This is a genomic window from Streptomyces sp. NBC_00289, assembly GCF_041435115.1.
Taxonomy (GTDB): domain Bacteria; phylum Actinomycetota; class Actinomycetes; order Streptomycetales; family Streptomycetaceae; genus Streptomyces.
In genome coordinates this window covers 9,058,353-9,115,327 of the sequence record NZ_CP108046.1, presented here as the reverse complement: position 1 = coordinate 9,115,327, position 56,975 = coordinate 9,058,353, and the positions used below count along the sequence as shown (strand labels likewise).

53 protein-coding genes and 1 pseudogene (2 of these 54 cut by a window edge) are annotated in these 56,975 nt (G+C 71.6%); 33 read left to right on the top strand and 21 right to left on the bottom strand.

The features are described from left to right. On the top strand, positions 1–685 hold the 3' portion of the coding sequence (locus OG985_RS41290; RefSeq protein WP_371673519.1) for an LLM class flavin-dependent oxidoreductase. 350 nt of this gene lie to the left of the window's left edge; the window shows 685 of its 1,035 coding nt (coding positions 351–1,035); its start codon lies beyond the left edge, outside the window; its stop codon occupies positions 683–685. Between the two features lie 9 nt (positions 686–694). Here OG985_RS41290 and OG985_RS41285 read toward each other — a convergent pair whose 3' ends face one another. Next, positions 695–1,669, bottom strand: coding sequence for a TauD/TfdA dioxygenase family protein (locus OG985_RS41285; protein WP_371673518.1), 975 nt, complete (start codon positions 1,667–1,669; stop codon positions 695–697). Between the two features lie 215 nt (positions 1,670–1,884). On the opposite strand from OG985_RS41285, the gene OG985_RS41280 reads away from it, so the two are divergent. Further along, positions 1,885–2,715 (top strand): aldo/keto reductase, encoded by an 831-nt coding sequence (locus tag OG985_RS41280; protein WP_371673517.1) that lies wholly within the window; start codon positions 1,885–1,887, stop codon positions 2,713–2,715. 151 nt (positions 2,716–2,866) lie between these two features. Then, positions 2,867–3,301 carry a cupin domain-containing protein gene (locus tag OG985_RS41275; RefSeq protein WP_371673516.1) on the top strand — a complete coding sequence of 145 codons (435 nt, stop codon included), beginning with the start codon at positions 2,867–2,869 and terminating at the stop codon, positions 3,299–3,301. 7 nt (positions 3,302–3,308) lie between these two features. Here the strand turns inward: OG985_RS41275 and OG985_RS41270 are convergent, their stop codons facing one another. The 5 genes from OG985_RS41270 to OG985_RS41250 form a co-directional block, all read right to left on the bottom strand. Then, positions 3,309–5,648 (bottom strand): SpoIIE family protein phosphatase, encoded by a 2,340-nt coding sequence (locus OG985_RS41270; RefSeq protein ID WP_371673515.1) that lies wholly within the window; start codon positions 5,646–5,648, stop codon positions 3,309–3,311. 64 nt (positions 5,649–5,712) lie between these two features. Next, on the bottom strand, positions 5,713–6,180 hold the full coding sequence (locus OG985_RS41265) for a peroxiredoxin (protein WP_371673514.1): 468 nt from the start codon (positions 6,178–6,180) through the stop codon (positions 5,713–5,715). After that, on the bottom strand, positions 6,177–6,572 hold the full coding sequence (locus tag OG985_RS41260; protein WP_371673512.1) for a DoxX family protein: 396 nt from the start codon (positions 6,570–6,572) through the stop codon (positions 6,177–6,179). Before OG985_RS41260 ends, OG985_RS41265 begins: the two co-directional genes overlap by 4 nt. Positions 6,573–6,662: 90 nt before the next feature. Next, positions 6,663–7,178, bottom strand: coding sequence for a MarR family winged helix-turn-helix transcriptional regulator (locus OG985_RS41255; protein WP_371673511.1), 516 nt, complete (start codon positions 7,176–7,178; stop codon positions 6,663–6,665). Positions 7,179–7,440: 262 nt separating this feature from the next. Further along, complete coding sequence (locus tag OG985_RS41250) at positions 7,441–8,091, bottom strand: TetR/AcrR family transcriptional regulator (protein ID WP_371673510.1); 651 nt, start codon at positions 8,089–8,091, stop codon at positions 7,441–7,443. Positions 8,092–8,340: 249 nt separating this feature from the next. Here OG985_RS41250 and OG985_RS41245 point away from each other — a divergent pair, with 249 nt between their 5' ends. Further along, entirely contained in the window at positions 8,341–9,822 is a 1,482-nt protein-coding gene (locus OG985_RS41245) for an MFS transporter (RefSeq protein WP_371673509.1), read from the top strand. 411 nt (positions 9,823–10,233) lie between these two features. Here OG985_RS41245 and OG985_RS41240 read toward each other — a convergent pair whose 3' ends face one another. Further along, positions 10,234–10,914 (bottom strand): TetR/AcrR family transcriptional regulator, encoded by a 681-nt coding sequence (locus OG985_RS41240; RefSeq protein ID WP_371673508.1) that lies wholly within the window; start codon positions 10,912–10,914, stop codon positions 10,234–10,236. A gap of 113 nt (positions 10,915–11,027) precedes the next feature. On the opposite strand from OG985_RS41240, the gene OG985_RS41235 reads away from it, so the two are divergent. The 5 genes from OG985_RS41235 to hemC all read left to right on the top strand — a co-directional run bounded on the left by OG985_RS41235 (position 11,028) and on the right by hemC (position 15,296). Continuing rightward, a complete protein-coding gene (locus OG985_RS41235; RefSeq protein ID WP_371673507.1) occupies positions 11,028–11,777 on the top strand; it encodes an SDR family oxidoreductase in 750 nt (249 codons plus the stop codon). 87 nt (positions 11,778–11,864) lie between these two features. Then, the gene (locus OG985_RS41230) at positions 11,865–12,845 is read left to right on the top strand and encodes an ATP-dependent DNA ligase (RefSeq protein WP_371673506.1); all 981 of its coding nucleotides are present in this window, start codon (positions 11,865–11,867) and stop codon (positions 12,843–12,845) included. Positions 12,846–12,982: 137 nt separating this feature from the next. Next, the gene (locus OG985_RS41225) at positions 12,983–13,762 is read left to right on the top strand and encodes an NPP1 family protein (RefSeq protein WP_371673505.1); all 780 of its coding nucleotides are present in this window, start codon (positions 12,983–12,985) and stop codon (positions 13,760–13,762) included. Between the two features lie 203 nt (positions 13,763–13,965). Further along, positions 13,966–14,241: a hypothetical protein gene (locus OG985_RS41220; RefSeq protein WP_371673504.1), complete on the top strand. Its 276-nt coding sequence runs from the start codon at positions 13,966–13,968 to the stop codon at positions 14,239–14,241. 119 nt (positions 14,242–14,360) lie between these two features. Then, positions 14,361–15,296: a hydroxymethylbilane synthase gene (gene hemC, locus OG985_RS41215; protein WP_371673503.1), complete on the top strand. Its 936-nt coding sequence runs from the start codon at positions 14,361–14,363 to the stop codon at positions 15,294–15,296. Between the two features lie 27 nt (positions 15,297–15,323). Here the strand turns inward: hemC and OG985_RS41210 are convergent, their stop codons facing one another. Together OG985_RS41210 and OG985_RS41205 are read right to left on the bottom strand one after the other, a co-directional pair. After that, the gene (locus OG985_RS41210) at positions 15,324–15,839 is read right to left on the bottom strand and encodes a hypothetical protein (RefSeq protein ID WP_371673502.1); all 516 of its coding nucleotides are present in this window, start codon (positions 15,837–15,839) and stop codon (positions 15,324–15,326) included. Positions 15,840–16,029: 190 nt separating this feature from the next. Beyond that, positions 16,030–16,503 (bottom strand): annotated as a pseudogene (locus OG985_RS41205) (ABC transporter permease); the annotation flags it as partial. Between the two features lie 306 nt (positions 16,504–16,809). Here OG985_RS41205 and OG985_RS41200 point away from each other — a divergent pair. Beyond that, positions 16,810–17,601: a SigB/SigF/SigG family RNA polymerase sigma factor gene (locus OG985_RS41200; RefSeq protein ID WP_371673501.1), complete on the top strand. Its 792-nt coding sequence runs from the start codon at positions 16,810–16,812 to the stop codon at positions 17,599–17,601. Positions 17,602–17,616: 15 nt separating this feature from the next. Here OG985_RS41200 and OG985_RS41195 read toward each other — a convergent pair whose 3' ends face one another. Continuing rightward, positions 17,617–17,949 (bottom strand): ANTAR domain-containing protein, encoded by a 333-nt coding sequence (locus tag OG985_RS41195; protein ID WP_371673500.1) that lies wholly within the window; start codon positions 17,947–17,949, stop codon positions 17,617–17,619. A 166-nt stretch (positions 17,950–18,115) separates the two neighbouring features. Here OG985_RS41195 and OG985_RS41190 point away from each other — a divergent pair, with 166 nt between their 5' ends. After that, positions 18,116–18,916: a VOC family protein gene (locus OG985_RS41190; RefSeq protein WP_371673499.1), complete on the top strand. Its 801-nt coding sequence runs from the start codon at positions 18,116–18,118 to the stop codon at positions 18,914–18,916. Between the two features lie 14 nt (positions 18,917–18,930). On the opposite strand, the gene glgX is transcribed toward OG985_RS41190, so the two are convergent. Both glgX and OG985_RS41180 read right to left on the bottom strand, forming a co-directional pair. Beyond that, complete coding sequence (gene glgX / locus OG985_RS41185) at positions 18,931–21,075, bottom strand: glycogen debranching protein GlgX (protein ID WP_371673498.1); 2,145 nt, start codon at positions 21,073–21,075, stop codon at positions 18,931–18,933. Further along, positions 21,072–21,584: a pep a2 gene (locus OG985_RS41180; protein ID WP_371673497.1), complete on the bottom strand. Its 513-nt coding sequence runs from the start codon at positions 21,582–21,584 to the stop codon at positions 21,072–21,074. Before OG985_RS41180 ends, glgX begins: the two co-directional genes overlap by 4 nt. 297 nt (positions 21,585–21,881) lie before the next feature. Here OG985_RS41180 and OG985_RS41175 point away from each other — a divergent pair, with 297 nt between their 5' ends. From OG985_RS41175 to OG985_RS41150, 6 genes are all read left to right on the top strand, one after another. Next, the gene (locus OG985_RS41175; RefSeq protein WP_371673496.1) at positions 21,882–22,181 is read left to right on the top strand and encodes a DUF5133 domain-containing protein; all 300 of its coding nucleotides are present in this window, start codon (positions 21,882–21,884) and stop codon (positions 22,179–22,181) included. Positions 22,182–22,252: 71 nt separating this feature from the next. Beyond that, a complete protein-coding gene (locus OG985_RS41170; RefSeq protein WP_371673495.1) occupies positions 22,253–24,247 on the top strand; it encodes an alpha-1,4-glucan--maltose-1-phosphate maltosyltransferase in 1,995 nt (664 codons plus the stop codon). After that, a complete protein-coding gene (gene treS, locus OG985_RS41165) occupies positions 24,244–25,962 on the top strand; it encodes a maltose alpha-D-glucosyltransferase (RefSeq protein ID WP_371673494.1) in 1,719 nt (572 codons plus the stop codon). The genes OG985_RS41170 and treS overlap by 4 nt, the downstream gene beginning before the upstream one ends. A 29-nt stretch (positions 25,963–25,991) precedes the next feature. Continuing rightward, complete coding sequence (locus tag OG985_RS41160) at positions 25,992–27,350, top strand: phosphotransferase (protein ID WP_371673493.1); 1,359 nt, start codon at positions 25,992–25,994, stop codon at positions 27,348–27,350. 5 nt (positions 27,351–27,355) lie between these two features. Beyond that, positions 27,356–29,608 carry a 1,4-alpha-glucan branching enzyme gene (gene glgB, locus OG985_RS41155; protein WP_371673492.1) on the top strand — a complete coding sequence of 751 codons (2,253 nt, stop codon included), beginning with the start codon at positions 27,356–27,358 and terminating at the stop codon, positions 29,606–29,608. 107 nt (positions 29,609–29,715) lie between these two features. Next, positions 29,716–30,804 carry a glutamate--cysteine ligase gene (locus OG985_RS41150; protein WP_371673491.1) on the top strand — a complete coding sequence of 363 codons (1,089 nt, stop codon included), beginning with the start codon at positions 29,716–29,718 and terminating at the stop codon, positions 30,802–30,804. Between the two features lie 15 nt (positions 30,805–30,819). Here the strand turns inward: OG985_RS41150 and OG985_RS41145 are convergent, their stop codons facing one another. Then, positions 30,820–31,053 (bottom strand): DUF6480 family protein, encoded by a 234-nt coding sequence (locus OG985_RS41145; protein WP_371674640.1) that lies wholly within the window; start codon positions 31,051–31,053, stop codon positions 30,820–30,822. Positions 31,054–31,206: 153 nt separating this feature from the next. On the opposite strand from OG985_RS41145, the gene OG985_RS41140 reads away from it, so the two are divergent. Next, complete coding sequence (locus OG985_RS41140; RefSeq protein ID WP_371673490.1) at positions 31,207–33,111, top strand: long-chain fatty acid--CoA ligase; 1,905 nt, start codon at positions 31,207–31,209, stop codon at positions 33,109–33,111. A 79-nt stretch (positions 33,112–33,190) separates the two neighbouring features. Here the strand turns inward: OG985_RS41140 and OG985_RS41135 are convergent, their stop codons facing one another. Beyond that, the gene (locus tag OG985_RS41135; RefSeq protein WP_371673489.1) at positions 33,191–33,478 is read right to left on the bottom strand and encodes a DUF4190 domain-containing protein; all 288 of its coding nucleotides are present in this window, start codon (positions 33,476–33,478) and stop codon (positions 33,191–33,193) included. A 265-nt stretch (positions 33,479–33,743) separates the two neighbouring features. Between OG985_RS41135 and OG985_RS41130 the strand changes: the two genes are divergently transcribed. From OG985_RS41130 to OG985_RS41115, 4 genes are all read left to right on the top strand, one after another. Continuing rightward, the gene (locus tag OG985_RS41130) at positions 33,744–33,908 is read left to right on the top strand and encodes a hypothetical protein (protein ID WP_371673488.1); all 165 of its coding nucleotides are present in this window, start codon (positions 33,744–33,746) and stop codon (positions 33,906–33,908) included. Between the two features lie 3 nt (positions 33,909–33,911). Continuing rightward, complete coding sequence (locus OG985_RS41125; protein ID WP_371673486.1) at positions 33,912–34,184, top strand: DUF4190 domain-containing protein; 273 nt, start codon at positions 33,912–33,914, stop codon at positions 34,182–34,184. A gap of 97 nt (positions 34,185–34,281) precedes the next feature. After that, positions 34,282–34,701 carry a hypothetical protein gene (locus tag OG985_RS41120; RefSeq protein WP_371673485.1) on the top strand — a complete coding sequence of 140 codons (420 nt, stop codon included), beginning with the start codon at positions 34,282–34,284 and terminating at the stop codon, positions 34,699–34,701. Between the two features lie 237 nt (positions 34,702–34,938). Continuing rightward, positions 34,939–35,373 carry an ATP-binding protein gene (locus OG985_RS41115; RefSeq protein ID WP_371673484.1) on the top strand — a complete coding sequence of 145 codons (435 nt, stop codon included), beginning with the start codon at positions 34,939–34,941 and terminating at the stop codon, positions 35,371–35,373. 50 nt (positions 35,374–35,423) lie between these two features. Here OG985_RS41115 and OG985_RS41110 read toward each other — a convergent pair whose 3' ends face one another. Further along, entirely contained in the window at positions 35,424–35,825 is a 402-nt protein-coding gene (locus OG985_RS41110; RefSeq protein WP_371673483.1) for an ATP-binding protein, read from the bottom strand. A 191-nt stretch (positions 35,826–36,016) separates the two neighbouring features. Beyond that, positions 36,017–36,388, bottom strand: a complete 372-nt coding sequence (locus tag OG985_RS41105) for a PRC-barrel domain containing protein (protein WP_371673482.1) — start codon at positions 36,386–36,388, stop codon at positions 36,017–36,019. Between the two features lie 426 nt (positions 36,389–36,814). Here OG985_RS41105 and OG985_RS41100 point away from each other — a divergent pair, with 426 nt between their 5' ends. Together OG985_RS41100 and OG985_RS41095 are read left to right on the top strand one after the other, a co-directional pair. Next, entirely contained in the window at positions 36,815–41,098 is a 4,284-nt protein-coding gene (locus OG985_RS41100; RefSeq protein ID WP_371673481.1) for a HAMP domain-containing protein, read from the top strand. A gap of 91 nt (positions 41,099–41,189) precedes the next feature. Next, positions 41,190–43,736, top strand: a complete 2,547-nt coding sequence (locus OG985_RS41095) for a SpoIIE family protein phosphatase (protein WP_371673480.1) — start codon at positions 41,190–41,192, stop codon at positions 43,734–43,736. A 126-nt stretch (positions 43,737–43,862) separates the two neighbouring features. Here the strand turns inward: OG985_RS41095 and OG985_RS41090 are convergent, their stop codons facing one another. After that, entirely contained in the window at positions 43,863–44,189 is a 327-nt protein-coding gene (locus tag OG985_RS41090) for an STAS domain-containing protein (protein ID WP_371673479.1), read from the bottom strand. Positions 44,190–44,560: 371 nt separating this feature from the next. On the opposite strand from OG985_RS41090, the gene OG985_RS41085 reads away from it, so the two are divergent. Continuing rightward, a complete protein-coding gene (locus OG985_RS41085; RefSeq protein ID WP_371673478.1) occupies positions 44,561–44,953 on the top strand; it encodes an STAS domain-containing protein in 393 nt (130 codons plus the stop codon). 68 nt (positions 44,954–45,021) lie between these two features. Here OG985_RS41085 and OG985_RS41080 read toward each other — a convergent pair whose 3' ends face one another. Continuing rightward, positions 45,022–45,495 (bottom strand): MarR family winged helix-turn-helix transcriptional regulator, encoded by a 474-nt coding sequence (locus tag OG985_RS41080; protein WP_371673477.1) that lies wholly within the window; start codon positions 45,493–45,495, stop codon positions 45,022–45,024. Positions 45,496–45,595: 100 nt separating this feature from the next. On the opposite strand from OG985_RS41080, the gene OG985_RS41075 reads away from it, so the two are divergent. From OG985_RS41075 to OG985_RS41050, 6 genes are all read left to right on the top strand, one after another. Then, positions 45,596–46,783 (top strand): PP2C family protein-serine/threonine phosphatase, encoded by a 1,188-nt coding sequence (locus tag OG985_RS41075; protein ID WP_371673476.1) that lies wholly within the window; start codon positions 45,596–45,598, stop codon positions 46,781–46,783. A 197-nt stretch (positions 46,784–46,980) separates the two neighbouring features. After that, positions 46,981–47,880, top strand: coding sequence for an STAS domain-containing protein (locus OG985_RS41070; RefSeq protein ID WP_371673475.1), 900 nt, complete (start codon positions 46,981–46,983; stop codon positions 47,878–47,880). Then, positions 47,877–48,296, top strand: a complete 420-nt coding sequence (locus OG985_RS41065) for an STAS domain-containing protein (protein ID WP_371673474.1) — start codon at positions 47,877–47,879, stop codon at positions 48,294–48,296. The genes OG985_RS41070 and OG985_RS41065 overlap by 4 nt, the downstream gene beginning before the upstream one ends. Beyond that, the gene (locus OG985_RS41060) at positions 48,296–48,736 is read left to right on the top strand and encodes an anti-sigma regulatory factor (protein ID WP_371674638.1); all 441 of its coding nucleotides are present in this window, start codon (positions 48,296–48,298) and stop codon (positions 48,734–48,736) included. The genes OG985_RS41065 and OG985_RS41060 overlap by 1 nt, the downstream gene beginning before the upstream one ends. After that, positions 48,736–49,794: a SpoIIE family protein phosphatase gene (locus OG985_RS41055; RefSeq protein WP_371673473.1), complete on the top strand. Its 1,059-nt coding sequence runs from the start codon at positions 48,736–48,738 to the stop codon at positions 49,792–49,794. Before OG985_RS41060 ends, OG985_RS41055 begins: the two co-directional genes overlap by 1 nt. Next, positions 49,791–51,548 carry a PP2C family protein-serine/threonine phosphatase gene (locus tag OG985_RS41050; protein WP_371673472.1) on the top strand — a complete coding sequence of 586 codons (1,758 nt, stop codon included), beginning with the start codon at positions 49,791–49,793 and terminating at the stop codon, positions 51,546–51,548. The genes OG985_RS41055 and OG985_RS41050 overlap by 4 nt, the downstream gene beginning before the upstream one ends. Before the next feature lie 53 nt (positions 51,549–51,601). On the opposite strand, the gene OG985_RS41045 is transcribed toward OG985_RS41050, so the two are convergent. Further along, the gene (locus tag OG985_RS41045; RefSeq protein ID WP_371673471.1) at positions 51,602–52,420 is read right to left on the bottom strand and encodes a methyltransferase domain-containing protein; all 819 of its coding nucleotides are present in this window, start codon (positions 52,418–52,420) and stop codon (positions 51,602–51,604) included. Between the two features lie 218 nt (positions 52,421–52,638). On the opposite strand from OG985_RS41045, the gene OG985_RS41040 reads away from it, so the two are divergent. Both OG985_RS41040 and OG985_RS41035 read left to right on the top strand, forming a co-directional pair. Then, positions 52,639–54,015 carry an NAD(P)/FAD-dependent oxidoreductase gene (locus OG985_RS41040; RefSeq protein ID WP_371673470.1) on the top strand — a complete coding sequence of 459 codons (1,377 nt, stop codon included), beginning with the start codon at positions 52,639–52,641 and terminating at the stop codon, positions 54,013–54,015. Positions 54,016–54,145: 130 nt separating this feature from the next. Then, complete coding sequence (locus OG985_RS41035) at positions 54,146–56,359, top strand: FUSC family protein (protein WP_371674636.1); 2,214 nt, start codon at positions 54,146–54,148, stop codon at positions 56,357–56,359. Between the two features lie 31 nt (positions 56,360–56,390). Here OG985_RS41035 and OG985_RS41030 read toward each other — a convergent pair whose 3' ends face one another. Beyond that, a complete protein-coding gene (locus OG985_RS41030; protein WP_371673469.1) occupies positions 56,391–56,822 on the bottom strand; it encodes a hypothetical protein in 432 nt (143 codons plus the stop codon). 29 nt (positions 56,823–56,851) lie between these two features. Beyond that, a protein-coding gene (locus OG985_RS41025; protein WP_371673468.1) for a DUF1206 domain-containing protein crosses the window boundary here: on the bottom strand, positions 56,852–56,975 show its 3' end. The gene runs 716 nt beyond the window's last position; the window shows 124 of its 840 coding nt (coding positions 717–840); the start codon falls outside the window, past its right edge; its stop codon occupies positions 56,852–56,854.

Sequence of the window (56,975 nt, the reverse complement as noted above, 5' to 3'; positions counted from 1 at the left end):
CTACGACCAGGTCAAGGGCGCCCTGTACCCGGACACGGCCGAGACCGAGGACTTCGGCTACACGCGGGTGGGGCGGCTGCTGGACGGCGTCCGCGGCAAGCCGGTCACCGGCTTCCAGGGCGTCGAGGGCTTCGAGGTGTTCTCGGAGCGGGTGCAGCCGCACTCCCCGGGGCTGGGCGGCCGCCTGTGGTACGGCGGCGGCAGCCTCGGTTCCGCGCGCTGGGCGGGCGAGAACGCCATGAACTTCCTGACCAGCAGCGTCGTCAAGGCGGAAGGGCAGGAGACGGCGGGCCCCGCGGACTTCGCCGGCATCCAGCTGTCGCACATCCGTGCCTTCCGCGCCCACCACCCCGACGGCGAGGCCGCCCGCGTCTCCCAGGGCCTGGTCGTCATCCCCACCGACTCCGCCTCACCCGCGCAACGCGCGAAGTACGAGGAGTACGCCGCCAAGCGCGCTCCGCGCACCGCGTCACCGCAGGGCCCGGCACGGCTGATGTTCGCGCCGGACCTGGTGGGCACCTCGGAGGAACTCGTCGAACGGCTGCACGCGCACGCCGCGTTCCGTGAGGTCGACGAGGTCGCCTTCGCGCTGCCGTTCACCTTCGGGCACGAGGACTACGTCCAGATCCTCACCGACATGGCCACCCGGCTCGGCCCGGCGCTGGGCTGGCAGCCGGCCGGCTGAACGGGACCGTCACCAGCGTCCCGGCTCGCTGCCGACGAGCGCCTGCGAGGGCCTGCCGTCCGCCCCCACCGGCACGTCGCCGGTGAGCATCACCCGGTGCATGGTGCGGGGGCCGAGGTGGGCGTTGTCGGAGGGGGCCAGGTGGATGGTGGCCCGGTTGTCCCAGAAGGCCACGCTGCCCGGTTCCCAGCGGAACCGGACGGTGTACTCCGGCCGCGTCGCCTGCTCGAGGAGCAGGTCCAGGATCGCCGCGCTCTCCGCCCGGGAGACGTCGGCGATCTGCTCGACGTAGTAGCCGTTGACGTAGAGCACGCGCTCGCCCGTCTCCGGGTGGACCCGGACCAGCGGGTGCAGGGTGGCGATCTGGTGGTCCAGCAGGTGACGGACGTACGCGTCGTCGCCGGGCCGCGGCTGGTAACCGACGCCCAGCCGGTGCTCGGCCCGCAGCCCGTCGACGAACGCGCGCACCGGGCCGGAGAGCCCGGCGTAGGCGGCCGCCAGGTTGGACCAGGTGGTGTCGCCGCCGTAGGGCGGAACGGTCTCGGCGCGCAGGATCGTCGCGGCGGGCGGGTCGACGCGGGCGCCGTGGTCACAGTGCCAGCCGCGGAGCAGCGTGTGGCGCCGGCGGCGCAGCCATTCGTCGTGGTCCATGCCGAACCTGCCGCCGAGTTCCAGCCGGTCGGCGGTGGTCTCGATCTCCGGGAAGTCCGGCGGTGAGGCGCTGCCCCGGCGGCGCAGGACGACGGGCTCGCCGAACCGGCGGGCGAACGCGACATGCCCGGCGTGATCGAGCCGCTGGCCGCGGAAGAACACCACCTTCCAGCGCAGCACCGCGGCCCTGATCGCCGCGACCTGGGCGTCGTCCGGGCCGTCGGCCAGGTCGACGCCCGTGATCTCGGCGCCGATGTGGCCGGCGACCGGCTTCACCTCGATCCCCGCGGCAGGCTGTGCCGACTCACCCGCCGTGGCCCTGTCCGTCGTCATACGCGCTCCGTTCGTCCGTCCGCCGCGGCACCGGTCCGGGCCGGCGCCACGGAAGATCGTGTCAGTGATCGCGGCGCGTGGCGACAGCGTCTCGCGGTATGCGGCGACAGCGTCCTGTCCCGCGTTCGGCCGGGCGGCCTCCGCGTGCCCGGTGGGGCTCGTGCCGCGTGAACTCCCATACTGGCTGTACGACACAGTCAAAGAAAGGCGCGACCGTGGCCACCATCCCGACGCACACGCTGAACGACGGTACGACGATCCCCGCCATCGGTCTGGGCACCTGGCCGATGGACGACGCGCAGGCGGAACCGGCGGTGCGCGGTGCCCTGGAGCTGGGATACCGCCTTGTCGACACGGCGACGAACTACCGCAACGAGACCGGTGTCGGCCTCGGCGTGGCGCGCAGCGGGGTCCCGCGGGAGGAGGTGGTGGTGACGACGAAGCTGCCGGGCCGGCACCACGGCTACGAGGAGACCCTCGCGTCCTTCGAGGAGTCCCGCCGCCGGCTCGGTCTGGACTACGTCGACCTGTACCTCATCCACTGGCCCCTCCCCCGCGTCGGCAGGTACGTCGACTCGTGGAGGGCGATGATCAAGCTGCGCGAGGACGGTCTCGTGCGGTCGATCGGCGTCTCGAACTTCACCGCCGGGCACATCGAGCGGCTGGAGAAGGAGACCGGGGTCCTGCCCTCCGTCAACCAGATCGAGTTGCACCCCTTCTTCCCGCAGAGCGAGCTGCGCGCCTTCCACACCGCCAAGGGCATCCGCACCGAGAGCTGGAGCCCGCTGGGCCGCGGCACGCGGCTGCTCGAGGACCCCGTCGTCGTCACCGTCGCGGAGGCGCACGGCGTGACACCCGGCCAGGTCGTGCTCCGCTGGCACGTCCAGCTCGGTGCGATCCCCATCCCGAAGTCGGCGGACCCGGACCGGCAGCGCGAGAACCTCGACATCTTCGGTTTCGAACTGGGCCCGGCCCAGATGCGGGCCGTCGCCGACCGGGACCACCAGCGCATCGGCGGGGACCCTGAGGTGCACGAGGAGTTCTGACAGCGGTGGTGCGCGAGTGCGGGGCCCGGCGGCGGGGGCGGGGCAGGGGACCCGCCGAAATGGCGATTGAGCCCACAACCGGCCTCCCCTGCCCCTATGTTCGCTGCGGCACGTCCTCGACCGGCCCGCTCCAGCAGCAGGAGGCCCACGCATGCGCCACGCGCTCCGCACCACCCTCACCGGGATGGTCGCAGCCGTCACCGTCCTCGTCGGCGGCACCGCCCACGCGACCCCGCCCGGCCCGGGCGTCAGCGCCCGGCTGATCAGCCTGACCACGGTGGGCGACACCGACTACGTCGTCCGGGAGATCACGGTGCCGCCCGGGCAGAGCACCGGCTGGCACTACCACGACGGCCCCCTCTACGCCCTCGTGCGGCAGGGCACGCTGAGCCACTTCGACTCCGGCTGCGCGTCCGACGGCGTCTACCGCAAGGGCAGCACCGTCCAGGAGCCGGCCGGTCCGGGCAACATCCACATCGGCCGCAACCTGGGCTCCACACCGCTCGTCCTGGACGTGCTCTACGTGCTGCCCCACGGGGCGCCGTTCTCCGAGGACGCGCCGAACCCCGGGTGCCCGTTCCAGTGACCGGCGGTCAGTCCGGCAGTGTCTGCTCGGCCCAGATCGTCTTGCCGCGCCCCGTCTGACGGCTGCCCCACCGCTGGGTGAGCTGGGCGACCAGAAGCAGGCCGCGCCCTCCCTCGTCGAAGGCGTGGGCGCGGCGCAGGTGCGGTGAGGTGGAACTGCCGTCGGACACCTCGCAGATGAGGGTGCGGTCCCGGATCAGCCGTAGCTGGATGGGCGGTTCGCCGTACCGGATCGCGTTGGTGACCAGCTCGCTGACGACGAGTTCGGTGACGAAGGCGGCCTCGTCCAGCCCCCACGCGGTCAGTCGCTCGGTGGCGGCCTGCCGGGTGGGGGCCACGTCGGCGGGGTCCGGTGCCACGTCCCAGGTGGCGACCCGGTCGGCGCCCAGCACCCGGGTACGGGCCAGCAGCAGGGCCACGTCGTCGCTGGGCTCCTCTGGCAGTACGGCCTTCAGGACCGTGTCGCACAGCGCGTCCAGCGACTCCGCGGGCGCGGTCAGCGAGCGGCACAGTTCGTCGGTGGCGCGGTCCACGTCGCGGTCACGGTCCTCGATCAGGCCGTCCGTGTAGAGGGCGACGACGGCGCCTTCGGGAAGTTCGAGTTCCGTCGCCTCGAAGGGCAGTCCGCCCACGCCCAGCGGCGGGCCGGGGGTCATGGCGACGAGTCGCGCGGTGCCGTCGGGCAGGACGAGGGCCGGTGCCGGATGGCCCGCCGCGGCGAGGGTGAGGCGACGGGCCACCGGGTCGTAGACGGCGTAGAGACAGGTGGCGCCCAGTTCGGCGACGTCCTCGCCGTTCTCGTACGCCGCCAGGTGGGTGACCAGGTCGTCGAGGTGGGTGAGGAGTTCGTCCGGCGGCAAATCCACGTCGGCGAGGGTGCGGACGGCCGTGCAGAGCCGTCCCATGGTCGCCGAGGACGGGATGCCGTGTCCCACCACGTCGCCGACGACCAGGGCGACGCGGCTGCCGGACAGCGGGATGACGTCGAACCAGTCGCCGCCGATGCCCGCGAGGGATCCGCTGGGCAGGTAGCGGTGGGCCACCTCGACCGCCGCCTGTCCGGGCAGTCCCCGCGGCAGCAGGCTGTGCTGCAGGGCCAGCGCGGTGGTCCGCTCACGGGCGAAGCGGCGGGCGTTGTCCACGCAGACGGCTGCGCGGCTGGCGAGTTCCTCGGCCAGGACGGTGTCGTCCGCGACGTAGGCGTCCGGGTGGGCGATGCGGACGCCCACCGCGACGCCGAGGGTGGTGCCGCGGGCCCGCAACGGCACCGCGAGCATCGAGTGCACACCGGTGCGGTAGGAGCGGCCCGCGGGGGCTTTCGCGTTGCGCTCGGCGACCCAGCGCATGAAGTCGGGCTCGCCCGCCTGGCCGAGCACCGCCCGTCCCTGGAGCAGGGCCTTGGCGGGCGGCGAGAACACCGGGTAGACGTCCGCCTCGCCCAGGTGCACGGCGGCCTCCGGTGTGCCCTCGGTGGCGGAGCCGTGGGCGACGCGCCGCAGGACGATCTCGCCGTCCGCCGGGACGGGCGGGGGTTCGTCGGCGCCCAGGACCCAGTCGAGCAGGTCCACGCTGGCGAAGTCGGCGTACCGGGGCACCAGCAGTTCCACGAGTTCCTCGGCGGTGCGCACCACGTCCAGGCTGGTGCCGATGGCGGCCGCCGCCTCGTTGAGCAGCGCCAGACGCTGCCGGGCCCAGTACTGCCCGCTGCTGTCGAACGCCGCCAGCGCGACCCCGGCCACGTCTCCGGTGTCGTCGCGTACCGGCCACATCTCGATGTTCCAGGCGTGCTCGCGGTTGCTGGAGGGCGCGCCGGTGAAGCTCTCGTAGTGGACGGGCCGGCCCGTCTCGGCCACCTGGCGCAGGTTGCTCAGGAAGCCGCGGCTGTGCTCGGCGTCCTCGACGGTCTCCGGGAAGGGCCTGCCGAGCAGGGTCTCCTCCGGCACGCCCATCACCCGGCAGGCCACATCGTTAAGGCGCAGATAGCGCTGCTCGGTGTCAAAGATCGACATCGACATGGAGGCCTGCTCGAAGGCCCGCGCGCCCAGGGCGGGTGCCGCTTCGCGCGGGCGTTCGGTGGTGACCACGTATCCACCCGGCTCGTCGTCCCGGCCCAGCACCGCGCAGGCTTTCAGGGTGACCGGGACGGGGGATCCGTCCTGGTGCCGCAGCACGACGGCGCCCTCCAGCGCCGCCAGGACGTCCGGAGACGGGTCATGGGCGAGCAGTTCCCGCGCCGCCCGCCCCACGGCCTCCTCTGCCGCGTATCCCGTCAGCTGCCGGGCACCCTCGCTCCACCCCGTCACCATGCCCCGGCCATCGATGACCGCCGCAGCGGAGACGTGCTCCATATCGTCCAGAATGGTCCTTTTGCCGCACCGCATCAACCGCGGTGCGGCCTTCGGTGCCCGCGGGTCACTTCCGGTGGGCTCGCAGGGCGGCGAGGGCCCGGTCGGCGTGCGTGTTCATCCGCAGTTCGCTGCGGACGACCTCGAGGACCGTCCGGTCCTGCGCGATCACGAAGGTGACCCGCTTGGTCGGTGCCAGGGAGAAGCCCCGCTTCACGCCGAACCGCTCACGGACCGCGCCGTCGGCGTCGGACAGCAGCGGTATGCCGAGGTTGTGCTGTCCGGCGAACTCCTGCTGGCGCTCGACGGCGTCCCCGCTGACACCGACGGGGCGCGCGCCGACCGCGGCGAACTCGGCGGCGAGGTCGCGGAAGTGACAGGCCTCCGCGGTGCAGCCCGCCGTCAGGGCAGCCGGGTAGAAGAACAGCACGACCGGCCCTTCGGCGAGGAGCTCGGACAGACTGCGGCCGGTGCCGGTCTCGTCGGGCAGCGAGAAGTCCTCGACCGTGTCGCCGACCTCCACCCGCCCGCTCATGACCGTCCCTGCGCGTTCGCGGCGGCGGCGTTCCGGGCGACGCTGCGGGCCCACAGCACGAGCGGCACCTGCAACGGCAGCCGTCCGACGGCCGCGGCCTTCAGCGGTGTGGGCCGGTGCCGCCAGTCCACGGCCATCTTGACGTTGGCGGGGAACACGCCGACGAAGAAGGCGGCGGCGGTCAGCGCGGTGACCTTCCGGGTGCGCGGCAGCGCCAGGCCCGCGGCGAGCGCCAGTTCGACGGCGCCGCTGGCGTACGTCCACGCCCTGGGCGAGCCCGGCAGGGACCGGGGAACGGTCTGGTCGAACTGACGTGGCGAGGCGAAGTGGGCGACACCCGCGGTGGCCAAAAGGCCGGCGAGCAGCAGGGGCGAGCGTTCGGACCGGGACACGGTTCCTCCTCTGGTGACCTGCCGCGCGATATTACTGGACGGTAGTTGCGTGGGTGACCACCGCGTCGCCGCCGAGCGGGGTACGGCGGGTCAGGCGGTACCCGCGGGGGCGGCGGCCTGTTCGGCTCCGTCCTCCGCGTGGGAGAGGAAGTCGTCGACCATGCGGTGGAAGAGCGTGGCGAGCTGCCGCAGCTCCTCCGGCGACCAGTCGGCCAGGGCCAGCATCATGCCGCGCGAGCCGGCGTCACGGACCCGGTCGACGGCCTGCTGCCCGGAGTCGGTGAGCTGCACGCGCTGGGCGCGGCGGTCCTCGGGGTCGGGGACACGGGTGACGTAACCGGACTTCTGCAGCTGCTGCACGGTACGGGTGACGTGGGACGCCTCCACTCCCAGCCGGTTGGCCAGCTCCCCCGGGCGCAGCGGCTCGGAGTCGGCGATCTGCCGCAGCAGCGCCACGGCGGCGCGGTCGAGCGGCACACCTGCCAGGGCCATCAGCCGGTCGTGCTGCCGGGCACGCGTGCTCAGATAGGTGATCCGGGTCAGGGCGCGTTCGATCTCGACGACTTCGGGGGACGCGGGAACATCGGGCAGCGGTGACGTGGACATGCGACCCACTTTACCATCTTGTTGCGTAACTCAAGTAAAGTACTCCGTGCGTGTAAGCCATGTACTACGCAGCGAGGCAGGCACACCGGGCGAGCGGTCCTCCCACCTGCCCCGCAGCCCCCTGCCTCCGGCAAGGGCACATACATCCCGGGCCACACCCCGCGCCGCAGGCGTTGCGAATTCCCGCTCGCCACGCTGGTCGCCGACGCGGTCCCGATGACGCCGGACGCCTCCGGCCGGCGGGTGCGCCGCCCTGCCGTCGTCACCCGCCGGATGTGACAGGCGCCGTCCACATGCCGAGGACCGCGTCCGCGAGGCCCGCCGCCGCGTCGCGCCAGGTGCGGTGCGCCGTGGGGGTGTCACCCGCCAGCGCGCGTTCGCGCTCGGCGGGCATGTGGACGATCAGGTGACGGACCAGCTCACCGCGTTCGGCGCGGACCTCGGGGGGCAGTTCGGGCAGGCAGCGGTCGAGCCCGTCGATGATCCGCCGCAGCGACGGGGAGGTGAGCGACTCCTCCGTCATGATGCGGTGGAGCGCCGGGTCGGTCATCACCTGGGCGCAGAAACGGGCGTACCAGGTGGGGCCGCCGAGGGCGGCGAGATGTTCGGGGACGGGACGGACCAGGCAGTCCACCCAGTCGCGTACGTCCGTGGAGTCGCCGACACCGGCCACCAGCCGGGCGCGGATCTCCTCGATCCGGGTCGCGTGCTTGCGGACGATCGCGCGGACCAGGTCGGCCTTGGTGCCGAAGTGGTAGCCGACGGCCGCGTTGTTGCCCTGTCCCGCCGCCTCGCTCACCTGGCGGTTGGACACCGCGTACACGCCGCGCTCCGCGAACAGCCGCTCCGCCGCGGTCAGGATCAGTTCCCGGGTCGCACTCGCCTGCTCCGCCCGCACCGCCCTGCCGGTCAATCCCACCACCGCACCGGGACTGCACACACCTGTGTGCCGGCCGGTCCCATGCGGCCCCGCACCCGTCCGTGCGGGCGGCCCGGGGCCCTGACCTCGCTCGGTGGCACGTGCCCTCCTCGGAACCGGTGATCGCCGCACGGCCGGGCAGGCCGAGGCACTAATGTAAGTCAAGCATCTGACTTAACTCCGGTCGAGTTCAGTCTCCCGTCGCGAGTTCGGCCTGTCACCACCACACCCGGAGGCCCCTTCATGTCCGACACCCTTGCCCGACCCGGCGACGCCGGGAGCGGCTCCCCGCCACGGCCGAATGCCGTGGTGGCGGTGCTGGCCTTCGCCGGAATCGTCGTCGCGCTGATGCAGACCCTGGTCATCCCGATCGTGCCCGAGCTGCCCAAGCTGCTCGACGCCCCGGCCTCCGACACCGCCTGGGCGGTGACGGCGACCCTGCTGGCCGGCGCGGTCGCGACCCCCGTCGTGGGCCGCCTCGGCGACATGTTCGGCAAGCGCCGCATGCTGCTGGTCAGCGTCGTCCTGCTGGTCACCGGCTCCGTGGTGTGCGCCCTCAGCGACGCCCTGGTTCCCATGGTCGTCGGCCGGGCTCTGCAGGGCATGGCATCCGGTGTCATCCCGCTGGGCATCAGCATCATGCGCGACGAACTGCCCGCGGAACGGCTGGCCGGCGCCACCGCGCTGATGAGTGCCTCCCTCGGTGTCGGCGGGGCCCTCGGTCTGCCCACCGCCGCGCTGATCGCCGACCACTTCGACTGGCACATGCTGTTCTGGAGCTCGGCGGCGATGGGCGTGATCGCCTTCGTCCTGGTCCTGCTGATCGTGCCCGAGTCGCCGGTCCGCAGCGGGGGCCGCTTCGACGTGGTCGGCGCCGTCGGCATGGCGACCGGGCTGGTGTGCCTGCTGCTGGCCGTCTCCAAGGGCGCGGACTGGGGCTGGACCAGCGGCACCACCCTCGGACTGTTCGCCGCGGCCGTGCTCGTGCTCGTCGTCTGGGGTGTCTTCGAGCTGCGCACCAGCCAGCCACTGGTCGACCTGCGCACCACCGCCCGCCGCCAGGTGCTGGTCACGAACCTCGCCTCGATCGCGATCGGCTTCTCGATGTTCGCGATGTCCCTGGTCCTGCCGCAGCTGCTGCAACTGCCCGCGCAGACCGGCTACGGTCTGGGCAGGTCGCTGCTGACCGCCGGCCTCGTCATGGCGCCGTCCGGCCTGGTCATGATGGCCACCGCCCCGATCTCCGCGGCCGTCTCCAAGGCCAGGGGTCCCAAGGTCACACTGATGATCGGCGCGCTGATCGTCGCCGCCGGCTACGGGATCAACATCGTGCTGATGTCCGAGGTGTGGCATCTGGTCGTGGTCTCCTGTGTGATCGGCGCCGGCATCGGCTTCACCTACGGCTCGATGCCCGCCCTGATCATGGGCGCCGTACCGGCGAGCGAGACGGCCGCCGCGAACAGCCTCAACACCCTGATGCGCTCCATCGGCACCTCGGTGGCCAGCGCGATCGCCGGCGTCATCCTGTCGCAGATGACCGTCGACTTCGGCGGCTTCGCCCTGCCCTCGGAGAACGGCTTCAAGACGGTGATGGCCCTCGGCGCCGGGGCGGCTCTGCTCGCCTGCGGCGTGGCCTCGTTCATCCCGCGTCAGCGCACCGCCGTGACAGCCGCGGCCGCGCCCACGGGCGCGGAGGCGACCGCCGACGCGCCCTCGGCTCACTGAGCCCGTGACCCGGTGGCCGCGGGACCGGAACCCGGTCCCGCGGCCACCGGGTCACCGTCGTCGGGCGGGACTCCCGCGAGTCCACGATCACCGTCACCGACGACGGCACCCGGGCCGCCCCCGGGTCGCGCGCGCCCGGCGGGCGCTTCGGTCCGATCGGCATGCGTGAGCGCGCCCGGTCCGTGGGCGGCGCCGTGCGGGCGGGACACCGTCCCGAGGGCGGCTGCGAGGTCACCACTCGGCTTCCCCTGTACTCCGACACCTCGGTGCCCCAAGAACGGACGCCATGACCATCCGCGTGCTGCTCGCCGACGACCAAGCTGGGTGCCCGCGATCGGGCCCAACTGGTCGTCGTGGCTTACCAGTCGGCGCTGGTGCGGGCCCCGCGGCCGGCCACGCGCGACGGAGCCGTCAGCCCTCGGACAGCTTGTCCAGCCACTGCTGCAGAAGGGCCGACTCCACCGCGGTGAAGGCCGGCGGCGGCACGGCCCGCAGACGGGCCGCGAGGGTGGCGGCCGCGACGGGGATGCCGTCCTGTTCCCGGGGTTCGGCGGGGCGGGTCAGCGCGTCGATCACGGCGTCGCGCAACCGGGCGGAGAAGCCCGGGTCGGGGTACTGCTCCGGTCTGGTGAGCAGGGACAGCGCCGCCCCGACGTTCGCGGACATGATCATCCGGGTGGCGAGGGCGGGCGGGACGGTCAGGCGTCCCGCGGCCGCGCAGCGTTCGAGGATGCCGTGCAGCAGGGCGTGCGCCTCCTGGGCCGCGGCGGGCGGCGCGGTCAGTTCGGGCGAGTACATCAGCCGGTAGTGATTGGGGTGTTCCAGCGCGAAGCGTGTGTGGTTGTCCCAGCCGTTCTTCAGGTCCTGGACGGGGTCGTCGCCGGGGCGGGCGGTCCGCTTGGACACGAGGTACTGCTCGAACCCCCGGTCGACGACCGCGGCCAGCAGTCCCGCCTTGTCGCCGAAGAGCCGGTACAGCATCGGCGCTCCGACCCCGGCCGCCTCGCACACGGCACGGGTGGAGACGTCGGCGACCGGCGCCTCCGCCAGCAGTCCGGCGGCCGCTTCCAAGATCTTCTCCCGCGCATCCATGCGTCCACCGTACGCCATTCGTAGCACTGATACGAAATGGGGATACCGACGATACGCTCTCGTGTTATCGTCAGTACGAACTCAACGTAGCGCCGCTAACAAAGGATGCAGTCATGACCACTCAGCCCCCGGCAGAGCAGCGCGTCGCGATCGTGACCGGTGGATCGCGCGGCATCGGACGCCAGGTCGCCCAGCGGCTCGCCGCCGACGGATTCGCCGTCGTCGTCGGATACGCGGGCAACCAGGACGCGGCAGAGGACGTCGTGCGCACCATCGAGGCCGCCGGCGGCAGCGCCGTCGCCGCCCGCGCGGACGTCGCCGACGAGACCGAGGTCGCCGCCGTGTTCGACCTGGCGGAGGCCACCTACGGCGGTGTCGACGCGGTCGTGCACGCGGCCGGCCGGATGCCGCTGTCCCCGGTCGCAGACCTCGACCTCGGCGAACTCGACTCCCTGTACCGCACCAACATCCGCGGCACCTTCGTGGTCGACCAGCAGGCCGCCCGCCGAGCGCGTCCGGGCGGAGCCCTCGTCAACTTCTCCACCTCGGTCCTCGGTCTCGCCTTCCCCGGCTACGGCGCCTACGCCGCGAGCAAGGGCGCGGTCGAGGCGCTGACCCTGATCCTCGCCCGGGAGATGCGCGGACGCGACGTGACCGTCAACGCCGTCGCCCCCGGCCCCACGGCCACCGAGCTGTTCCTCGACGGCAAGGACGAGGAGACCGTCGCCCGCCTGGCCGCCCAGCCCCCGCTGGAGCGCCTGGGGACGCCCGAGGACATCGCCTCCGTCGTGTCCTTCCTCGTCAGTCCGGCCGGCCACTGGGTCAACGGGCAGGTACTGCGGGCCAACGGCGGCATCGTCTGACGCGGCGCGACCCTCTTGTTGACGCCGTTCAGGCGAAATGAGCCGCAACGGGGCGTGCCGCCGGGCAGGGCCGTCGAGAACTGAGCCGTGCCCCTCCCGCCGATCGCCCCCATGCTCGCCACGCCCGGCTCCCTGCCGCCCGCCGCCGAGGACGCCCGCTGGGCCTACGAGACCAAGCAGGACGGCCAGCGGGCGGTGGTCTATCTGCCCGGGGACGGCACCGTGACACTGCGCGCCCGGTCCGGGGAGGACATCACCGCCGCGTACCCCGAACTGCTCGCGCTGGGAGGCGCTCTGGGCGCCACACCCGCCGTGCTCGACGGGGAGATCCTCGCCCTGGACCGACAGGGCCGCGCCGACTTCCAGTTGCTCCAGTCCCGGATGGGCCTCGCGCACTCCCCCGGCAGAGCCGCGCGGCGGGCGGCGGAGGTCCCCGCCCACCTGGTGCTGTTCGACGTGCTCCACCTCGGGCGGCGCTCCCTCCTCCCGCTGCGCTACGCGCGACGACGCGGCCAGTTGGAGGAACTGGGCCTGGCGGGGCCTTTCTGGTCCACGCCCGCCGCACTCGTCGGGCACGGCGAACAGGCGCTGCGGGCCACCCGCGAACACGGTCTGGAGGGCCTGGTCTGCAAGCGGCTGGACTCGGTGTACGAGCCGGGCGTGCGCTCACGGGCCTGGATCAAGATCCGCAACATGCGCAGCGAGGACGTCGTCGTCGGCGGCTGGCTACCGGGCAGGGGGCGGCTGACCGGGCTGCCGGGCGCCGTACTGGTCGGCCAGCGCGCCGCCGGGGTCCTGCGGTACGTCGGCAGTGTGGGCACCGGCTGGAGCCATGCCGAACGCACCCGGCTCGCCGAACTGCTGCGGGACGCCGCGACGGACGCCTGCCCCTTCGACCCCGTCCCGCCGGCCGCCGACGCGCACTGGGTCGTGCCCCGGCTGGTGGGCGAGGTCCGCTACAGCACCCGTACCAGGGCCGGGCTGCTGCGCCAGCCGTCCTGGCTACGGCTGCGCACGGACCTCACACCCGAGGAGTCGGCCGCCGAACTCCCGGACGACAGCGTCTGACCCGGCAGCGGGAACCAACAGTTGGGCTGCCCTTCATATCCGGGACGCACGGGACCCTTGGCGCCGAAGTGAAAAGCGGGGAAGCTGAACTCCCTTGCCCCCCACAGCCGTTGGGCTGCGCCCCAAAGGAGCACGCCGTGTCGTCGTCGAAGACGTCCTCAACGCACCGCAAAAGATGGCTCACCGGACTGACCGGAGCCGTCGCGCTCGTCATCGCCTTCCCCACCGCCGCCTTCGCGGCACCGCCCACGGCCCTGCCCGCCAACGCCGAGGCCGGCGAGAACACCTACCAGCCCGCCTACGACTACGACACGGACGGCTGCTACCCCACTCCGGCGATCGGCCCCGACGGCACCGTCAACGGCGGCCTCAACCCGACCGGCGCCCTCAACGGCAGCTGCCACGACGCCTCGGACCTCGACAACACCAACGGCTATTCGCGCTACAAGTGCAACAACGGCTGGTGCGCCTACATGTACGGGCTGTACTTCGAGAAGGACCAGGCCGTGGCGGGCAGCAGCCTGGGCGGACACCGCAACGACTGGGAACACGTCGTGGTGTGGGTGCAGAACGACCAGGTCCAGTACGTGTCGACCTCCAACCACGGCTCGTTCAGCGTGCACGCGGCCTCCACAGTCCGCTTCGAGGGCACGCACCCGAAGATCGTGTACCACAAGGACGGCATCAGCACGCACTGCTTCCGGCTGGCGAACACCAACGACGAGCCGCCGGAGAACCACAAGCACACCTGGCAGTATCCGTCGCTGGTCGGCTGGAACGGCTACCCGGCGGGCCTGCGCGACAAGCTGAGCGCCTACAACTTCGGCAGCGCCAACTTCGGCCTGAAGGACGCCAACTTCGCCTCCCACCTCGCGTCCGCCAAGCCCTCCGGCATCACGTTCGACCCCAACGCCTGAGACCGGCGCGCATGGACCGGGCCCCGGGGCGTACGACCCGGGGCCCGTGCGGGCTCCGCCCCGGGCCCGATCCCGGCACGCCGCGCCCCGCGTAGCGTCCGGGCCATGGACACAGCGACACCGGCGGACAGCTCGAAGAAGCCCTGGAACGGCTGCACTCGGCGGGTCCGGAGCGCCTCGGACGCCTCACCAACCACGCGCCCATGGTGGTCGAGGCACTCGCCGCCCGCGGCCACGCCGACGCGGTACACGGGTGGCTCGACCGGTACCGCACCAGACTCGAGGAGTTCCCCGCCGCCGTGGCCGACGTCACGGCCGACAACTGGCGGGAGGCACTGGGCGATCCGCGCCGCGTGGCGGCCCTCGCACACGGCGACGAGCACGTCATCAAGCTCACCGACACGGCCCTGGACGTCGGTGACGACCGGGCACTCGCCGCCGCGCTGCGCTCGGTCGAGCTGAGCACCCCCCTGGCCTGAGAGCGGTCGTCCAGGCGCGGGAGAAGGGGCGAACACCGCCGTAGCAGTGACCGGGACCACCCGCCCCGAAGTCGGCGTAACGGCACGGAGGCACCGCCCCGACGGTCTATCGTGTCCGCATGTCCGTGCCCGAACTGATCCGTATCGTCTCCCGCGACTCGCCCATGGCGCTCGCCCAAGTGGAGCGTGTCCGCGCCGAGTTGGCCGTCCAGCATCCCGGTGTACGCACCGAGGTGGTGCCGGTGAAGACGACCGGGGACAAGTGGCTGGGCGATCTGTCCCTGGTCGAGGGCAAGGGCGCGTTCACCAAGGAGGTGGACGCGGCGCTGCTGGCCGGGGAGGCCGATCTCGCGGTCCACTGCGTCAAGGACGTGCCGGCCGACCGGCCCCTCCCGGCGGGTACGACGTTCGCGGCGTTCCTCCGGCGGGACGACATCCGCGACGCCCTGATCCATCCCGACGGGCTCACCCTGGACGAGCTGCCGGCCGGAACCCGGGTGGGCACCTCCTCGGTGCGCCGGGTCGCCCAGCTGGCGGCCGGCCACCCGCGGCTGCAGTGCGTGCCCTTCCGCGGCAACGCCAACCGGCGGCTGGAGAAGCTGGCGGCCGGAGAGGCGGACGCCCTGCTGCTCGCGGTCTCCGGCCTGGAGCGCATCGACCGGCGGGACGTGATCAGCGAGATCCTCTCCCCCGAGACGATGATGCCGCCGATCGGCGCGGGCATCCTCGCCCTCCAGTGCCGCGAGGGCGACCGCGACCTCATCGACACCGTCAGCGCGCTCGGCGACCCCGACACCCACCGGGAGGCGACCGCGGAACGCATGTTCCTGCACGTCCTTCAGGGGCACTGCAACAGCCCGATCGCCGGGTTCGCGCGGGTGGACCGCGCCGGGGAGCTGTCCCTGCGGGCCTGCGTCTTCACCCCGGACGGCAAGACCCGGCTGAACGCCCACGAGTGGGCGGGGCGGCTGGACCCGGCCACGCTGGGCACCTCGGTCGCCGTGGCCCTGCTGCGTCAGGGCGCCCGAGAGATCATCGACGGCATCCCGCACTGAGACACCGGCCCCGGCCGGGGCGGACCGTCAGGCGGTGCCCTCCTCCGCCTGGTCCCGCAGGAAGTTGCTCACCTGGTGCGCGAGGCTGTCCCGCCCCGCTCCGGAGTGGGCGCGGCCCTCGTCGAGGCCGATGCCGCCGGCCCACAGCCGGCGGTCGGTCCACTCCTCGTCGACACGCAGCTGGATCTGGACGTCGACCTGGCTCAGGGACGCCTCCGGGCCGGCCGCGTACAGCACGGCGGTGGCGCGGCGCAGCGGGTGGACGTCGAAGCCCTCGATGAACTGCGTGTTGCGCCAGTCGATGAACGCGCTCTCGCCGTCGGGCCCGACCCGTACGTCGATCTGACCGTCCTCCAGGTGGATGCCGAAGTGCCGGCTGCCGCGGTTCTCGACGGTCACCCGAAGACTGAAATAGGTGAGTCCCTCGGCGGCGTCGTCCCGTCCACGCGGGGGATCGCCCGCTTCCAGACGGTGGACGCGGACACGCAAACCGGCATGTTCGTCGTACTCCTGCCAGTCCCCGACCACGTTCGGCTCGTACACAGTGCACCTCTTCGACCTCAGAGAGCTGCTTCCTATCTGTGGGCTCAGCGCACTGTCAAATGAGCAGAATGCGCTGTGGCCAGCGAATTCATCCACGTGATCGGTGATCAAGCCGTGCGCAGGAAGAATCCGCCGACCGGCCCGACAACGGTGTCCGCGAGCGTGCCGCACATCACGTTCCGGAACATGATCAGCGGGCCAGCCGTCCCAGCAGCGAGGAGGCCGCCGTGATGCCGAGCGCGGCGGCCACGACGAGGACGCCGAAGTCGGCCGCGAGGTGGGCGTGCGTGCCGACCAGAAGGCCGCGCAGGGCGTCGACCTGATAGCTCAGCGGGTTGAACCTGCTCACCGCCTGGAGCCAGCCCCGCATGATCGACACCGGGGACAAGGCTTTGGAGCCGAAGAACAGCGGCATGGTGATCGCCTGGCCGAAGCCCATCAGGCGGTCGGGGCTGAGCACGATGCCGGCGATGGTCATCGACAGACACGAGAAGAAGGCCGACCCGAGGATCACCACCGCCCCCACGCCGAGCAGCTTCAGCGGGTTCCAGGTCAGCGCCACGCCGAGCACCGCGGCGATGACGATCACGACGACGGCCTGGATCAGCGACTTCACCCCGGCCGCGAACGCCTTGCCGGTGATCAGGGCCGACCGCGGAGTCGGCGGAGCGCCCGGCGCGCCGGGGAATTCTCCGGGCGGAATTCCGGCACAGCACATTCGGTGGGAGTACTGCCGTAAATGATTTACCGACCCCGCCCGGCGACGTTTCCGCATCGCGCGGTCGCGTTGAGTCACCGTATTTCCGACTTTGTTTCGGCGGCGCGGACCCGGGGAATCCGCATTTCAGTGCTTCGGACAGGAGGCACGTTCCGTGGGAGTCGGCTCTCGGTCCCCGGTGTGTAGGTCCGGTCCGGGTTGCGCCTCCCGCGGTGTCTGTCCATTCAGCACCTCGTCGAGGAGGTGCGCGCCATGCGCATCACCACCAGAACGAAGCAGCATCCGCACGACGACGCCCCCGACACCACCGAGGCCTTCGTCCGGCTCGCGGCACTGCCCGAGGGCCCGGAACGCAAGGCGCTCCGGGACGAGCTGATCCGGTTGTGGCTGCCGATGGCGGAACGGATCGCGATGCGTTTCCGGGGACGCGGCGAGACCGTCGAGGACCTGTACCAGGTGGCCGCGTTGGGCCTGGTCAAGGCCGTCGACCACTACGACCCGGAGCGCGGAAGCCGTTTCGAGGCGTACGCCGTGCCCACCGTCACCGGGGAGATCAAGCGGCACTTCCGCGATCACCTGTGGACCCTGCACGTGCCGCGGCGGGTCCAGGACCTGCGCAACCGGGTGCGCCAGGCCATGAAGGAGCTCGCCCAGACCACCCCCGGCCGCGGCCCGACCCTTGCCGAGATCGCCGTGTTCGCGGAGCTGAGCGAGGACGAGGTGCGCACCGGCATGGAGGCCCTGGAGTGCTTCTCCACCTTGTCGCTGGAGGCCGAGATGCCCGGCACCGACGGGTACGCGCTGGCGGACGCGATCGGCCGGCCCGACCCCGGCTACGACGTCGTGGTCGACCGGGTGGCCGTCAGGCCCTGTCTGGACGCGCTGCCGGAGCGCGAGCGCACGATTCTCTACCTGCGCTTCTACAAGGGGATGACGCAGAGCGGGATCGCGGAACAGCTCGGCATCTCACAGATGCACGTCTCCCGACTGCTCAGCGGCTGCTTCGACCGGCTTCGCGAAGAGGTCCTGACCGACAACCGCTGACGCCCGGGGGCACCCTCAGTCCCTCGGTGCCCCCGGAATCTGCGTGGGGCTGTAGCGGTCGACGGCGTCTTCCAGTTCGGCGCGGATCTCCGGAGGCATTTCTCCGGCCCGCCCCCAGACGAGAATCAGATCCGCGACATTGCGGAGTTTGATGTTCGTGTGCTGAGAGACGTCCTTCAGCACCTGCCACCCCTGCTCGGGGGTCACCCTGCCGAGCGCCACGACCATGCCGATCGCCTGGTCCACGACGGCGTGTGAGGCGACGGCCTCCTTCAGCTGCTGCACTTCCTCCTGCAGCCGGCAGATCTGGTCCGTCTCCTCGGCGGGTTCGCGAGATGTCGATGCCACATGTCCATTTTGTCACTCGGCCCGGCCCGTGCCACCGGTCGCGAGCCGGTCGTGTCACCGTTTCGACGCAGCCGCCGGGGTACTCGGCAGGCGGACCAGGAGGTTCCGGCCGGACACTGGGGGTGAAACCCGGGACCCGGGCCGACGAGACCAGGACGCGACTGCCATGAAGCACGACTCGAGACTCTCCGGCGCGACGGACGTCTTCTCCAGCCACTCCATCTTCGGCGCGCCCTGCTGGGTGAGCCTGACCAGCCGGGACGTCGGAGCCACGGAGGAGTTCTACACGGCGGTGCTGGGCTGGCGGTGGCGGACCGCCCAGCTGGGCGACCGGTTCCGGGTCGCGCTGGCGGAGGGCACACCCGTCGCCGGGATCGCCGCGGTGGCCTCCATGTGGCAGATGGCGGTGGCGTGGACGCCGTACTTCGCCGTGCCGGACGCGGACCAGGTCGTGGCGCGAGTGCAGGAACGCGGTGGTACGGCCGCGGTCGGCCCGATCTCCTTCCCGCCCGGACGGGCGGCGCTGCTGGCCGACCGGGACGGCGCGACCTTCGGCGTCTGGGAGGGCGCACTCGTCGCCAACTGGGAGAAGTGGCGCCACGCGCAGCCCGCCTTCATCAGGCTCCACACCCGCGACGCCTTCGACGCCGCCATCTTCTACGGCGAGGTCCTCGACTGGGCGTCGGACCGCGACGGCTGCTGCGAGGTCGAGTACGCGGGCGGCGAGGTGGTGCTGCGCAGCGGTGGTGACGTGGTGGCGCGCATCATGTCCGGGGCGCTGGGCTCGGCTCCCGACCCCGCCATCCGGCCGCACTGGCAGGTCCACTTCGCGGTCTCGGACGTGACGGCCTGCACCCGGGCCGCGGAGCAGCACGGCGGCAGTGTCCTGTCCAAGGACGGTGACGAGGCCGTGCTGCGGGATCCCGACGGCGCCCAGTTCACGGTGACCTCACGCACCGAGCGCTGAACGGGCGCCGGTCCTCAGCCGACCCCGCGGGAGGGCCGCGACAGCAGGACCAGACCGCGTGCCTCGACTGTCAGCTCCGTCCCCGCCTTGTGCTCAGACTCGTCCGGGGCACCCTGCGGGTCGCCGGTGTCGATCAGTGTCGACCAGCGCTCGCCGTACGTGACGTCCGGCAGCCGGAAGTCGACCGGCTCCCAGTAGCTGTTGAGCAGGAGCAGGAAGGAGTCGTCCACCAGGGGCCGGCCGCGCGGGCCGGGCTCCGCGATGGCGTCTCCGTTGAGGAAGACGCCGACACTGTGCGCGTCGGAGCGCTGCCAGTCCTTCTCCGTCATCTCGCGCGCGTCCGGCAGCAGCCACACGAGGTCGGGCAGCGGCTGGCCGGCGCGTCTGACGGTCTCGCCGAGGAAGAACCGGCGGCGGCGCAGCACGGGGTGCTCGGCGCGCAGCCCGATGACGTACCGGGTGAAGTCCCGCAGCGCCTCCTGTTCGGCGGTCAGCTCCCAGTCGACCCAGGACACCTCATTGTCCTGGCAGTAGGCGTTGTTGTTGCCGTGCTGGGTGCGGCCGAGCTCGTCACCGTGGCAGAGCATCGGGATGCCCTGCGACAGCAGCAGCGTGGCGAGGAAGTTGCGCTGCTGGCGGGCGCGCAGGCTCAGGACGGCCGGGTCGCGGCTCTCGCCCTCGGCCCCGCAGTTCCAGGACCGGTTGTCGCTCTCGCCGTCCCGGTTGTCCTCGCCGTTGGCCTCGTTGTGCTTGTCGTTGTAGGAGACCAGGTCGCGCAGCGTGAACCCGTCGTGCGCGGTCACGAAGTTGACGCTGGCGCGCGGGCGGCGCCGGTTGTGCGCGTACAGGTCCGAGGAGCCGGTGAGCCGGGAGGCGAACTCGCCGAGCGTGTGCGGTTCGGTCCGCCAGAAGTCCCGTACCGCGTCCCGGTACTTGCCGTTCCACTCCGACCACAGCGGCGGGAAGTTGCCCACCTGGTAGCCGCCCTCCCCCACGTCCCACGGTTCGGCGATCAGCTTGACGCGGCTGATCACCGGGTCCTGCTGGATCAGGTCGAAGAACGCGGACAGCCGGTCCACCTCGTGGAACTGGCGGGCGAGCGTGGCCGCGAGGTCGAAGCGGAAGCCGTCGACGTGCATCTCGGTGACCCAGTACCGCAGCGAGTCCATGATCAGCTGCAGCACGTAGGGGTGCCGCATCAGCAGACTGTTGCCGGTGCCGGTGGTGTCGTAGTAGTGCCCCCAGTCACCGTCCACCAGGCGGTAGTACGACGCGTTGTCGATACCGCGGAAGGAGAGCGTCGGGCCCTTCTCGTTGCCCTCGGCGGTGTGGTTGTAGACGACGTCCAGGATGACTTCGAGGCCCGCCGCGTGCATCGCCTTCACCATCGACTTGAACTCGGTGACCTGCTGTCCGCGGGTGCCGTGGGCGGCGTAGGCGTTGTGCGGGGCGAAGAAGCCGATCGTGTTGTAGCCCCAGTGGTTCGACAGTCCGCGGTCCTGGAGCACGCCGTCCTGGAGGTACTGGTGCACCGGCATCAGTTCGACGGCCGTCACGCCCAGCGAGGTCAGGTGCCCGAGGACCGCCGGATGCGCCAGACCGGCGTAGGTACCGCGGAGTTCGGCGGGGACGTCCGGGTGGGTGGCGGTCAGTCCGCGGACGTGGGCCTCGTAGATCACACTGTCGGCGTAGGACAGCCTGGGCGGTTGGTCGTCGCCCCAGTCGAAGGCCGGGTCGGTGACCACGCCGAGCATGGTGTGTCCGGCGCTGTCGGCCGGGGACGGACCACCCGGCGTGCGCTCGAAGAGCGAGGCGTGGTTGTCCGCCTGCCCGTCCACGGCCCGGGTGTACGGGTCGAGGAGCAACTTCGCCGGGTTGCAGCGGTGGCCGAGCGACGGGGCCCACGGGCCGTGCACCCGATAGCCGTAACGCTGTCCCGGTCCGACACCGGGCAGATAGCCGTGCCACACGAAGCCGTCGACCTCGGTCAGCCGGACCTCGCGGTGACCGCCGGCGTCGTCGACGAGGACCAGGGTGACGCGCTCGGCGACCTCGCTGAACAGGGCGAAGTTGGTGCCCTCGCCATCGTAGGAGGCACCCAGCGGGTAGGGGTGCCCGCTCCACGCGGACACCCCTTTCCGGCTGCGGCGCGCGGTCACCGGGCGCCCACCAGTACGCCGTCCGGCGTACTGGGCGCGTCGGCGAGCTGGGCAACCGGCACCTCGCGGGGCACTTGGAGCCCTTCGCGGAGGCTGGGCGCCGGTGCCGTCGGCACCAGCGGGACGCGTTCGCCGGCGCGGGCCCGCTGCGAGAACCAGATGACCTTGCTGCCGGTGTCGGTGGCGCAGCAGCCCCAGCCGTCGCTCATCGCGGCGATGCGCTCCAGGCAGGCCCGCAGTTCCTGGTCCGGGCGCAGAGTCCGGTTGTTGTCCCCGATCGCGGTGATGAGGTGCTGGCCGGTCCACCACATCTCGATGGACGTGTTCTTGTCCGTCGCGTGTTCGTCGATGGCCTTCAGCAGCAGTTCGGCTCCATGGCAGACGGGCTGGACCAGGTTCTCCAGGTCCCAGAATCGAAGGTGGGCGGCCAGAATGCGGCTGACCTGTCCGACGCGGTCAAAGCTGACTTCCACGTCGAGGTGGTAGTAGCAGGGCACTGCGGTCTTCATCGTCGCTCCTCACCGGCGAAGCTCTCGCTCCTCCTCGCCCCCTGCGGGGACTGGGCCCCGGACACGAAGCGTGAGCACTGGTCGCTTCTGAGTCAGCTCCAGAGTGGGAGTGCTACGCCATTCGTGCAACACGAGCGACCCGCGAGGTAGTTGAGGATCCAACAAGACGCTGAGTCGCGGTGCGTGCACCATGAGTCAAGACCTCGATGCCCGTAACGGGTCCGTGCTCGCGTGCGCACGGCCACCGCCCGAGGGTCGGGAGCACGTGCCTTCGAGTCCCGGAAAGGTGACGTCGCCATGCTGCTACCGGCAAAAACCGAAGTCGCCCGGCAACTGCGGCGGTACCGGGCCTGGGAACGCATGATGCTCGCGGCTCCCGCCGACCGGGCTCTGCGGTCCACCTTCGAGGACTCGGGCTACACCCTCTGCGTGCTGATGGGCAAGCGGTGCGCGCGCGAGGCCGCGGACGCCGCCGAGCGGTATCTGCGCACCACACTGTCGGCCTATCTCCGGGAGCAGGACGAGCGGCCGTGTCCCAGTGCCGTGGTCCGGCGGGGCCCGCCGGTGGCCGACCGGCGTTCCCCCGCGGGGAGGTAATCCTTCCGGCGCAACTTGGTTCTCCGGCCGGGCCAACAGGCCCGGCCTTCAGCACGGCGGAGGTGACACCCATGAGTTCGACCCCGATCGGCCGTATCCCGGTGCGCGATGTCCGTCCGGCCGTGGAGTGCGGCAGACGTCCGGCGAAGGCGGTCGTCGACGAGACGTTCCTGGTCACGGCGACCGTGTTCCGGGAGGGCCACGACGCCGTCGCCGCCAACGTCGTGCTGACCGACCCCGAGGGCACCCACGGCCCCTGGACACCGATGCGGGAGCTCGCCCCGGGCAGCGACCGCTGGGGAGCGGAGATCACTCCGCACGCGGCGGGCCGCTGGACGTACCGCGTCGAGGCCTGGGGCGACCCGGTGGCCACCTGGCGCCATGTCGCCCGGATCAAGGTCCCGGCCGGCATCGACACCGGGCTGGTCCTGGAGGACGGCGCCGAACTGTACGACCGGGCGGCGGCGGGAGTCCCGAAGGGCGCCTCTCGCGCGGTGGTCGTGGCCGCCGCGGAGACCCTGCGCGACGACACGCTGCCGGTCGCGACCCGGCTGGCGGCGGCGTTGACGCCGGAGGTGGACGCGGTGCTGGCGCGGTATCCGCTGCGGGAGCATGTCAGTGCCTCCGAGACGCGGGAGCTGCTGGTGGAGCGGGAGCGGGCGCTGTACGGCGCCTGGTATGAGTTCTTCCCGCGTTCGGAGGGCACTCTCGAGCAGCCGCACGGCACGCTGCGTACCGCGGCCCGCCGGCTGCCGGCGATCGCCGGGATGGGTTTCGACGTCGTCTACCTGCCGCCGATCCATCCGATCGGCACGACGTTCCGCAAGGGCCGCAACAACACCCTGTCGGCCGGTGTGGAGGATGTCGGGGTGCCGTGGGCGATCGGCTCGCCGGAGGGCGGCCACGACGCGGTCCATCCGCGGCTGGGCACGATCGAGGACTTCGACTGGTTCGTCTCCCGGGCCCGCGGTCTGGGTCTGGAGGTGGCGCTGGACTTCGCGCTGCAGTGTTCCCCGGACCATCCCTGGGTGCACAAGCATCCGGAGTGGTTCCATCACCGTGCCGACGGCTCCATCGCGTATGCGGAGAACCCGCCGAAGAAGTACCAGGACATCTATCCGATCGCCTTCGACGCCGACATGGACGGGCTGGTCGCGGAGACGGTGCGGGTGCTGCGGTACTGGATGGGGCACGGGGTGCGGATCTTCCGGGTCGACAACCCGCACACCAAGCCGGTGGTGTTCTGGGAGCGGGTGATCGCGGAGATCAACGGCGCGGATCCGGACGTGGTGTTCCTGGCGGAGGCGTTCACCCGGCCGGCGATGATGCACACGCTGGCGCAGATCGGTTTCCAGCAGTCGTACACGTACTTCACCTGGCGCAACAGCAAGCAGGAGCTGACCGAGTACCTGACCGAGCTGTCGGGTGAGGCGGCCGCCTACATGCGGCCGAACTTCTTCGTGAACACGCCCGACATCCTGCCCGGCTACCTCCAGCACGGCGGCCGGCCCGCCTTCGAGGTCCGGGCCGTGCTGGCCGCCACCCTCTCCCCCACCTGGGGTGTCTACAGCGGCTACGAACTGTGCGAGAACGCCCCGCTGCGCGAGGGCGGCGAGGAATACCTCGACTCCGAGAAGTACCAGCTCAAACCCCGCGACTGGGACGCCGCCGAACGCGCCGGCCGCACCATCACCCCCCTCATCACCCGGCTGAACTCGAGCCGCAGGCGCCACCCCGCCCTGCGAGAGCTCAGGAACATCCGCTTCCACCGGACCGACAACGACGCGCTGATCGCGTACAGCAAGCGCTCGGGCACGGACACGGTGGTCGTGGTCGCCAACCTCGACCCTCACCACACCCAGGAGGGCACGGTCTCGTTGGACATGCCGCAACTCGGCCTGGACTGGCACGCATCGATGTCCGTACACGACGAACTCACGGACGAGACCTACCGCTGGGGCAGGGCCAACTACGTGCGGCTGGAGCCCGGCAGGGCGCCCGCGCACCTGCTCCACGTCCAGGCATCGCCCGCCTCGCCGCAGACAGGAGGGTCAAAGGCTTCATGACCGTCAACGAGCCCGTCCCGGACACCTTCGAGGACACGCCCGCCAAGGACCGCGATCCCGACTGGTTCAAGCGCGCCGTCTTCTACGAGGTCCTGGTCCGCTCCTTCCAGGACAGCAACGGCGACGGGGTCGGTGACCTCAAGGGCCTGACCGCCAAGCTCGACTACCTGCAGTGGCTGGGCATCGACTGCCTGTGGCTGCCGCCCTTCTTCAAGTCACCCCTCCGGGACGGCGGCTACGACGTCTCGGACTACACCGCCGTCCTGCCCGAGTTCGGCGACCTCGCCGACTTCGTGGAGTTCGTCGACGCCGCCCACCACCGTGGCATGCGCGTCATCATCGACTTCGTCATGAACCACACCAGCGACCAGCACCCGTGGTTCCAGGAGTCCAGGAAGGACCCCGACGGGCCCTACGGCGACTTCTACATGTGGGCCGAGGACGACAAGCAGTACCCGGACGCCCGGATCATCTTCGTCGACACCGAGGCCTCCAACTGGACCTTCGACCCGGTCCGCAAGCAGTACTTCTTCCACCGCTTCTTCTCCCACCAGCCGGACCTCAACTACGAGAACCCGGCCGTCCAGGAGGAGATCCTGGCCGCGCTGCGGTTCTGGCTGGACCTCGGCATCGACGGCTTCCGGCTCGACGCCGTGCCCTATCTGTACGCCGCCGAGGGCACCAACTGCGAGAACCTGCCGGCCTCCCACGGGTTCCTCAAGCGGGTGCGCCGCGAGATCGACGCCATGTATCCGGACACGGTGCTGCTGGCGGAGGCGAACCAGTGGCCCGAGGACGTCGTCGACTACTTCGGCGACTTCGAGGTCGGCGGCGACGAGTGCCACATGGCCTTCCACTTCCCCGTCATGCCACGCATCTTCATGGCCGTACGGCGCGAGTCGCGCTACCCCGTCTCCGAGATCCTCGCCAAGACCCCCGCCATCCCCTCCGGCTGCCAGTGGGGCATCTTCCTGCGCAACCACGACGAGCTGACCCTGGAGATGGTCACCGACGAGGAACGCGACTACATGTGGGCCGAGTACGCCAAGGACCCCCGCATGCGCGCCAACATCGGCATCCGCCGGCGCCTCGCCCCGCTCCTGGACAACGACGTGAACCAGATCGAGCTGTTCACCGCGCTGCTGCTGTCCCTGCCCGGCTCGCCGATCCTCTACTACGGCGACGAGATCGGCATGGGCGACAACATCTGGCTCGGCGACCGCGACGCCGTCCGCACCCCCATGCAGTGGACCCCCGACCGCAACGCCGGCTTCTCCTCCTGCGACCCCGGACGGCTCTACCTCCCCACCATCATGGACCCGGTCTACGGCTACCAGGTCACCAACGTCGAAGCCTCCATGTCCTCGCCCTCCTCGCTCCTGCACTGGACCCGGCGCATGATCGAGATCCGCAAACAGAACCACGCCTTCGGCCTCGGCTCCTACACCGAACTGCCCTCCTCCAACCCCGCCGTCCTCGCCTTCCTGCGCGAGCACGAGGACGACCTGGTCCTGTGCGTGCACAACTTCTCCCGGTTCGCACAGCCCACCGAACTGGACCTGCGGGCCTACGACGGGCGGCATCCGGTCGAACTCATCGGCGGGGTCCGGTTCCCCGCCATCGGTGAACTGCCCTACCTCCTGACCCTCGCGGGCCACGGCTTCTACTGGTTCCGGCTCTCCCGAGCCGCCGCCCGCGTCGGCAGACGTGCCTGAGCGTGTGCCGAGGAAAGGACGCCGTCACCATGCAGAAGACCGCATCGCTTCGCCCGAGGGGCAGGGTCGTCACCGACCCCATGGCCTCACTCGGCGGACTGCTGCGCGAGTGGCTGCCGCGGCAGCGCTGGTTCGCGGGCAAGGACCGCCCCGTCACGGAGCTCGGTCTGCTGTCGATGACCGAGCTGTATCCGGGCTGTCTGCATCTGCTGGTCCACGCGGGCCACACCGGCGTGCCCGGCCCCGGCGGCGGCCCGGCCGGCGACTGCTACCAGCTGCTGCTCGGCGTTCGGGAACACCTCTCGCCGCGCCTGTCCCGGGCGCTCGTCGGCCGGGCCCAGGAAGGACCGCTGGCCGGGATGGCGGTCTACGACGCGCTCCAGGACCCCCGTTCGGCGCAGCTGCTCCTGGAGCGGCTGCGCCATCCCGGCACGGTGGGTCCGCTGAGCTTCGAGTGCGATCCGTCGGTGCCGGTGCCGTCGGGGCTCGCGCCACGTCTGCTGGACGCCGAGCAGTCCAACTCCTCGCTGGTGTTCGGCGACGAGTTCATCCTGAAGGTCTTCCGGCGCATCCAGCCCGGCGTCAACCCCGATCTCGAGGTGCCGGGCGCGCTGGCCGGACAGGGGTGCCGGCGGGTGCCGGCGCCGGTGGCCTGGTTCCGTACGGCCCACCCGCAGGAGGCCACTCTCGGCGTCCTGCAGCGCTATCTGCCCAACGCGTCCGACGGCTGGACGCTGGCGCTGCGCGCGCTCGCCACGGGTGAGGACTTCACCCCGCAGGCCCACGCGTTGGGCCAGGCCACGGCAGAGGTGCACCTCGCGCTCGCCTCGGCTTTCCCGGCCGGCGCCCACGGCGACAAGGGGCGCACGGCGGCCACGATGACCGAGCGGCTGGACGCCGCCGCGGCGTGCGTACCGGCGCTGCTGCCGTTCGTGCCCGGGCTGCGGACCGCGTTCGGTGCCCTGGCGGGCTGCGATGCCGGCCCGCCCGCTCAGCGCATCCACGGTGACCTGCACCTCGGACAGGTGCTGTGGGCCGGACGTGAGTGGTTCGTCATCGACTTCGAGGGCGAACCGTCCAAACCGCTGAGCGAGCGCCGCAGTGCCCAGTCCCCGGTGCGGGACATCGCGGGCATGCTGCGCTCCTTCGACTACGCGGCCCGCCAGCGGCGGCCCTGGCGCCCTGAATGGGCGCGCCGCTGCCGGGAGGCCTTCTGCGCGGGCTATGCCGCCCGCGCGGGCTGGGACCCCCGTAAGAAGCACGGCCTGCTCCGGGCCTACGAGACGGACCGGGCCGTGTACGAGGTCCTGTACGAGGCCCGGCACCGTCCCGACTGGCTTCCCGTACCTATGGCGGCGATCGAGCGTCTCGCCGTGAGAGGAGACTGAACCCCGTGGCCCTGCACGACACTTCACTGCCCGAGGACACCTCGCCGCCCGAGCCCTCCGGCCCGCTTCCCCCCGGACCGCGTCCGCGCGGGAGCGCGCCTCCCCTGGACGCGGCCGACCGTGCGCGGCTGTTGTCGGGTTCCCATCACGATCCGCACGCTCTGCTCGGCGCCCATCCGGTTCCCGGCGGGATCGCGGTCCGGGCGCTGCGGCCCTGGGCCGACGCGGTCGGTGTCGTGGTCGACGGGATGCAGACCGCCCTCGTCTCCGAGGGAGACGGTCTCTTCACCGGTGTGCTGCCGCTCGACGCCATCCCCGCGTACACCCTGCTGGTGTCGTATCCGGGCGGGGAACACGAGGTGCACGACCCGTACCGCTTCCTGCCCGCCCTCGGCGAACTGGATCTCCACCTGGTCGGCGAGGGCCGGCACGAACAGCTGTGGAAGGCGCTCGGCGCCGAGCCGATGATCCACCAGGGCGTGACCGGCACCCGGTTCACCGTGTGGGCGCCGAACGCGCGGGGCGTCCGGGTCGCCGGCGACTTCACCTTCTGGGACGGTACGGCGTTCCCGATGCGGTCCCTCGGTTCGTCGGGGGTGTGGGAGCTGTTCCTGCCGGGTGTCGGCGAGGGCGCCCGGTACAAGTTCGAGATCACCTCCCGGCACGGCGGCCGGTTCCTCAAGGCCGACCCGATGGCGCGTCGCACCGAGGTGCCGCCCGCGACCGCGTCCGTCGTGACCGTCTCGCGATACGAGTGGACCGACGAGGAGTGGCTGGCACACCGGGCGGACGTACCCGTCCACGAGGCCCCCTTCTCGGTCTACGAGATCCATCTCCCCTCCTGGCGGCCGGGGCTCACGTACCGGCAGCTGGCGGAGAAACTGCCCGCGTACGTACGGGATCTGGGCTTCACGCATGTGGAGCTGATGCCGGTCGCCGAGCACCCCTTCGGCGGCTCCTGGGGCTACCAGGTCACCGGGTTCTACGCCCCCACCGCACGGCTCGGCGACCCCGACGACTTCAAATACCTCGTCGACGCCCTCCACCGGGCCGGCATCGGCGTGCTCATGGACTGGGTGCCCGCCCACTTCCCGAAGGACGACTGGGCGCTCGCCCGGTTCGACGGGGACCCGCTGTACGAACCCGGGGACTCGCGCCGCGCCGAGCACCCGGACTGGGGCACCTACGAGTTCGACCTCGGGCGCACCGAGGTGCGCAACTTCCTGGTCGCCAACGCCGTGTACTGGTGCGAGGAGTTCCACATCGACGGCCTGCGCGTGGACGCCGTCGCCTCCATGCTCTACCTCGACTACTCGCGTGACTCCGGGCAGTGGTCCCCCAACGTGTTCGGGGGGCGTGAGGACCTGGCCGCGGTGGCGTTCCTCCAGGAGATGAACGCGACCGTGTACCGGCGGGCTCCGGGCGTCGTGACGATCGCCGAGGAGTCCACCGCCTGGGACGGGGTGACCCGGCCCACGGACAGCGGGGGCCTCGGCTTCGGGCTGAAGTGGAACATGGGCTGGATGCACGACTCGCTGGAGTACATCCAGAAGGAACCGGTGCACCGCAAGTACCACCACGACGAGATGACCTTCTCGATGGTGTACGCCTACAGCGAGAACTACGTCCTGCCGATCTCGCACGACGAGGTCGTGCACGGCAAGCAGGCACTGGTGTCGAAGATGCCGGGTGACTGGTGGCAGCGACGCGCCAACCACCGCGCCTACCTGGCGTTCATGTGGGCCCATCCCGGCAAGCAACTCCTCTTCATGGGACAGGAGTTCGCCCAGGGCGCCGAGTGGTCCGAGGCGCAGGGCCCCGAGTGGTGGCTGCTCGACCCCGCCTACGAGGCGGAGGCGGACCACCGCGGGATCCGCGACCTCGTGCGCGACCTCAACACCGTCTACCGGGGCGCCCCGGCGCTGTGGCAGCGCGACACCGACCCGGGCGGCTTCCGCTGGGTGGTCGGCGACGCGGCCGAGGACAACGTCTTCGCGTTCCTGCGCTTCGACGCCGAGGGCACCCCTCTCCTGTCGGTCTCCAACCTCTCCCCCGTCGTCCGCCACGACTACGCCCTCCACGTCGGCGACGACGTCCCGGCCTGGCAGGAGGCCCTCAACACCGACGCGGCACGCTACGGCGGCAGCGACATCACCCTGCCCGGCCCCGTCCTCCCCGAGGACGGACGTCTCCGGCTCACGCTGCCGCCGCTCGCGACGATCTGGCTGACACCGGCCGGCCGGCGCCCGCCCATGTGAGGCCCGGCGGCGGCGCCAGGTGTCCGAACGTCCTCGAGGGGCAGTCGGGGACATACGACCTGGCAATCCCCGCCGTCGCCGGCGGGCCACAGAAGGGCTGCAGTCACGTGCGCACTGTCGGAGTGGAGGAGGAGCTCCTCCTGGTCGACCCGGAGACCGGCGAGCCGCAGGCGCGGTCCGCCGCCGTGCTCGCCCGTGCCGAGCTGGACGACGCGGAGCAGGGTGTCTTCGAGAAGGAACTGCACAACCAGATGCTCGAGTTCGCCACCCACCCGCAGTCGGGCATGCCGGAGTTGCGCGCGGAGATCATCCGGTGCCGCAAGGAGGCGGCCCGGCACGCCGGGGAGATCGGCTGCACCGTGGCCGCGCTCGCCACGTCACCGCTGCCCGTCAGCCCCTCCGTCAGCACGAACCGGCGCTACCAGTGGATGGCGGAGCACTACGGCATCGCCACCCAGGAGCAACTCGTCCTCGGGTGTCATGTCCATGTGTCCGTCGAGTCCGACGAGGAGGGCGTCGCCGTCCTCGACCGGATCCAGCCCTGGCTCCCGGTGCTGACCGCGCTCAGCTCCAACTCCCCCTACTGGCAGGGCAAGGACACCAGTTACAGCAGCTATCGCAGCCGGGTGTGGCAGCGCTGGCCCTCGGCCGGTCCCACCGAGCCCTTCCGCTCGGCCGAGCGGTACCACCGGCGGGTCGCGGACATGGTGGCCACCGGAGTGATCCTCGACGAGGGAATGATCTACTTCGACGCCCGGCTCTCCCGTACGTACCCCACGGTGGAGATCCGGGTCTCGGACGTCTGTCTGCACGCGGACACCGCTGTGCTCATCGCCACCCTGGCACGCGGCCTCGTCGAGACCGCCGCCCGCGAGTGGCGGGCCGGCGCCGAGGTCCCGGAGCACAGTGTGAGCCTGCTGCGGCTGTCCGCCTGGCGGGCCGCCCGCTCGGGTCTGACCGCGGAACTGCTCCACCCGGCGACCATGCGGCGCATGCCCGCGGAGACGGTGGTGCGGGCCCTGCTGGACCACGTCGGGGACGCCCTCACCGACAGCGGCGACCTCGACCGCGCCCAGGACGCCTTCGCCGGCCTGCTGCGCCACGGAAACGGCGCGCGGGTCCAGCGCGAACTGCTGGAACGCACCGGCAGCCTGCACGACGTCGTCACCGAGTGCGCGCGCCAGACCCAGGCGTGAGCCGCCGCGACCACGTCACAGCAGGAGGACGAGGGCGTACGCCAGGAAGAAGGCGGCACACAGCACGGCCAGACCGAGGATGACGACCAGCGGTGCCTTGGCCCAGCCCTTGGTGGGGTTGTGCGTCTCGCGGGGGCCGGCCCCTGACATGCTGCTCTCCGCCGGCGGGGTCTCACCCGGCGGTACGCCACCGCCCGGCTCCAGTCCGGTGGTGCCTTCGGGCTCGGGATCAGGATTCATGTGGCTCATGCCCTCCGGGTCCCCCGAAGGTGCCGAGATCATCAAGGCACGGACACTATTCTGCGTTCCCGGCACCGTCCGCTCCCACCTGGGCTAGATTTCGCAGCGCCGATGACCGTACTCGTCGGAGACGTCACACCCCGTACTTGTCAGGAGCAGCGCATGCGCGACTTCGCCCTCGCTCCCCCGACCGCGTCACCTCTGACCGGCGGGCTCGCCGACAGCCTGTTCGAGACGGCGGACCTCGATCCCACCCGTGCCCTGCTCGCCCGCCGTCCCGAGGGCTCCCGCGCCGCGTGGGAGGAGGTGACGGCCGTCGAGCTGCGGGACGAGGTGGTCGACCTGGCCAAGGGGCTGATCGCGTCGGGGATCGCTCCGGGCAGCCGCGTGGCGATCATGGCGCGCACCCGCTACGAGTGGACGTCGCTCTGCTACGCGCTGTGGTCCGTGGGCGCGGAGGTCGTCCCGGTGTATCCGACCTCGTCGCGCGACCAGGTCGAGTGGATCCTGCGGGACGCCGGCTGCGTGGCCGTGGTGGTCGAGGACGAGCAGTCCGTCATGACCGTCGGCTCGGTGTGCGCGGCGCTGCCGCGGCTGCGCCACGTCTGGCAGCTGGACTCGGGGGCGCTTCAGGAGCTGGTGCAGCGGGGGACGTACATCCCGCAGACCACGGTGGACTCGCTGCGCCGCATCGTGCTGCCGGACTCCACCGCGGTCGTCGCCTACACCTCCGGCACGTCCGGGCGTCCGCTGGGCTGCGCGCTGAGTCATCGCGGCCTCGCGAGCCCCTGCGACACCCTGCTGGCGGGCTGGGGCCAGACGGCGGCGCCGCCCGGCGAACAGGGGGCGGTCCTCGCCTTCCTGCCCTTCTCCCACGTGTACGGCCTCATGATCCAGGGCCTGTGCATCCGCGGCGGCCTGCTCATGGCCCACGAGCCCGACCTGAGCCAGGAGGCACTGGCCGCGGCGCTGCAGTCGTTCAGGCCCACCTACTTCTACGCCGTCCCGTCGGTCTTCGAGAAGATCTACAAGAACTTCCTGCGGGCGGCCCAGCAGTCCGGCCGCGGCGCGCTGTTCGAGCGGGCCGCCGGCACGGCGCGCGACTTCGCCGCGGCCGCCGAGCGGCAGCGACTGGGCGAGGGACCGGGCCCCGGTTTGGACCTGCGGCTGCAACACGCCCTGTACGAGCGGACGGTGTACCGCAAACTGCGCGCCACGTTCGGCGGCAGAGCCCGCCGGGCCACCTCCGGCGGCTCGCCCCTGAACCGTGACCTCTCGCTGTTCTACGAGGGCATCGGCATCTACGTGCACGACGGTTACGGACTCACGGAGACCAGTGGCGGGCTCACCATGCAGCCGCTGGGCCGGGAGAAGTCCGGAACCGTCGGGCAGGCCCTGCCGGGCACGGCCGTCCAGGTCGCCGACGACGGGGAGATCCTGGTCCGCGGGCCGTCCGTGTTCCAGGGCTACATCAACGACGACGCCGGCACGCGGGCCGCCCTGTACGGCGGCTGGCTGGCCACCGGCGACATCGGACGGCTGGACTCCGAGGGCTATCTGACGATCACGGGCCGCAAGAAGGACATCATCATCACCAGCAGCGGCAAGAGTGTCGCCCCCGCGGCCCTGGAGCAGCGGCTGCGGATGCATCCGCTCGTGCACCAGGCGGTGGTCGTGGGCGACAACCGGCCCTGTGTGGGCGCGCTGATCACGCTCGACCCGGAGTACCTGGCGCACTGGCGCGGCTCCCTGGCCATGCAGAGCGACGCGCAGGCGCGGGAGGCCCGGGAGGAGAACGCGCTGCGGGAGGAACTCGCCCGTGCCGTCGCGGCGGCCAACAGTTCTGTCTCCCGCTCGGAGTCCATACGCGTCTTCCGGGTGCTTCCGGAGCCGTTCGATCTGGCCAACGGCCTGCTGACGCCCTCGATGAAGCTGCGCCGGGACGCCATAGTGCGGCACTACGCCCTGGAGATCGACGCGATGTACCAGGCTCGGGCCCGGCCGCCGCGGCAAGGCGCCCAGGAGGAGCTGTCGAACTGGGACGACTCCGACAACGTCTTCCGGTGACGGGACATGCCGAAGGGCGCACCCCGGTTCTCACCGGCGTGCGCCCCTCGGCTCTCGGTTCCCGACGCGGGGTCCCGGGTCAGCCACCCACGTACCAGGTGGAGCCCCCGTTGGCCGCGGTCAGGGCGAGCAGGATGCCGAAGACGACCAGGTCGACAATGCCGAGTACGACACCGGCCTTGGCCATTCCGGCCCCGCCCTTGGCCGGCGCCTGGCGCATTCCGACGGCGCCCAGCACGATCGCGATCGGCCCGAGAATCACGTTGAACAAGAACACGCCGATGATTCCGCAGATGAGGCTCGCGATGGCCAGACCATTGGTACGTGACCTGGAAGACGCGGCAGAAGAGCTGCCGTAACTCGTCATCAGATTCTCCCGGTGTGGGGTGGTTGGATTCCCGAACGCTCCGTTCCGGAGCGCGTCTCGCCTTTCCGTCATCCGGGTGCCCGCCAATACGCCCCGCATTCCGGGGTGTTACCGGCGATGACCGGCCCGCGGTCGTCCCGGGAAGTGTTCCGGACACCCTGTGGCGCCGGGGCGTGACTTCCGCGCTACGGGAAACCTGTAGTCGCATGGTGCGAAATACTGAATTCCGTTTGCCGACGGGGCAGTTCGAAACGGGAGGTGAGCGGTGCTCTTCCTCATCGTGGCACTGATCGTGCTCGCCTTCGTCCTCGGTTCGGTGGCCTATCTGCCCTGGCCCGTCACGCTGGCCGTCAGTGCGGTGATCATCGTCTGGCTCTCCGTCTTCGCCGTCCGGGAGCGTAGGCGGCGGAGCGCGGCCGGAAGGAGTTGAGACATGCGGTTCACCGCACCACCCCGGCAGAAGACCGGCAGGCGGGACACGGAGGGCATGGCCGTCGCGTCCTTCGTCCTCGGTCTGGTCGGCATCCTCGTCATGAACATCGTCCTGGGCCCCATCGCCATCGTCCTGGCCGTGATCGCCCTGCGCAGGGACACCCCCCGGCGCTTCCGGGCCCTGCTCGGGCTGGGTCTCGGCATCGCGGACGTACTGGTTCTCGTCGTCCTGATGGCGGTCAACGGGGGCGCGGCCTGGACGGTCGTCGGCTGATCACGCGTTTCGCGGGGCGGCGGAGGTTTACTTCGGCCGGTTCGACGTAGGCGGAGTGAAGAAACCGTGCCGACCCGTACGAGGGGAACCGCCGCCCATGTCCAACCACCGCCGTGGCCGACTTGTCTGTTCAACGAGAGCTCTTCTCACCGGCCTCGGCGGCGTCCGGCGCGCCGGCATGCGGCAGTGGGCCAGGGCGGTTCTCCTCGCGTCCGCCGCGCTCACTCCCGGGGTCGCGGCCGTCCGGCAGGGGCGCCGCGCCCGGGCGCGCGTGGTGACGCGGCACCGGCGCGCCGCGTCGGGCATGCGGTCACCGCTGCCGGTGCCCGAGCCGTGCTGCCCGTTCTGGAAGAACTCCGACGGTGTCGTCCACGGCCCCGACTGCGTCGGCGCGGGGAGCCTCGCGGCCGAGGTCGACCAGGGCTGGCGGGAACTGCACGGCGCGTGCTGCCTGCACGGCTGGGAGTCGCGCGGGAGCGAGCACGACAGTCTGTGCGCCGAACGGACGGTGGCCTGAAGGCCGTACCGCCCCAGGCGTACGCCACTTCGGACGTACGACGAGGAGGCCGCGGACGCCGAGCACGCGGGCGGCGTCCGCGGCCTCGCCCTGTCCCGGTGGTCGTCACGGCTCGGCCCGGTCTCCAGGTGGGGCAAGAGCGGGCGCGTAGGCTCTCCGGGCTTGGGAACTTGTCAACCGTACGAACGACGAAGAGAGGACGACCAGCCCGGCCGACGCCGGGCCGAGGAAGGCACGATGGCAACCGAGCCGCATTGGGACGACACACTGGCTGCTGAGGAGATCTCGATGCGCACCACGCGCTTCGCGGGTGAGCTGCGCAATGTGACGGGTGCACGCTTGGAGGCGGAGAAGTTTCTCCACGACCTGGCGCGGGCCTCGCCGCCGGCAGCACCCGAGTACTGGGACGACATACTCCTGGTGGTGACGGAACTGGCCGCGAACGCGGTGCAGTACGCCCCAGGACCCTTCGAACTGCGCATGCGCCGCACCTTCGACGGAGTGCACGTGACGATGCACGACACGAACACCACACCGCCCGCGCCACGCCCCTTCCACCCCAACAAGGGCGGCGGCGGGATCGGCTGGCACCTGATCCACACCCTGTGCGACCAGGTCAGCGTCGTCCCGGACGCGAGCGGCAAGGAGATCCACGTCTTCCTGCCCTGGTGATCCCATGGAATCCGGCGGCCGTCGGCGTCGAGCCCGGGGAGGCGTGGTGGTCAGGCCGGCTGCCCCGCACTGTCCGGGGGCTCCGAGGCCTCGCGCAGCGGCACGGTGACACTGATCGTCTTCCCGCCCTCGGGGTGCGTGTCGATCTCGATCCCGCGGGCCAGCCGGATGATCAGCGGCCAGCCGTAGCCGCTGCCGTGGTGACCGCTGGGCAGGGCGCCGGACCCGTACGCGACCCGGGGGACGACGTCGCTGTTGTCCCGGACGGCCAGCCGGACCCCTTCGGGTGTGAGCGCGATGTCGAATTCCGCGAGTCCCTCGCCGTGCCGGATGGCGTTCGCGACCAGTTCCGAGACGACGAGGAGCAGGTCGATGACGTCTTCCTCGCGCGCTCTGCGCGAGGCGGACTCCCACCGCTCACGCACCACCGTCCGTGCCTGTGCGCGGGCCATCGCCGCACTCGTCACCCGGAGCCCTGTCGCCGCCTCCTTGTCCTGCGCGTGCTCGGCCGGCCTCACCCGGACGTCACTGCCCGCGGCGCCTCCGTCCCGGGCCCGATGTCGTCAGTGACGACGGAGAACGGCGTGGTTCCTCTCACTGCACACTGCCTTCCGTGCTTGCGTGGAGCGGTCCTGCATTCCGGTCACGCGGTGGTCGTCTCGCGCGGCGGCAGGCGATGGTAGTAGTCGCCGACGCCGGCCAGATAGGCGGGATCCATGGTTTCGCTGTCGGTGCGGAAGCGGGGGGCCGCCTTCACCTCTCCCCTGGTGCAGGCCAGAGTGATCGTCCTGCTGTCGATGTCGACGCCGGTGACGACGCCGACCGGGACCAGCACGCTCCTGCCGAAGACCCACACGCCGGTGTCGACGACCAGGTGGCGCATACCGTGGTGGTCGGCCTCCCGGTCCACGTGCCCGATGACGCCGTCGGCCGCGGTCACGACGCAGTTCGTGAGGTCCTGCCCCTCGACGTGAGCGCTGTCCGGTGCGTAGGACCAGATCCTGTCAGTGGTCACCCTGCTCCTTCCTCCCCGGTCGAATGACGGGTGATGAGCCCTGGGGCGGACGGTGCCGCCCCGTGGTGCTCCACAGCAGCAGATACCCGGCTCCCGCGGCGGCATTCGAAACGTTTCTCCGCCACGACCGCGCGGCAGTGCACACCGGCCTCCACCGGGTGCCGCCGAGACCCCCACCCTGGGAGAAAATGTGGTCGGGTACCCATACTTCTTCACACCATGCACAAACCGTGGCGGGTGAAACGGCGGGACGTACCTGTCGGTGCGACGCTTTGTCGGTCGTACGTCAGGTGGGTTAGCCTGCGGCGTATTTCTCATCGCGCAGATCCGTGAACTGCGCAAATACATACACGGCTTGCGGGGCCGCCCGGCGGCACCGCGTGGTTCCGAGTCCTCGCCCGAGGACTCCTGGGGAGCGGAACGAGGATGCGCATGGCCAGCAACGCCACCGAGGTCACTGATGCGGTCCCTGGGGATCAGGAGCTGAGGAGGCTCCTGGCGGGGCTGACGGCCGTCCGGGACGGGGACTTCGGCACCCGCCTGCCGGACGACGCCGACGGCCTCATGGGTGACATCGGCAAAGTGTTCAACGGCATGGTCGACCAGCTGTCCGTGTTCACCTCCGAGGTCACCCGGGTGGCCCGTGAGGTGGGCACCGAGGGGACGCTCGGCGGACAGGCGGAGGTTCCCGGGGTCTCCGGCACCTGGGCCGACCTGACGGACTCCGTCAACGCCATGGCGAACAACCTCACCGGCCAGGTGCGCAACATCGCGCTGGTGACGACCGCGGTGGCCAAGGGCGACCTCTCCCAGAAGATCGACGTGCCCGCCCGGGGCGAGATCCTCCAGCTGAAGGAGACCGTCAACACGATGGTCGACCAGCTGTCCGCGTTCGCCGACGAGGTCACCCGCGTCGCCCGGGAGGTCGGCAGTGAGGGCCGCCTCGGCGGACAGGCCCAGGTGCCCGGTGTGGCCGGCGTCTGGCGCGATCTGACCGACTCCGTCAACCTGATGGCCGGCAACCTCACCGCGCAGGTCCGCAACGTCGCCCAGGTCACCACCGCGGTGGCCCAGGGCGACCTCTCCCAGAAGATCACCGTGGACGCGCGCGGCGAGATCCTCGCGCTGAAGAACACCATCAACATCATGGTCGACCAGTTGTCGGGCTTCGCCGACGAGGTGACCCGCGTGGCCCGCGAGGTCGGCACCGAGGGTCGCCTCGGCGGACAGGCGGACGTCAAGGGCGTCAAGGGCACCTGGCGGGACCTCACCGATTCGGTGAACTTCATGGCGGGCAACCTCACCTCGCAGGTCCGCAACGTCGCCCAGGTGGCGACCGCGGTCGCGAAGGGCGACCTCTCCCAGAAGATCACCGTGGACGCGCGCGGCGAGATCCTCGAGCTCAAGAACACCCTCAACACCATGGTCGACCAGCTCTCCGCGTTCGCCGACGAGGTCACCCGCGTCGCCCGCGAGGTCGGCACCGCCGGAAACCTCGGCGGACAGGCCCAGGTCCGGGGCGTGTCGGGCACCTGGAAGGACCTCACGGACAACGTCAACGTGATGGCGTCCAACCTGACCGGCCAGGTCCGCTCTATCGCCCAGGTCGCCACCGCCGTGGCCCGCGGCGACCTCTCGCAGAAGATCACGGTCGAGGCCAAGGGTGAGGTCGCGGCCCTGGCGGACGTCATCAACACCATGGTCGACACGCTCTCCGCGTTCGCCGACGAGGTCACCCGCGTCGCCCGCGAGGTCGGCACCGAAGGACGCCTCGGCGGACAGGCGCACGTGCCGAACGTGGCGGGCACCTGGAAGGACCTCACCGACAACGTCAACTCCATGGCGAACAACCTCACCGGCCAGGTGCGCAACATCGCGCTGGTGACGACCGCGGTGGCCAAGGGCGACCTGTCGAAGAAGATCGACGTCGACGCACGCGGCGAGATCCTCGAACTGAAGACGACGATCAACACGATGGTCGACCAGCTCTCCGCCTTCGCCGACGAGGTCACCCGCGTCGCCCGCGAGGTCGGCACGGAGGGACGCCTCGGCGGACAGGCCGAGGTCGAGGGCGTGTCCGGCACGTGGAAGCGCCTCACCGAGAACGTCAACGAACTCGCGGGCAACCTGACCCGTCAGGTGCGCGCGATCGCCGAGGTGGCCAGCGCCGTCGCCGAGGGCGACCTGACCCGCTCGATCACCGTGGAGGCGTCCGGCGAGGTCGCGGAACTCAAGGACAACATCAACTCCATGGTCGGGTCGCTGCGCGAGACCACCCGGGCCAACCAGGAGCAGGACTGGCTCAAGACCAACCTCGCCCGCATCTCCGGTCTGATGCAGGGACACCGTGACCTGCCCGTGGTCGCCGAACTGATCATGGACGAGCTCGTTCCCCTGGTGTCGGCCCAGTACGGCGCCTTCTACCTGGCCGAGGACGGCGACCGCGGCCCCGAGCTGCGGCTGGTCGGCTCCTACGGCTATCCCGACGACGACGCCCGGCCCACCCGCATCCCCTTCGGGCGCACGCTGGTCGGCCAGGCCGCGCGCAGCCGCCGCACCATCACCGTGGACGAACTGCCGGCCGACTACGTGATCATCTCCTCGGGCCTCGGTCACGTGGTGCCGACCGCTCTCGTGCTGCTGCCCATCGTGGTCGAGGGCCAGGTCCTCGGCGTCATCGAGCTGGCCTCGGTGACCGCCTTCACCCAGACGCACCAGGACTTCCTGGAGCAGCTGATGGAGACCATCGGCGTCAACGTGAACACGATCGTGGCCAACGCCAGGACCGACGAGCTGCTGGACGAGTCGCAGCGCCTGACCGCGGAACTCCAGGCCCGTTCGGCGGAGTTGCAGACGCAGCAGGAGGAGTTGCAGCACTCCAACGCCGAACTCGAGGAGAAGGCCTCGCTGCTGGTGGCGCAGAACCGGGACATCGAGGCGAAGAACCTGCAGATCGAGCAGGCGCGTCAGGAACTGGAGGCCCGCGCCCAGCAGTTGTCGCTGGCCTCGAAGTACAAGTCGGAGTTCCTCGCCAACATGAGTCACGAGCTGCGTACGCCGCTCAACAGCCTGCTCATCCTCGCTCAGCTGCTCGCCCAGAACCCCTCGCGCAACCTCAGCCCCAAGCAGGTCGAGTACGCGGGCATCATCCACTCGGCCGGCTCGGACCTGCTCCAGCTGATCAACGACATCCTCGACCTGTCGAAGGTGGAGGCGGGGAAGATGGACGTCTCGCCGGAGCGGGTCCCGCTGCGGCAGCTCATCGAGTACGTCGAGGCCACCTTCCGGCCGATGACGACCCAGAAGAGCCTCGAGTTCACGGTGGCCACGGCGCCCGGCGCGCCGGCGGACCTGCTGACCGACGACTCCCGTCTGCGCCAGGTGCTGCGCAACCTGCTGTCCAACGCGGTCAAGTTCACCGAGCAGGGCAGCGTGGAACTGCGGGTGGAACCCGCGGCCGACGAAGAGGTCCCCAGCGGTGTACTCCGCGGCGGCACCATCGTGGCCTTCCGGGTGCAGGACACCGGAATCGGTATCCCGGAACAGCAGTTGGAGACGATCTTCGGCGCTTTCCAGCAGGCGGACGGCACGACGAGCCGCAAGTACGGCGGCACCGGACTCGGCCTCTCCATCACCCGGGAGATCGCCCATCTGCTCGGCGGCGCCGTCACGGTGGACAGCACGCCCGGCCAGGGCAGCACGTTCACGCTCTTCCTGCCGGTGGCCCGCCCCGACTTCGAGGACGTGCTCAGGGGCGGGCGAGCGCTCGACGGCGGGCCCGCCGCCCTGCCCGCCGGTGGTGAGACCGCTCCGGAGCCCCTGATCGGCACGGTGCTGTCCTCCCCGGGACGGCGTCCGCGCCGACTGCTCGTCGTGGAGGAGCGCCCCCGGGGTCTGCTGACCCTCGTCGCCGAGAGCGTGGTCACCGACGTGACGCACGGCCGGGCCGACCGGGGCACGGGTGCGGCGGTCGACATCATCACCGCCGTCGGCGCCAACGAGGCCGCGGGCGCCCTGGCCGCGGAGCCCTGCCACTGCGTCGTACTCGAACTGGGCATGCCGGACGGCGAGGCGTCGCGCTTCCTGCGGGCCGTGCAGGGCGACTCGGCGCTGGCGAGCGTCCCGGTGCTGGTGCACAGCGGCCATCGGGCGGACCTGGCCCTGGAGGAGTCGCTGAAGTCCGGTTCCGAGGGCGGGTCGCTGGAGTTCCTCTCCAGCCTCGACGAACTGCGGGAGCGCATCGCCCTGCATCTCTCGGCCGAGGAACCGGGAGACGTGCTGACCCTGGTCCGGCCCGAGGAGCCGCGGCAGCAGTCGCAGCAGCCCCCGGCGGACTGGGCCGGCCGTACGGTGCTGGTCGTCGACGACGACGCACGCAACCTCTTCGCGCTGAGCGGGATCCTCGAACTCCAGGGCTTCCGGGTGCTGCACGCGGACAACGGCCGCAAGGGCATCGAGACCCTCGTCAACCATCCGGACATCGCGCTGGTGCTGATGGACGTGATGATGCCGGAGATGGACGGGTACACGGCCACGGCCGAGATCCGCAAGATGGCGCCGTACGCCGACCTGCCCATCATCGCCGTGACCGCGAAGGCGATGCCCGGCGACCGGGAGAAGTCCCTCGCCTCGGGTGCCAGCGACTACGTCACCAAGCCCGTCGACACCCAGGACCTGATCGCCTGCGTCCAGCGCTGGCTGCCCGCATGAGAATGCCGGTCCCCGCCCCGCACACGACAGGGCCGGGCGGGTGTCCGCCCGTCCGCGCCCCAGGGTTTTCCAGCCGAGGAGCCTTCGCACTGTGAGCAACTCCGAGCATCCGAGCGAAACCGTCGACGGCGGGCCCGGGTCCGGGTCCGGGTCCGGGTCCGGGTCCGGGTCCGGGTCCGGGTCCGTCGACGGTGAGGCACGGTCCGGGTCCGTCGACGGTCCCCAGGCCGGTGAGGGGCACGCCGACGCCGGCACCGCCCCCGCCCCGTCCGACGGCACCGACGGGAAGGCCGGCGAGCCGGCGGCCCCGGGTTCCTCCGTGGGCAGACTGGCGGCCACCGTGGACCGGCTGCGCCGCGAAGTGCGGGCGGCCCAGGCGGAGGCCGAGGGGCGGGCCCTGATCGAACTCGCCAAGGGCATCCTGGTCGAGCGGCTGCAGTGCGGCCCGACCCAGGCCGCGCGGCAGCTGGCCGAGCTGACCGAGCAGGCCAAGGTGACACCGCTGGAGTTCGCGGTCGAGGTCATCAACCAGGCCGCCCGGGACCGGATGTCCGAGGTGACCGACGCGTTCCTCGCCGCCGCCGAGGGCGACGGCGAACCGGTGGACGAGTCCGCGGCCGTACGGCTGCGGGCCGCGGAGAGCGGCGCGCTGGCGGCGGACGACACCCAGGCCGTCGCCGATTCCCTCCTGGAGCATGCGCTGCGGCCGCTCGGTGCGGTGGCCGTGGCCATCTGGTCGGCGGGCCCCGACGGCTCCCTCAGCCTGGCGGGCAGTGCCGGCTTCTCACCGGCCGAGGCGGAGCGCTGGCGCTACGTCCCGCCGGACGTGGCGACGGTGGCGCGTCGTGGCCTCAGCGAGCGCTCCGGGCAGTGGATCACCTCGCTCGCCGCGACCGGCCTGCCCAGCATCGGCCGGCAACGCAATCCGGACGGCGGACGTGTCGCCCTGCCCGCCGGTACCGGCGGGCGCATCCACGGGGTTCTGGAGATCGTCTGGGCGGCGCCGCTGGACCCGCAACCACCTCAGGTGGTCCGCCAGGTGGAGGCGCTCGCCGAACTGTGCGCGCACACGCTGGAGACGTCCACGCTGCGCAGTGAGTCCGCACCCGAGCCGCGGATCCTGCCGGACGCGGCGGAGCTGATGGACCTGGCCGACGGACTGCACGACCCCGCCCTGGTCCTGGTGCCGCACGTCGACGGCTTCGGGAACCTCGTGGACTTCCGTATCCAGCACGTGAACAACCGCTTCCTCGATCCGGCCGGCCGGCCCCGTGCCGTCGTCAACGGCGCCCTGCTCCTCGAGGCCTACCCGATGGCCGCCGGGGAGAGCGAGCTCTTCCAGCGCGTCGAGCGGGTGTATGCCACGGGTGAGCCGTTCAGGGGCCGTCGGATGAACCTCACCGCCCTCGTCGACCAGGTGCCGCTGTCGTCGATCGCGGACATCAGCATCAGCAGGCACGGTTCGAGTGTCCTGCTGCTGTGGCGCATCGAGGACGAGACGGCCCGGCTCGCCAGCCTGCTGCAGCACGCCCAGCGCCTGGGGCGGATCGGCGGTTTCGAGGAGAACCTGCTGACCAACGAGATCACCTGGAACGGTCAGCTCTTCGACCTGTACGGCCGCTCGCCGTCGAGCACCCCGGTGCCGCTGGAGGAGTTGCCGGCGCACGCCCATCCGGACGACGCCGTCGCCATCCGCCGATTCCTGCGCACCCTGCTGCACCACCGGCGGCCGTCCTCCGCGGCGTTCCGGTTGCAGCGTCCCGACGGGGTGACCCGGCACATCCGCGTGGTCGCCGAACCGGTCCTCGACACCAACGACCGGTTGTTCGTGATCCGGGGCGCCTATCAGGACATCTCGTCCCAGCACTGGACCGAGGTCGCCCTCGCCGCCACCCGCGACCAACTCGCGCACAGCGAGCAGCAGTCGGCCGAACGCAACCGGCTCACGCTCCAGCTGCAGCACGCCATCATGCCGCCGACCCAGGCTCCGTTGCGGGTGCCCAGTCTCCAGGTGGCCGTCCGCTACCGGCCGGCCGAGACGGAGCAGCTGGTGGGCGGCGACTGGTACGACGCCGTGGTGCTGCCGTCCCGGAACGTGCTGCTGTGCGTCGGTGACGTGGCCGGTCACGGCATAGAGGCGGCGACCAGCATGGTGGTGCTCCGCAACGCCCTGCGCGGGCTGGCGGTGACCGGCGCCGGGCCCGGACAGCTGCTGTCGTGGCTGAACATCGTGGCCCACCATCTGACGGGGGCGGTCACCGCCACGGCGGCCTGCGGTCTGTACGACCCCGACCGGCGCACCCTGCGCTGGGCCCGGGCCGGTCATCTCCCGCCCGTCCTGGTGCGCGGCGCGGAGGCCGCGCCGCTGCCACTGGTCAGGGGGATGCTGCTGGGTGCCGTACCGGAAGCGGTGTACGAGGAGGACGAGGTTCAACTGGCCCCGGAGGACACGCTGCTGATGTACACCGACGGGCTGATCGAGCGCCGGGACCGCTCCGTGGAGGAGTCGCTGACCCATCTGCTGGCCACCGCGCGCAGTGCCCCGAGGACGCTGGATCTGCAGTTGGACCGGCTGCTCACCTACAGCAGGTCGGACACGGACGACGACACGTGCATCGTGGGCATCCGGGTCTCATAGGTCCTGTCGTCACCTTCCCGTCGTCGCCCGGAGGGCGAGGCAGACGGGAAGGTGACGACAAGGCCCAGCGGAAAGTGCCGGGCCGGACCGGCGTCCGGACCCCGAGAGGAGTCCGGCGCCGGCGGCTCAGCAGGCTCGCAGGTAGTCGTCCCAGCGGGCCTCCGGCCACAGGGCGGAGGCGAGTCGCAGCAGCCTGAGGGGCTGCGGGGCGAGGCCGGCGATCCGCAGCCGCCCGCCGTTGCGTTCGACGGACCGCTGCATGCTGCCGATGAGATGCAGGACCGCGCTGTCCACGAACACCACGGGACCGAGGTCGAGGGTGAGTTCACGGACGGTGGCCGGCAGCGCGTCGGCCGCGGACTCGAGGTCCGGCCGGGTCTGGTCGTCGATGTCGGTGTCGACCGTCAGTGTCGCCGCGGTGCCGTCCGGACACAGAAGGACGTGAGCGCCCATCGTTGTGGCCCCCTCTCTGTGGGGCTTGGTGGCCGGTGCCGGGCCGGTTGGGCTTCACCCACCGTGTCACACGCGCACCGACAGGGCGAACGGCCTGGAGGCGGACGGGCCACGCATGCTGTGCCGATTCGGGGGTAAACGCGGGTGCGCGGTGAAAGACACCGGCCGGCAGGTGAAGGGAGGGGACGACATGAGACGGACAGCCGCGGTACGCCGCGCGGTCCCGGGGGTGGGGCCGCCCCCGGCCCGCCGCCGGCGGGAACCGTTGAGAGCGTGGAGAGTTTGATCACGGATCACCGCCGGAACCTGTGTGCATCGAAGTCGCCCACAGGGGTAACCAGCCCTGGCCGTCAGCATTTGTGGAGGTACTCGTGTCCATTGCCCAGAACCCTCTGTCCGTCGAGGTCACCCTGCCCCGGGAGGACGTGGCCCAGGTCACGGTCGAGGGCTACTTGGACGTCGACACGGCGACGGAGTTCCAGCACCACCTCGCCAACCAGCTGCACCACGGCCGGCGGCACTTCCTGCTCGACCTGTCCGGCGTGCCCTTCATGGACTCGTCCGGCATGAACATCGTTCTGCGGGTCTACCAGGAGGCGCGCGGCCTCCCGGGCAGCGTGCACATCATCGCGCCCCCGCCCGCCGTGCGCCGGATACTCGACCTCACGGGTGTCAGCATCACGGTCCCGGTGTCGGACAGTGTCGAGGAGGCACTCGCGCTGGTCGACCGGATGCAGGAGACACCCGAAGGGCAGGGGGTCTGACCCCGCCATGCCCACGGAGAGGGACTCCGCGGAAGGGGACTCCGCGCCGCCCCGGCACCCGCCGGGGCTCAGGCCGTCCGGGCGTCGAACGTGTCGTCGTCGTGGATCTGCGCGGCGGCCGTGGCACAGAAGCCCTCGAGGCCGCGCAGCAGCGCCGAGCGCTGCGCGGCCGGCATCTGCTCCAGCACCGACTGCAGAGCGGTCTCGCGCCGGGAGCGGAGCCCCACCAGGAAGCTCTCGCCACGGCGGCTCAGGTGCAGCTGCAGTTCCCGGCGGCTGGCGGCGGCCCTGCGCTCGACGAAGCCCACGGCCTGCAGCCGGTCGCACAGCCGGCTCGTCGACGGCGGCGTGGAGCCCAGCGCGTCGGCGAGCGTGCGCAGGTTGATGCCCTCGTTGTGTTCCAGGATGAACAGGACACGCAGCTGGGAGGGCGAGACCGGCGCCGTCGAGGCACGGCCCCACAGCACCTCGAGCAGTTCTGCCGCCTGTGACGTGACACGCGCCACCTCGGGAGGACGGGGGCGCGGAGTGGAAGACGTCACGGAGACACTCTCGCAGGCTTACCGAAAGCTGTCAGCTCGCCGGGACCGGCGGCGCGGCAGCCACGTCACCGCATCGCACGGATCGGATGTGAGGGAGATCATGAAGAGACTCGTCGCCGCGGAGCGCGCCCTGCGCTCCGCGGCCCCGGACCAGCTGCCGACGGCGGTCCGGGAAGTGCTGTGCAGTCAGTACGCGGCCGAGGCCGTGGAATTCCGTATGGCCGACTACGGGCTGACCGTGCTGCGGCCCGTGGCCGACTCCCCCGCCGTACCCGTGGAGGCGCTTCCCGTGCACCGGAGCGCGGCCGGCCGCGCCTTCGGATCGCAGGAGCCGTTCGTCGAGGAACTCGACGGCGGACGGGCGCGGGTCCATCTGCCGGTCACCGTGCGCGGTGACCGGCTGGGTGTGCTGTCCGTGACGCTTCCCACAGCCGCGCCGGCCCAGGCGGAGCTGGTGGAACTGGCGGAGGTGGCGCAGGCGCTGGGGCACGAGGTGGTGGTCGCCGAACGCGACACCGATCTGTACCAGCGGGCCCGCCGAGCGGACCGGCTGACCCTCGCGGCCGAGATGCAGTGGCAGTTGCTCCGGGCCCGGTCCTCCGCGCGGCCCGAGTACGCCGTGGGCGCGCAGCTGGAACCGGCCTACGCGATCTTCGGCGACACCTTCGACTGGTCCGCCTCCACCGACCGGCTGACGCTGTACCTGGCCAACGGCATGGGTGAGGACGTCGAGGCGTCACTGCTGACCAATCTCGGCGTCAGCGCGCTGCGCAACGCGCGGCGGGCCGACATCCCCCTCGCGGACCAGGCGGCGCTCGCCGACCAGGCGATCCACGCCCGGTACGGGGGCGAGGCGTATCTCTCCGCCCTGCTGGTGGACGTCGACCTGCCCACCGGCCGCATGCAGGTGGTCGACGCGGGCTCCCCGCGGATGCTGCGCCTGCGCGACCGTACGGTGGCGACGGTCGACTTCGAGGCGCAGCTGCCGCTGGGCATGTTCGAGGAAACCGACTACGTCGCCCAGGACTTCCGTCTGGAACCCGGCGACCGCCTCGTCTTCGTCAGTGACGGGGTGTACGCGGCCGCCGCGCCGGAGGGTGGTGAACAGCGGGGTGAGCGCGCCCTGGCCCGGGCCGTCACCTCGACCAGTCTGCTGCCTGCGGCCGACACCCCCGCCGCCGTACTGCGCGAACTGGGCGGCGGTCGCGGCGGACCCGAGCCGGACGACGACGCGCTGGTGGTCTGCCTCGACTGGTTCGGCAAGCAACCGGCGTCGTCCGACGCCTAGCGCCTCGAACGGTGGTTCCCGATTCGACCGCCCGTGACGGCCACACCGACCGGCTCCCACCCGACCGTGTCAATTGCGCGGGACGGTGTCGTACGAGGTCGGGCCACGGTTAGAGTTGTCATCCGGCAAGAGTTTCACCGTCGTCTCGTTGCTGAAGCGGGCTCGGTGCGACACGACGTGAACGAGGAGTGGAGCAGATGCCGGAGCACGCATCCGCGGGACAGCAGGGGGCGCCGACCAAGGAGGTCGGGGCCTTTCTGCGCCGCCGCCGTGAGCAGATCGCCCAGCGGTGGGCCGACGAACCCCTGTTCCGCTCGGTGTTCACCGTCTCGCGTGACGAGGCCGTCGAGGCGGGCAAGGTCGTCGTCGACGCCTTGGCCCACGTGGCCGAGGAGGGCCCGGTGCAGGATCCGGACGCCGCCGGATTCACCGTCGTACGCGAGCAGTTGGCGCGGATGGGCGCGGCACGCTCCCGGGCCGGCTTCACCACCGCCCAGGTCTCCAACGACGTGGACGCCCTGCGCCCCCCGGCGCTGAACCTGCTGATCGCCGACCTGCCCCACGCCTCGGCCGACGAGGTCAGAGAGTGCGCGACGGCTCTCACCGTGCTGCTGGGCACCCTGCGGCTGGTGGTCCTGGACACCGCGCTGAGCGAGGGACACGCCCTCATCGAGCGGCAGCAGGTGCAACTGCTGGAGGTCGCCACGCCGGTCATCAAGCTGTGGGACGGCATCGTGGCCGTTCCACTGATCGGGACGCTGGACAGCGCGCGCAGCCAGGTCGTGATGGAGACGCTCCTGGAGGCCGTCGTCGACCAGCACGCCCGCTTCGCCATCCTCGACATCACCGGAGTGCCGACGGTCGACTCGCTGGTGGCCCAGCACCTGATGAAGACCGTCGCGGCCGCGCGTCTGATGGGCGCGGAGTGCGTCGTCTCCGGCATCCGACCGGCCATCGCGCAGACCATCGTCCATCTCGGCCTGGACCTGGGCACGGTGGTGACCCGCGCGAGCCTGGCCGACGCCCTGGCGTACGCACTGCACCAGCTGGGCGCGAACATCGTCAGCGCGGCGCCCGGCGGTGCGGGACCACGGTGAACGACCACTCCTCCCTCCCCGCCGCGGGGCCGGTGCCGGTCCTCAGACTCGGCGACGTCCTCCTGGTCACCCTCCAGGGGGATCTGTACGACAACACCGCGCAGCGACTCCAGCAGGACCTGAGCGAGACCATCGCCGCCAGCCGGGTCACCGGCGTGGTCATCGACATCTCCGGTGTCGAGATCGTCGACTCCTTCCTCGGCCGGGTGCTGGCCGAGATCGCGGCGCAGGCCTCGCTGCTGGCCGCGCAGACGGTGGTGGCCGGCATGCGTCCCGCCGTCGCCATCACCCTGGTGGAGCTGGGGCTGACGCTCCCCGGCCTGCGCACCGCCCTCAACACCGAGGCGGCCATGGACCTCCTCACCCGGCCCGCCCCGACGCCTCGTTCAGGCGGCAATCGCCAGGAGAGTCCGTGATGCACACCTCCGCGGGCGTCGAGGCCTGCCTGCCGATCCGCTCGGACATGGATCTCGTGTGGGTGCGCCAGCACGTGCGCCAGGCGGCCGCCCGGCTCGGCTTCGGCCTGGTGGAACAGACGAAGCTGGTCACCGCGGCCAGCGAACTGGCCCGCAACACGCTGGTGCACGGCGGCGGCGGCCTGATGGAGGCGTCACAGGCGCACAACGGGCGCGCCCAGGGGCTGCGCCTGGCCTTCACCGACGAGGGACCGGGCATCACCGACCTGGACCGGGCACTCAGCGACGGCTACACCTCCGGCGGCGGCCTCGGGCTCGGCCTGGGCGGCGCGCGGAGACTGGTGCACGAGTTCACGATCGACAGCGCCCCCGGATCCGGTACGACCGTCACGGTGACCTCCTGGACGGCCGTGCCGCCGTCGCCCCGCGAGGAGCGCTGATGCCGCGCGTATGGGACGTCCCCGTCCACGACTCGACCCGGGTGCGTGACGCCAGGGTGGCCGCGGAGGCCGCCGCCGGTCTCGCCGGGCTCGGCGACGAACGCCGCACGGCGGCAGGCCTGGTGGCGACCGAACTGGCCACCAATCTGCTCAAGCACGCCGGCGGCGGCCACCTCCTCGTCGACGCCGTGGCCCCACCGGTGCCCGTGGACGGCCCGGGCGCCGGTCCGTGCGTGCAGATCGCCGCGATCGACCACGGCCGGGGCATGGCCGACGTCGCCGGCGCGCTGCGCGACGGATTCACGACGGCGCGTTCCCTCGGCGCCGGCCTGGGCACGTGCCGCCGGGTCGCCGACGACTTCGAGCTGCACAGCGCCCCCGGCCGCGGGACGGTGGCGCTGGCCCGCATCGGCGGCACCGGCCGCGACGGCTCCCGGCCACCGGCCGGCCCGCTACGGGCCGGAGGGGTCAACATCCCCTACGCCGGCGCGGATTACTCGGGTGACGCCTGGGCCTGGGTGCGGGCGGACGACCGCCTGACCCTGATGCTCGCCGACGGGCTCGGACACGGACCCGAGGTCGCCCGGGCGTCGACGGCCGCCGCCGAGGCACTGCGCCGCTCGGCCCACCTCACGCCCGCCGAGGCCCTGCGGAACCTGGACACGGCGCTGCGCGGCACCAGGGGGGCGGCTGTCGCGCTGGCCCAGGTCGAGCTGAGTACGGGTGTGCTGCGGTTCGCCGGCGTCGGGAACATAGGGGCCCGGCTGCGCGAGGACGGCACCTGGCGTTCCCTCCTGTCCCGGCCCGGCATAGTCGGCGTCCACCGCCCCACGACCCTGCGTGAGGAACAGGCCCGCTGGGCCGGGGACCGGCTGCTGATCCTGCACAGCGACGGCCTCCCCAGCCGCTGGACGCCACCGTCCGACCCCTGTCTGCTGTCCGCCGACCCGGCCGTGATCGCCGCCGTCACGGTCCGCGACACCAGCAGCCCGGCCGGCCCTGTGCGGGACGACACCGCCGTGGCCGTGCTGGCCCCGACCGCGGCGGACCGCCCATGACACGCACCTGGCAGATCAGCGGCGTCACCGACGCGGCACGGGCCCGGATCGCCACCGCCCGCCTAGCCGCCGCGTACGGCGTGCCCGCCCTCGAGCGCACCCGCCTGACCACCGCGCTCAGCGCGCACCTGCGGCAGTGCCTCACCAAGGGCGGCACCTGGCTGCTCACCCTCGAGATCACCGCGGCAGCCGCGGGGGAAGGTCTCCTGCACGCCGTGGTGACCCCCGCGGCCGACGCGGGCGCCGACACCGTACCGCCGTGGCGGACGACCGTCGGCTGCCCCGAAGCCCCGGCCACGGCGGCCGGCGACGTCGTGGCCGAGGACCCGGAGGTCCTGGCGGAGGCGCTGCTGGGCGCCGACGAGGACACGGCCGAGGTGCTGGAGGAACTCGCCGCACAGCAGGAACTGGTCGCCTTCCACCGGGAGGAGCTGCACCAGACGAACCAGGGTGTGCTGGCCCTGCACGCCGACCTGGACGCGGCCTGGCGGGCCCAGCGGGAGGCCTTCGCCGCCGAGCACACCGCCCGCGAGGAGGCGGAGAGCGCCCGTCGTCGGCTGACGTTCCTGGCGGACGCGAGCGCCGCGCTGACGAGCTCGCTCAACCAGGACGAGATCGTGCGTCTGCTCCCGGACCTGCTGGTGCCCGAGTATGCCGGCAGCGTCGACGTGTGGCTGTTCGACGGAGACGACAGACATCGTCCCTCCGCCCACCCGGCCGCCGCCGTGCGCGCGGCCCGCACCGGGCGTCCGCAGTACGCGGCCGACCGTCCCGGCGGCCTGCCCGGCGTGGACGACCGCCCTCCGTCGGCACTGGATCCCGCCCGCCCCCTGCTGTGCGTACCGCTGCCGACCCGCCGCACACCGCTGGGTGTGCTGACGCTGTCACCGCCCGGCGAGAGCTGGGACCCGGACGACGCCGTCATGCTGATCGAACTCACCCGGCGGGCCAGCATCGCGATCGACAACGCCCGCCGGTTCGAGCACAACCGCGACATCGCCGAGACGCTGCAGCGCGCCCTCCTCACGGACCTGCCCACCACGCCCGGCCTGCACCTGGCCGCCCGCTATCTGCCGGCCACCCACGGGCTCAACATCGGCGGCGACTGGTACGACGCCTTCCGGCAGCCCGACGGCAGCCTGATCACCGTCATCGGCGACGTCACCGGGCACGGTCTGCACGCGGCCGTGATGATGAGCCAACTGCGCACCGCTCTGCGCGCCTACGCGGTCGACGGCGGCAGCCCCGGCCAGCTGCTCACCCGGCTGCACGTGTTCCTGCACCATCTGCAGCCCGATCTGTACGCCACCGCCGTCATCGCCCGCTTCCACCCCGAGGACCCCACCCTGACCTGGGCGGCGGCCGGGCATCCTCCGCCGGTGCTGCGTACCCCGGACGGACAGGTGCGCACGCTGGACGCCAAGCCCGGGGCGATGCTGGGCATCCCCCTCCAGCAGGAGATCGACGACCACACGGTGCGGCTGTCACCGGGCTCGACGCTGGCGCTGTACACGGACGGGCTGGTCGAGCGGCGCGCGCAGGGCATAGACCCGGGCATCGAGCGGCTGGCGGGGGCGCTCGGGTCGTTCCGCTCCGCGGAACTGGACGAGGATCTCGACGGCTCGGCGGACCGGCTCCTGTACCCGCTGCTGAGCGACTCCGAGCGCGACGACGACGTGTGCCTGCTGCTGTGTCACATCCACAGCAGCGCCGCCGAGTTGACGCGGACCCCGGCCGGCGTCGCGGCGTTCTGACCGGCCGGCCCGCGCACCGCTTCCACGCGTGCCCGCCGGTCGGTGCGCCCGCGTCAGCGCGGGAGGTGGGCGACGACCCCGAACATCGTCACGGACATGTGCAGCGCCCCCCGTCCGGCCGCCTCGGCCAGGTCGTCGTAGGCGCGGTCGCGCTGGGCCTCGGTCAGCAGCCCGCGGCGCACGGCCGACTCCCCCAGCATGCGCACCAGGGGCCAGGTCACCGACCGGTGGTCCTGGAGCAGCGCCTGCGCGCCCCGGTCGTCGATCACCAGCCCGGCCGCGCTCAGCTGGCCCACGAGCCGCCGTCCGGAGTGGGGATTCGCCGCGCCGGTGAGCGTGCCGGAGAAGAGCGCCGCCATGATCTCCGGTTCCCCCGGATGCAGGATCGCGGTGGCCCAGTCGGTGTCGAGGAGCGCGATGCGGCCGCCCGGGCGCAGTACCCGTCGCATCTCGGCGACCGCCCGGTCCGGCTCCGACAGGTGCTGCAACACCCGTTCGCACCAGACGACGTCCACGGACGCGTCGGGAGCGGGCAGGGCGAACGCGTCGCCGTCCGCGAAACGGGCCGGGCTGCCGTCCCGGGCGGCGCGTTCCTCGGCCACCGCGCGCAGTCCCGGGTTGGGCTCGATGCCGAGCGCCGCGCCGTCCGGGCCGGCCGAGGCGGCGAGCGCCCGCGTCTCCGAGCCCGTCCCGCAGCCGATGTCGAGCGCCCGGTCGCCGGGACGGACGGCCAGCGCCTCGTGCGCCCAGGCGCGCAGCCGCCGGACGCCCACGTTGGCTTCCTGGGCGTCCAGGGCGGCCACCAGCTGCGGCACCCGGTCGGCGGCGATGTTCTGTGTACGGAATCCCGAAGCGGGCTCTGTTTCCCCCATGTCCGGCACTCTAGGGCCTGGCCGACGGCCAAAGATCGCAACTGACCCGGTGCGTTTCGGCCGCGGGGCGGGCATGGTGGTGGTCGACGGATTCGTCTGCCTGCCGCACGCCACTGGCGGGACGGCCGGACGCGCGGTGGGATCGATGAGGTGCGAAGCAGCGATCCACGGGCAGGCGAATGTCGTCCGAGGCAGACCGCCTGGAGCCGCAGAAAGGGATGAACACCGTGACACGACCCAGGATCCTGGTGGTTGGCGCAGGCTTCGCCGGAGTGGACTGCGTTCGACGTCTGGAACGCAAACTCGCCCCCGACGAGGCCGACGTCACGCTGGTGACGCCGTTCGCCTACCAGCTCTACCTTCCGCTGCTGCCCCAGGTGGCCTCCGGCGTGCTGACGCCGCAGTCGATCGCCGTCTCCCTGCGCCGCAGCAGGAAGTACCGCACCCGCATCATTCCGGGCGGCGCCATCGGCGTGGACCTCAAAGCGAAGGTCTGCGTCATCCGCACCATCACCGACGAGATCATCGACGAACCCTACGACTACATCGTGCTGGCCCCCGGCAGCATCACCCGCACCTTCGACATCCCGGGGCTCACCGACCACGCGTTCGGCATGAAGACGCTGGCCGAGGCCGCGTACATCCGCGACCACGTCATCTCGCAGCTCGACCTCGCCGACGCCAGCGAGAACGAGGCGGAGCGGGCCGCGCGGCTGCAGTTCGTGGTGGTCGGCGGCGGCTACGCGGGCACCGAGACGGCCGCGTGCCTGCAGCGCCTCACCCATGCCGCGGTGAAACGCTACCCCCGGCTGGACCCGCGTCTGATCAAGTGGCACCTGATCGACATCGCCCCCAAGCTGATGCCCGAACTGGGCGACAAGCTCGGCCGCAGCGCACAGGAGATCCTGCGCAGGCGCGGCATCGAGATCTCCCTCGGGGTCTCCATCGCGAAGGCCGGCCCCGAGGAGGTCACCTTCACCGACGGGCGGGTGGTCCCCACCCACACCCTGATCTGGACCGCCGGGGTCGTCGCGAGCCCGCTCATCGCCACCCTCGGCGCCGAGACCGTCAAGGGACGCCTCGCGGTCAGCGCCGAGATGAACCTGCCGGGCCACGACGGTGTGTTCGCGCTCGGCGACGCCGCCGCGGTGCCCGACAAGGCCAAGGACCAGGAGGGCGCGATCTGCCCGCCGACCGCGCAGCACGCGATGCGCCAGGGCAGGCACGTCGCCGACAACGTCATCGCGGCGCTGCGCGGCCGGCCGTTGGAGCCGTACGTCCACAAGGACCTCGGCCTGGTCGTCGACCTCGGCGGCAAGGACGCCGTGTCCAAGCCCCTCGGCATCGAACTGCGCGGCCTGCCCGCCCAGGCCGTGGCCCGCGGCTACCACTGGGCGGCGCTGCGCACCGGCGTCGCCAAGACCCGGGTCCTGACGAACTGGATGCTCAACGCGATCGCCGGGGACGATTTCGTCCGGACCGGTTTCCAGGCCCGCAAGCCCGCCAAACTGCGGGACTTCGAGTACACCGACTCGTACCTGACACCGGACCAGGTGCGGGCTCACGTCGAGGAGATCCGGTCGAAGCAGACGTGACCCTCATCGCCGGCGCGAGGCCGGTTGATCACGCCGGACCGTACCGTGCCATGCTGAGACACGGATCATGACGTGAAGCGGGAGTGAGTACGGCGGCGTGAAGGAAGCGGGACGATCGGTCCGGGCACGGATGCGGGACGCCCTCGCGGCGTCCGATCCGGGATTCCTGCGACTGACCGCGGGACTGCGGACCGTGACCGCCATCTCCCTCACGCTGGCCGTGCTCTCGCTGCTGCGGGCCGATGTCTCGCATCTGGTGGCGGGAGCCATCGCCGCGATGGTCGCCACCTTCGCCATCCGGGAGAAGCAGCGCGCCCGGCAGGCCGTGACCCTGGCGCTCGCTCTGCCGGTGGCGTTCGCCTCGGCGACCCTGGCCGCGCTCCTCGACTCCCGCGTCCTTGCCGGTGACCTCTTCTTCGTCGCCCTCATCTTCTGCGCCGTCTACGCCCGCCGGTTCGGCGACCGGGGGACGGCGCTCGGTCTGGTCGGATTCCAGATCTACTTCATGGCGCTGTTCGTCGACGCCGACGTGTCGGGACTCCCCCGGTTGTACGGCGCGATCGGCATCGCCTTCCTGAGCAGCGCCCTCGCCCGTTTCGTGGTCGTGCCGGAGACACCCGCGGGCCTCCTGGACCGGCTGCGCGAGGCCTTCCGCGCCCGCCTGGCCCAACTGGTGTCCGCGCAGCTCGACCTGCTCGACGCCGGACCGGACGAGGTGGACAAGGCCCTGGCGGACGTGCGCAACGGCACCGCCCGGCTGCACGAGACGGCCATGCTCATCCAGGGACGGCTGGAGGAGGGGACCGCCGACGAGGCCACGGCGCGGCTCGTGCAGCGGCGTATCGCGGACGCGGAGATCGCCGCCGAGCGGCTGGGCCTGCTGCTGCTGAGCGCCCGCAGCGCCCATCGGGCCGACACACTGACCCTGCACCTGCCGGGCGCGCCCGCCCCCTCGGGAGAGCGGCTGCCCGTGCGGGACGAGGCCACGGCCACGCTGCGCCGCGATCTCGGGGCGCTGCGCACGCTGGTGCTGCGCCCCGTGGGCGGGGACTCGGGCACCGCGCTGTCCCATGTCCGCAACCGGCTGCTGGGTTACCGCGACGAGGAGAACCTGCCGTCCGCTCCGGGCGCCGTCCAGGACGTCTTCCGGGGCATCGGCGAGCTCGCGCGCGCGGTGCTGGGGCTGCGCATCGCCCTGGACGGGCCTCAGGACGAGTCGGACGACACCCCCGCGACCGCCCGTTCACGCGAGGAACTCGACGCCGAGGACGCCGCCATCGACGCCGGTGAGGAGGGCGCGCCGGACGAGGAGGAGGCCGGTCTGCACCGGCCGACCACACGCGCCGCCGTGCAGGTCGCGATCGGGTCGGCGCTGGCCATGGTCGGCGGGGAGTTCCTCTCCAGCCAGCGCTGGTACTGGGCGGTGCTGACCTGCTGGATCGTGTTCATCAACACGGCTTCGACGGGAGAGGTCCTCGTCAAGGGCTACCGCCGGCTGGTGGGCACCGTGTTCGGCGTCGTGGCCGGCATCGTGCTGGCCGGTCTGGTCGGCCGACACACCTGGACGGCGTTCGCGCTGGTGCTGCTGTTCGTCTTCGCGATGTTCTACACGGCGCCGCTGTCGTACACGGCGATGTCGTTCTTCGTCACGGCCGCCCTGGGGCTGCTCTACACCCTGCTGCACACCTACAGCTTCTCGGTACTCGTGCTGCGCGTGGAGGAGACGGCGCTCGGCGCGGCCTGCGGGATCGTGGCGGCCGCGTTCGTCCTGCCGGTGCACACGGATCGCCGTACCAACGACCTCCTTGTGACGGTCCTCGACCGCCTCGCCGACGTCACCGAGGGGGCCGTCGACCAGCTCAGCGGTGGCCCGGCGGTAGATCTGCTCGAGAAGGCCCGGGACCTGGACCAGGCGCTGGCCGACCTGCGGGCCGCCACCCAGCCCCTCACGCATCCGGTCACCCCGCTGCGGACTCGGCGCAACACGGCCCGGTATGTGGTGGCCCTGCTGGAGACCTGCGCGTACCACGCGCGGGCGCTGGCCGCGACGGCCGAGCTACTGCCCAGCAAACCCTCGATCGCGGCGGACCCCCGGCTGCGCCCGGCCGGGCAGCGCATCCTGCACAACATCAGGGCGATCGCCGAACGGGCGGCCGACGCGCACGCGAACGCGCGGATCGAGACCGGGCCGAGCATCGCGTCGCTGCTGGAGCCCGACACCGACGGCACTCCCGCACACGGCCGGGTCACCCACCGGGTGGTACGGCACCTGCAACGCCTCGACGAGTCCGCGGCCGGTCTGGCCCGGCCGCTGAACGTGCCGGTGACGCCGCCGCGGGGATGAGCCCCGAAGTCGGGCGGTGTACCGGCTTCGCTCAGATGTCGGTGGGCAGGTCGCTCGCCTCGGCGATGCCGCGCAGTTCCTCGTTGGTGCGATGACGTTCGCGGATGTAGTCGGCGATCTCGCCGAGGCGCTCCGGGTCCGAGGCGGTCGCCGCGTCGGTGACCACCCTGATCGGGCCGGTCTCGTCGATGTCGAGCTCGATCACCTCGTTGTCCAGCCGCCCCGTCACCGCGGTGGCGATGACGAGAGCGGCTTCGTCGCGGACCTCCTGGGGCAGCCCCTCGGCGTCCTCGTCGCCCAGGGCGAAGTCGAGCGCGGGGAGCTGGTGCTCGTCGATCGCGCGCAGGACCGGTTCGACGACCGTGAGCAGGAGCCGGTAGTCGTCGGTGTCCATGCGCAGCCGCAGGAGGTCGAGATACAGGTCCACGGGCCGGCCGTCGGACGGAAGCTCGGAATCGTTCATCCGCTTCGGGTTCCCCGCTCGCGGCCGGTTCAGACCCGGCGCCAGCGTGCCATGGCGAACGAGAACAGTCCGAACAGGACCAGACCGCCCGCGACGCAGACCAGGAGCCACGGTCCCAGCGGGGTGTCGGCGAAGGACCGGAGCGTGTCGTCC

Coding starts and splice junctions, on each gene's coding strand:
- OG985_RS41285 (WP_371673518.1), bottom strand. CDS start 1,669: ATGACGACGGACAGGGCCACGGCGGGTGAGTCGGCACAGCCTGCCGCG.
- OG985_RS41275 (WP_371673516.1), top strand. CDS start 2,867: ATGCGCCACGCGCTCCGCACCACCCTCACCGGGATGGTCGCAGCCGTC.
- OG985_RS41270 (WP_371673515.1), bottom strand. CDS start 5,648: ATGGAGCACGTCTCCGCTGCGGCGGTCATCGATGGCCGGGGCATGGTG.
- OG985_RS41265 (WP_371673514.1), bottom strand. CDS start 6,180: ATGAGCGGGCGGGTGGAGGTCGGCGACACGGTCGAGGACTTCTCGCTG.
- OG985_RS41255 (WP_371673511.1), bottom strand. CDS start 7,178: ATGTCCACGTCACCGCTGCCCGATGTTCCCGCGTCCCCCGAAGTCGTC.
- OG985_RS41245 (WP_371673509.1), top strand. CDS start 8,341: ATGTCCGACACCCTTGCCCGACCCGGCGACGCCGGGAGCGGCTCCCCG.
- OG985_RS41240 (WP_371673508.1), bottom strand. CDS start 10,914: ATGGATGCGCGGGAGAAGATCTTGGAAGCGGCCGCCGGACTGCTGGCG.
- OG985_RS41235 (WP_371673507.1), top strand. CDS start 11,028: ATGACCACTCAGCCCCCGGCAGAGCAGCGCGTCGCGATCGTGACCGGT.
- OG985_RS41220 (WP_371673504.1), top strand. CDS start 13,966: ATGGTGGTCGAGGCACTCGCCGCCCGCGGCCACGCCGACGCGGTACAC.
- hemC (WP_371673503.1), top strand. CDS start 14,361: ATGTCCGTGCCCGAACTGATCCGTATCGTCTCCCGCGACTCGCCCATG.
- OG985_RS41200 (WP_371673501.1), top strand. CDS start 16,810: ATGCGCATCACCACCAGAACGAAGCAGCATCCGCACGACGACGCCCCC.
- OG985_RS41190 (WP_371673499.1), top strand. CDS start 18,116: ATGAAGCACGACTCGAGACTCTCCGGCGCGACGGACGTCTTCTCCAGC.
- OG985_RS41180 (WP_371673497.1), bottom strand. CDS start 21,584: ATGAAGACCGCAGTGCCCTGCTACTACCACCTCGACGTGGAAGTCAGC.
- OG985_RS41175 (WP_371673496.1), top strand. CDS start 21,882: ATGCTGCTACCGGCAAAAACCGAAGTCGCCCGGCAACTGCGGCGGTAC.
- OG985_RS41170 (WP_371673495.1), top strand. CDS start 22,253: ATGAGTTCGACCCCGATCGGCCGTATCCCGGTGCGCGATGTCCGTCCG.
- treS (WP_371673494.1), top strand. CDS start 24,244: ATGACCGTCAACGAGCCCGTCCCGGACACCTTCGAGGACACGCCCGCC.
- OG985_RS41160 (WP_371673493.1), top strand. CDS start 25,992: ATGCAGAAGACCGCATCGCTTCGCCCGAGGGGCAGGGTCGTCACCGAC.
- OG985_RS41145 (WP_371674640.1), bottom strand. CDS start 31,053: ATGAGCCACATGAATCCTGATCCCGAGCCCGAAGGCACCACCGGACTG.
- OG985_RS41140 (WP_371673490.1), top strand. CDS start 31,207: ATGCGCGACTTCGCCCTCGCTCCCCCGACCGCGTCACCTCTGACCGGC.
- OG985_RS41135 (WP_371673489.1), bottom strand. CDS start 33,478: ATGACGAGTTACGGCAGCTCTTCTGCCGCGTCTTCCAGGTCACGTACC.
- OG985_RS41125 (WP_371673486.1), top strand. CDS start 33,912: ATGCGGTTCACCGCACCACCCCGGCAGAAGACCGGCAGGCGGGACACG.
- OG985_RS41120 (WP_371673485.1), top strand. CDS start 34,282: ATGTCCAACCACCGCCGTGGCCGACTTGTCTGTTCAACGAGAGCTCTT.
- OG985_RS41115 (WP_371673484.1), top strand. CDS start 34,939: ATGGCAACCGAGCCGCATTGGGACGACACACTGGCTGCTGAGGAGATC.
- OG985_RS41110 (WP_371673483.1), bottom strand. CDS start 35,825: ATGGCCCGCGCACAGGCACGGACGGTGGTGCGTGAGCGGTGGGAGTCC.
- OG985_RS41100 (WP_371673481.1), top strand. CDS start 36,815: ATGCGCATGGCCAGCAACGCCACCGAGGTCACTGATGCGGTCCCTGGG.
- OG985_RS41090 (WP_371673479.1), bottom strand. CDS start 44,189: ATGGGCGCTCACGTCCTTCTGTGTCCGGACGGCACCGCGGCGACACTG.
- OG985_RS41075 (WP_371673476.1), top strand. CDS start 45,596: ATGAAGAGACTCGTCGCCGCGGAGCGCGCCCTGCGCTCCGCGGCCCCG.
- OG985_RS41070 (WP_371673475.1), top strand. CDS start 46,981: ATGCCGGAGCACGCATCCGCGGGACAGCAGGGGGCGCCGACCAAGGAG.
- OG985_RS41060 (WP_371674638.1), top strand. CDS start 48,296: ATGCACACCTCCGCGGGCGTCGAGGCCTGCCTGCCGATCCGCTCGGAC.
- OG985_RS41055 (WP_371673473.1), top strand. CDS start 48,736: ATGCCGCGCGTATGGGACGTCCCCGTCCACGACTCGACCCGGGTGCGT.
- OG985_RS41050 (WP_371673472.1), top strand. CDS start 49,791: ATGACACGCACCTGGCAGATCAGCGGCGTCACCGACGCGGCACGGGCC.
- OG985_RS41045 (WP_371673471.1), bottom strand. CDS start 52,420: ATGGGGGAAACAGAGCCCGCTTCGGGATTCCGTACACAGAACATCGCC.
- OG985_RS41040 (WP_371673470.1), top strand. CDS start 52,639: ATGAACACCGTGACACGACCCAGGATCCTGGTGGTTGGCGCAGGCTTC.
- OG985_RS41035 (WP_371674636.1), top strand. CDS start 54,146: ATGCGGGACGCCCTCGCGGCGTCCGATCCGGGATTCCTGCGACTGACC.
- OG985_RS41030 (WP_371673469.1), bottom strand. CDS start 56,822: ATGAACGATTCCGAGCTTCCGTCCGACGGCCGGCCCGTGGACCTGTAT.